A 57671-nucleotide genomic window follows, 5' to 3' on the forward strand; every position below is an offset into this window, starting at 1 on the left:
AATCACATAGTATCTTGAATTTGCTGCCAGATATCATCGGTAAGAAGAGTACGTGCCATTGAAAATATAGAAATAAAAATAACTCAAAGGAAGATCTTAAGTATGTAAAACCAATTCTTCAAATGAGCACACGCCCTAGATATTTTAAGTGATTCTGGTGAAATCTTTGGCAGCCTTCAATGGCATTAAATAATTGTAATGACGTGCGTACCACGCAAACCACTTTATCTTTTACCAACTGAGAATCAATATCAATCTATTAATTTTTGGAGAGTTTTAATGGCTTGCAGTGTATCGCTTTAAATCATGAGAAATGGTTTTTATATGTTTCAGGCCCTAAATAGTTAATGGGTTATAAACCATCAGGTCACTCATCATTTAATTGCTAGCTTATCGCAATAAGTATTCTTCAAAAGCTGCGTTAGCGGAATTGTTCTACGCTATAATGGGTTTTGCGCTTCAACTAAACTGTTAAACATGAGCAAACCTTCCATATTAGTCCTAGGCAAACGTGGCGGCATACTACAATGGTATGAGGGCTTACTAGATGCCAAAACGAGTCTTACTGATGTTCAGATTGATGGTTTTGCCCTTAATCACAATAACTGGCATGAACGGATTTTAAAAAAAATCCTAAAATTGAGCTATCAGAATCTGGATCATTACACGGCCAAATTGTTGGCTAGAAAAATTCAAAATACACAACCAGATATTATTTTAATTGCAGATCTATTTTATCTGAGTTTGCCCTTACTTGAAGTTTTACAACATGCGAAACCAAAGGCAAAAATTTATCATTGGATCGGTGATTTCTTTGATGAACGGCTAAAATTTAGCAGTCCGATAATTGACCAGTTTTTCTTTACTGACAGTAGCTTTCTGGATGATGCTCGTCAGATGGGAATTGATCAGGTTGCTTACTTGCCATTGGGGTTTAATCCGACTATTTTTTATCCTCCCAAAAATAACCTGACCCGTAAGGATGCCTTGCTATTTATTGGTGCCTGGTCGGAAAACAGGCAAGCATTTTTACAACAGATACAAGTTCCAGTAAATGTCTATGGAAAAGGATGGGATAAACTCAAATCCGATTATATTACGGCTCATCCGCATAACCTTGGCTTGAGTCAGGTTGCTGATTTATACCAACAATATAAATATGTGCTGAATATTATTAATCATAATAATACCCGCATAGGACTAAATATGCGCTGCTTTGAAGCAATAGGAGCGGGAGCGATTCTAGTAACAGAATACAGTAGCGACCTGCTCCATTGTTTCAACATTGAAAAAGATCTTATTTACTTCAATAATGCAGCAGAACTAAGCGGGAAAATGATAAGCAAGCCTGATATTGATACGCAAGCCAGTTGTAATAAAGCTCATTCAGAACATAGTTATGCTCAGCGTCTTATAACGATATCAAGTTATGATGGCTAATAATTTATTTACTTTGCAATTTATCCACTAAAAGCTTTATTGAACTAAAATAAAAAATTTGAAGGCATACTTTGATTAAAAAAAATGCATTGATTAACCAGTTATTAGTTAATGCCATTTTGATGTCATCCCCCAATTCTGTAAAAATATGTTTACGTATTTTATATGTGACCTGTTTTTTTAAATAAAAATTTTTCTGGTTCTCACTTTCTAATAATAATTTATAATTATTAATTTTCTTAAGAAAAATTATATAGCTATTATACATTGCAATAATCTGATTTCTACTATCAGTAACTTTGCTTGCGGCACTAAATTTTGCAATGACACTATTACTATGATAACGAAAATTATTTAATGGTAACGCATAATAAAATAAATCACCGACTGATAAAATCTTTAACCATACCTCCCAATCACCAGTAGTTTTTAGCTCTGGAATAGCACCACCTAAGCTTTGATAAACTTCTTTTTTAAATATTACGGCACTTGCATTAGGTACAGTGTTTTTATGAATTAAATATTTTTCAATATAATCTTGGCCATTCATAAAGAAGTTATTTTTGAAGTTTTGTTCTTGGTCTAAAGGATCCGCCCAATCCAACCATGTCCCTGTAATTTCATCATTATCATTCATACGATTTGATTGACAATAGGCTAAAACTAAATTTTTATTTTCCTCAAAAGGCTTTACTAGTATTTCTAATAATTTAGGATCGGCTGTATCATCCGATTCTGCAATCCATACTAACTCACCCGTCGCTAACTCTATTCCTTTATTCCATTGATAAAACGTAGAACCAGAATTTCTAGAATTATAAATAGTTTTGGTTATGCGTGGATGATGAATATAAGTTTCTATAATATCTCTACTATTATCTGATGAAAAATCATCAAGAATAATTACTTCAAAATTTTGATACGACTGATTTAAAATGCTATCTAATCTTTTTTTAAGAAATCGTGAATGATTGTAATTTGGAACAATAATAGAAACTTTAAGCATTTAAAAACTCATTAACCTAAGATAAATTTCATTAGATAATCTTAAATTATCAATTAACTAGAAAAATACATCACACTAATCTTTTTATTATTTTCATTATATATTTCCAGTTCATAACTAAATTTAAAAATGATGAATTAGAAATGTAAAAGCTAGAGCACATTGCCCATATTATTTGATTTTTCTTTCTTTGGCACTGCAATTTAATATATTTTTGCTGTATATCAAAGTAGCTTTGATTAACCTTCCCTGCACTTTTATGAAATATGTGAAAATCAATAACATAACTTTTAAGACCAAGCTGATAAGAATTCTGGCATAAGTCTGTTCCATAAAGATGAAAGCCTGTCATATTCGCTGTACAAGCTATATTTTGGCTAAGATTAATAATTAGAATATTTTCATCTAATGAATTAACTTCAGCAGGGAATAGCCCCTTTTTTATATCTTTACCATATGGATCTGTAATTCTTAATTTAACCTCGCCACTTCTGGTTTTCCCTGCATTGCCAGCCACTGCCCAGTTTGGGTCTAGCTGTTCAAGCTCTTCAATTCTTTGATCAAGGATAGTTCGGCTATCAAACTTGAATAAAATATCCTGATGACAAAAAATCAAATACTTACCACGTGCAGCCCGAATGGCCTTGTTAATACCGCTATAACCATCATATTGATTGGATTGCTTATTATCGAAATATAAAAACTCAACATCCGATCCGGCAAAACCAGCCTGGTTGGCACTTTCTACCATTTCCAGATATTCGTCATAGCGAGTAACCAGCGTGCAAAAACTAAAACGCTTACTAAACTCTTCCTGAGGATTTAAACATTGTAGTTCAGGATATTGCGTTAAAATTGTCATATCGTTTTTACCATTAAAACAGGGACTGAGCTTCAACTGCTTGAGCAAGTGTCAAGGCTTCCTGATCTTTGGGATGCACAATAAGCTGCATAGTGCTATCAATAGGCCATTCAATTGCCAGCTCAGGGTCACTCCATAACAAACTACGCTCAGCTTCTTTTGCATAGTAATTCGTGGTCTTATATAAGAACTGCGTATTGTCTTCCAGGGCAATAAAGCCATGGGCAAAACCCGCAGGAATCCAGAACTGGCGCATATTTTCAGCGCTTAGCTCTACTCCAATCCATTGGCCAAAAGTGCTTGAGTTGCGACGGATATCCACAGCCACATCCCATACTTTACCCTGAACCACACGAACCAGCTTACCTTGCGCATGTGGGTTTAGCTGATAATGCAGTCCACGCAGTACACCCTTATGTGAAAAGGAATGATTGTCCTGCACAAATACTGGAGCATCCAACTGATGAGCTGTAAGGGCTTTTTCAAAAGATTGCTGGTTAAAGCTTTCCATAAACCAGCCGCGCTCATCACTAAAAACCCGGGGTTCCAGAATGAGCAAATCCTTAATTTTTGTTTCGATCACATTCATGCTGGGTGATGCTCCGCATGTAGCTTTTGCAAATATTGCCCATAGCCAGTTTTCTTGAAATATTGCGCTCGGTCAAATAACTGCGCTGCGCTAATCCAGCCCTGATTAAAAGCAATTTCTTCCAGACAGGCAATTTTTAAGCCCTGACGGTGTTCTACTGTTTGCACAAAATGACCGGCTTCAAGCAGCGAATCATGTGTACCGGTATCCAGCCATGCAAAACCACGACCCAGTAGCTCAACATTTAATGCACCTTTTTCAAGATACACATTATTGACATCAGTAATTTCCAGCTCACCACGATGGGATGGCTTGATCTGGCGTGCAATATCCACCACGCTGTTGTCATAAAAATATAATCCAGTGACCGCATAACTGGATTTGGGCTTTTGCGGTTTTTCTTCAATGCTAATGGCCTGTCCCTGCTGGTCAAACTCAACCACACCAAAGCGCTCAGGATCATTCACATGGTAGCCAAACACGGTTGCTCCAGCTGTTCTGGCAGCTGCTCTAGCCAATTGGGTACTAAAGCTTTGGCCATAAAAAATATTATCACCCAGAATCAGGCAAACATTATCCTGCCCGATAAACTCCTCACCAATTAGGAATGCCTGAGCTAAGCCATCAGGTGAAGGTTGCACCTTATAGCTCAATTGAATACCAAAGTGAGAACCGTCGCCGAGCATTTTTTCAAAGCTCGGCAAGTCTTCTGGTGTTGAAATGATTAGGATTTCCTGTATCCCGGCCAGCATAAGTACTGACAACGGATAATAAATCATTGGCTTGTCATAAATCGGCAATAGCTGCTTGGAAACACCCATGGTAATCGGGTGTAAACGAGTCCCTGAACCACCCGCTAGAATAATACCTTTGCGCTTTAAACTCATTTTTCAGTTTTCCCTTCAATAATTTCTTGTAAAGTATGCAATACGCCCTGTTGCCAGTGTGGCAGCGTTAAACCAAACTGTTGCTCCAGTTTGCTAAGGCTGAGCCTTGAATTCAGTGGACGCTGGGCAGGCGTGGGATAAGCACTGGTATCAATTGGATTAACCTGTCTGATTTTCAGGGCATAACCTAAATAACTCGCTTGCTTAAAAATAAATTGAGCATAGTCATACCACGACACACTGCCCGCTGCGGTTAAATGATAAATACCAGATAACTGCGCAGGAGCCTGAGCATTTGCATAAGTTTTTAACGCATGTGCCGTAACATCAGCAATCAGGGCAGCTGACGTTGGCGCACCAATCTGGTCGTTAATAATATTAAGCTCTTCGCGTTCATATGCCAGACGCAGCATGGTTTTAATAAAATTATTACCGCGGGTGGCATAGACCCAGGATGTTCTGAAAATTAGAGCATTACAGCCACTTGCCAGAATGGCCAATTCCCCTGCCCGCTTGGTTTTACCGTAGATATTGAGTGGATCTGTAGAATCGTCCTCGCGCCGTGGCTGGGTTCCCTGCCCATCGAACACATAATCCGTGGAATAATGCACTAGCAATGCACTAATTTGCTGGCAAGCTTCAGTCATAGCCTTTACTGCCAAGTGATTAATCATATCGGCATCTTGTGCTGCTGATTCGGCTTTATCCACTGCCGTATAGGCTGCGGCATTTATGACAATATCAGGTTTGACGGTGGCAATAGTGGCACGAATCGCATCAATATTTGATAAATCACCGCATAAAATCGCTGTATGACCATGTGGTTGCTCTGCACCAAGCTGACTATGCCGATCCAGTGCAATCAGTTCACCTAATGGCGCCAAGGCACGTTGCAGCTCCCAGCCAACCTGACCATTTTTTCCAAATAAAAGTATTTTCATCAGTCGGCCTTGTATTGCTGGCTAATCCAGTTCTGGTATTCGCCACTTTTAACATGCTGCACCCAAGCTGTATTGTCCAGATACCACTGGACAGTCTTGCGCAAACCACTTTCAAAGGTTTCTTCCGGTATCCAGTTCAAATCCTGCTGTATTTTTGAAGCATCAATGGCATAACGCACATCATGGCCAGGGCGGTCTGTCACAAACTGAATTAAATCTTTATAATGGACAACACCTTGTGGTTTGTTCGGGGCCAGTTCTTCCAGCAGCTCACAAATGGCATGCACCACTTCAATATTCTGTTTTTCATTATGACCACCAATATTGTAGGTTTCGCCAACCTGACCTTGCGTAACGACTGTATATAGGGCACGTGCATGATCTTCGACATAGAGCCAGTCCCTGATCTGGTTGCCTTTGCCATACACGGGCAGTGGCTTTCCTTCCAATGCATTTAGAATAATCAGGGGAATCAGTTTTTCAGGGAAGTGATAAGGGCCATAATTATTAGAACAATTGGTAATCAGCACTGGCAAGCCATAAGTACGATGCCATGCACGTACCAGATGGTCAGAACTGGCCTTACTAGCAGAATATGGAGAACTTGGTGAATATGGGGTCTGCTCGGTAAACAGGTCAGTTGTCCCTTCCAGATCACCATACACTTCATCGGTTGAAATATGATGAAACTTGAAAGACTGCTGACGCTCCGGATCAAGGGCTGCCCAATATTGGCGAGCTACCTCAAGCAATTGATAAGTGCCTACAATATTAGTTTCAATAAAAGCAGCCGGGCCAGAAATGGAACGGTCAACATGCGACTCCGCAGCCAGATGCATTACTGCATCAGGCTGGTACTGTGCAAATATCTGTTTTAAATGTTCACCATCACAAATATCAGCCTGAATAAACTGATAGCGGGAACTTGTGGAAACCAAATTAAGTGATTCCAAATTGCCAGCATAGGTCAACTTGTCAATATTAAGCACATGATCTTGCTTATTTTTAATAATATGGCGTATAACGGCTGACCCGATAAAGCCAGCGCCCCCAGTAATTAATAGCTTCATAATCTTTTTGCATTGTTAACGAAATCAATAGTTGGATTATTGTAATAGAGTCTGTTTTTAAAATCTTGAATAAATAAACACAATAAATTACTTTTTATGTTTTTGAATTTATTTTTCTAGTGCACCTTGCAGCTTATCAGCCAATTTTTTAAGCGGCTCCTGCTCTAAGGGCTTGAGCTGCAAAATATTACCACCACATTGTTTAAGGGTTGAAACACTGGTTTGCACTACCAGTTTTTGCTGCTGCAAGCGATTCATTGCATTTTGAAAATTCTGATCGGGCGCAAAATGCCGTGGAATCACTGCCACGACCGGACGCATGGCACTCACTGCCTCCATAATCATGGACATGGAATCTATGGTGCAATACACCACCTGACTTAAACCCAGATAACTGGAAGTCACAGGCCGCGGTTTCTCAGACCACCACACTGCATCTATCACATGAACAGGATTTAAATATTGCTTTAAAATTTGTTCAGCATTGGCACCAGTACGACGTGATGTGGTGATAAGCCATTGAATATGATGCTGTGCAGCCAGCGCATTCATTTGCAGCGCCAGATTAGACCAGTCACTGTCCTGATAATGCGCACCTGCGCCATCTCCACCAATCAGCATGGCCCACAACGGCTTTTCAGATTGGTGCTGTCCGTGTTGATGCTGTTCAGCCAGCCATGCTTCAGCAGCTTTTTTAAGCAAAGCCTGGCTAATGGGCATGGGGGAAGTTTGCAGGCTAATAAACGGCGCTTGGGTACTTGGCTCAAGAATCAATACCGCATTAAAGAGTTCAGGCTTTAACTGGCGCAACGATCCTGCAAAAATGGTTTTTGCAGCAAAGGCCCGCCCGAGCCATGCGACGGCAAACATGCTTTTGCCGCCTGCACCAATTACGATATCAGGTTTTTCATGGGGTAACTGCCCCCGGTAAAAAAAGGGCAACATGGCAATTGATGGCTTGGTCTGCTTGATCAGCCAGTGATTAAGCAACCAGCTTAAAACACGCCGGTAAATTCCGCTTTTCAGGCGCAATTCAACCCACTCAACCTTAAGGGAATATAATTGCTCCAACGCCAGCAAAATGCCTTTGGACTGGTTAAAATGCCCCGGAATTCCATCACTGATGACCCAAATTATTTTTAGGGGCTTAGCATCTGGCCTAGCTATAGTCATGTTTACTGTGGCGTCCCTTGCTTTAAAACGCTTAAATCCAGTTCCTGATAGACAGCAATAGTGTTGTCCAGCATGGCATCAAAACTTAAATGATCTTGTGCAAATTGATAAACTGGTTGAGTTAGTTTATTTAAAGTAGGCATATCTGACAGGTAAGTTGTCAGCAATTCATGCAGGGCTGTGACATTGTCAGCTTCGCAAATCAGTACTTGAGGCAGAACTTCAGCTACCATTCCTACATTGGTTGAGAGCACTGGCGTTCTGGTTAATAAAGCTTCTGCCAGTGTATAAGGCCCGCCCTCATGACGTGATGAAATAATAAACACATCAGACTGCGCCAGTAAGGCTGGAATATCATCACGATAACCCAATAGCTTAATCTGGTCCTGTAAACCCAGACGCTGTATTTGCTGGGTCAGTGCCTGATAATCTGGGCCATCTCCCACGATGTGAAGCGTGGCGTCAATGCCTTGCCATGCGTCAATCAGTAGATCAAAACCCTTGACGGGCACCAAACGGCCAACTGCCAGTGCCTGAACTGCCTGATGCGATCTTTCTTGCACGCTATCAGCATTTAATACCCTTGGCATCGTCACTCCATTGAGCACGACCCGTACTTTATCCTGCTGTTTAAATTGTGCGGCGACTTGCCGGCTTACTGCAATAATGCGGTTAAATGGCGCACATAGATTAACTTTGCTCTTTTTATTATGCATTGTGACTACACTAGGAACTTTAAGCCATTTAAGCATTGGCGCGACCATACTTGCTGCCTTGTTGGCATGTACATGCAGGACGTCTGGCTGGCTTTTTTTAATAGCCTGATAAAGTTGCCATAACACCAGTGGATTGCGGCGGCTTTGGCTTAAATCCACCGCCAGAAACTGGATGTCCTTACTAAGACGTTGTTCATATTTGGCATGTGCAATAACAGTAACTATATAACCACGGTCTGCCAGCCCATTGCTCAGCTCAACCACATGCTTTTCCAGCCCACCTTCTTCATCGCCAGCCATAACCATTGTAATTCTGGGAGTGGTTTTAATGACAGGTTTGTTCATGCTACAGGCCTCGCTGACCAGTCCGGATGCGGCATTTAAAGGCCAGCATATTATCTTTACCACTGACTTTAATACGTTTTAACTGCAAAAAATCCGGCTTGGGCAATAGCTCATCAACGCCCTCAACCGTTGTAACTGCAGTCAGGTAACCTGCCTGATCAGCAGCTTCAACATCAGCCTTGCTATAAATACCAAACGGATAAGCAAAGCTGTTAATGGCCTGTCCGGTTTGCTGTTGCAAGATATAGCGTGATTCGGTCATTTCCTGAAGACGCTGCTGGTCATCAATGGCAGCCAGATTGGCATGGGTTAAGGTGTGTGAACCAATTTCAATCAGGCCACTATCCACCAGTTGCTTGATTTGCAGATCTGTCAATTTGGTTTCGCGTGCCAGCTCTCCAGTATTATGATGGGCTTTTTTATAACTGGACCAGTCACGCTCATGCCGATCAACCACCACATAAATGGTGGCAGAGGCATTGTATTTTTTTAGGATAGGTAGTGCATTACGCAGGTTATCTTCATAACCATCATCAAAAGTGATCGCCACGGTTTTATCTGGATGTTTGCCCCAGTTGGCACAAAGCTGATGCATGGTGACAAAGTGAAATCCCTGCTCGCTTAGCCATTTCACCTGTTGTTCAAAATGGGCTGGGGTAACCCGCAACTTGTTAAACTTGGCTCCAGGAATATGCTCGCGTACCATGTGATACATCAGGATACGCGGGCGATTCCAGTTTAAGTGCGGACGCCACCAGGCATAACGATAGCTAAACCAGCCTAGGCCAACAATAACGATAAAAAAAACAATCCAGACGCTCATGGTTGATGATTTGCCCTATAAATGGGAATTAGCCTTGTAAATGGTGAATCAGCCAGCGCGCTGCACGGTCCGCTTCATTCAAGGTGATAGTATGCCCTGAATCAATGGCCTTTTTACTTAAGCTCTTGACCAGCCCTTGCGCCAATAGATCATCCACAGCGCAGGTAATTCGATCCTGTTTAAGACGTGGCATTTGAATCAGGTGTACTTCACAGCCCGCAGTGAGCGCCTCATAGAGCATGGATACACTGTCTTCAGTCACCCATACTACACTGGCCAGTTGCAGTTGTTCAAATAACCAGCCTGTTGGAGTCTGCTCAACCGGATACACAGTGACCTGCGGATACTGCGCTGTACTAAGCTTTTTTAAAAATTCCTGCTGCAGGAATTCAGAGGGGGTACGGCGCGACGTGGTTAAAATCAGCTGTTCATCAGCATGTTGCTGAGCTATGACCTGTTGCACCACTTGCTGCAACTGGATAATCAATCCAGCTTCTGACCAGCCATGCCGTTTGGAAGGCCCGCCAATTAAAATCAGGTTGCGGCCAGATTGATGGCGTTTCTCATTCACTAGCGGATTTAATACGCCTTCTGTTACCAGTATGCCAGGCTTAACAGGTGGATGGTCATGGCGTGGAATAATCAGGTAGTCAAACCAGCCTACAGGCAAACTGGGTTGCATTAAAATCAGCGACTTCACATGATGGTTTTTGTGGCGCAGAATTTTTTTGATGAGAAGCACTTTCCAGTGCGTGCGGTGCCCTACGCCAGTAATCAGGTCAGGGATGGGCAAGAGAGTTAAAATTGCAGGTAAGCGCTTGAATAACCAGAAGCTAAGCCAGCAGGTTATCAAGGTAAGTAAGGATAGCTGCTGCACTACAATTTCAGTCAAATGAACTGGACAGGATTGCCGTTTAAGTCCAGCAGTCAAGCCCAACATTTGTGCCCGGTGGCCTGCCTTGCCATCACTGATATACCAGATTTGCATGACTTTTTTACCTGCCTAAAACCAAAAAACCCAACCTATCCGGTTATAAATCCAGACAGGTTAGGTTTTTAAGGATTTAAGCAACCGGTGTTAACCAGTGACGGTATTTTTCAACTTTTCCAGTCACTGCATCAAAGAAGATTTTTTGCAGTTTTTCAGTAATTGGCCCACGCACACCTGTACCAATCGGACGATCATCATACTCACGGATTGGAGTAACTTCTGCAGCCGTACCGGTAAAGAAGGCTTCATCGGCAATATAGAATTCGTCACGGGTAATGCGACGCTCAATCACCTGAAGACCTTCGTCATACGCAATCTGGATAATGGTTTGACGGGTAATACCATCCAGGCCACCACAGGCCAGATCCGGTGTGTGCAATACACCATCCTTGACCAGAAATACGTTTTCACCTGCGCCCTGACAAACAAAGCCCTGCGGGTCCAATAGCATGGCTTCATCATAGCCTGCCGTAGTGACTTCCTGATTGGCCAGAATGGATACTGGATAGTTACCCACCGCTTTGGCTTTACACATGGTGATGTTTGGCTGGTGATGGGTAAATGAAGAGGTTTTGACACGGATGCCTTTTTCCATCCCTTCAGCACCCAGATAGGCACCCCACGGCCATGCAGCAACAGCCACATGTACCTGATTATTTTTGGCGGCAATGCCCAGTTTTTCCGAACCAATCCACGCAATTGGACGCAAATAGCAGGATTTCAGGCTATTTTCCCGCACGACTGCTTTTTGTGCTTCCATCAGCGTGTCCAGATCATAGGTCACTTTCATCTGGAAAATCTTGGCAGAATTTAACAGGCGCTGGGTATGCTCGCGCAGTTTAAAAATGACAGTGCCCTGCTCGGTTTCATAGGCACGCACACCTTCAAACACGCCCATGCCATAATGCAGGGTGTGGGTTAACACATGAACTTTTGCATCGCGCCAGTCAACCAGTTTACCATCATGCCAAATTAGACCATCACGTTCAGCCATACTCACGGCGTTGTTACTCCAAATTTTTACAAGAATTCTTTAAAAGCCCAGATATAAGCCTTTGTTTGAAAATGCAGAAGGACAAGCATTTAATCATCCATTCCAGCAATAGCGGCTGGATCAATCAAACGTTGCCATAGCGTGCAAACGACCTTGCGGGTCTCAAACCAATCGGCAGCCTGAACTTGCATGGATTGCTGGGCAAGGGCTAACCGGTGGCTGGTCGTACGTTCGCGCAGGTACGCAGCAGTCAGGGCATCAGCATCGCTACGGGATAAGCAGCCTGCTGTTGCCGTGTCATCAAGGATACGTACATTATCGGAGAAACGGGCGAGATCTGGATTCGTCCCGCTCCAAGCGAGCACTGCATACTGTGCCATAAATTCAATATCAACGATACCACCTGCGTCCTGTTTTAAATGAAAAATCCCGGCTTTTTGCTGATCACTGCTTGAACCCAAATGATCTTTCATTTTCTGGCGCATACTTTTAACTTCCTGCCGTACCATTGCTTCATCACGTGGACGCGTCAGGATTTGATGACGGATTTGTTCAAAACGCTGCCTGACCAAGGCATCTCCGGCAATACTGCGCGCCCTGACCAATGCCTGATGCTCCCACAGCCAGGCACTTTTTTCCTGATAATGCGCAAAGGCGTTCAGGCTCGATACCAGCACACCAGCTTGCCCGGATGGCCGTAACCTCGTATCGACTTCATAAGCACGCCCATCCAGGGTTTGCGTGGTCAGCAGCGACATTAGTTTCTGCGCCACCTTGACACAAAATTCCATGCCGCTAATGGATTTTTTACCATCCGTATCGGATTGCTCATCCACATCATGTAAAAACACCAGATCAAGGTCTGAGCCATAGCCCAGTTCAATACCGCCCAGCTTGCCATAGCCCACAATGGCAAACGCAGGAGCGTCCAGTGTCAGGCTTTCGCCATTACTCCGTTTGGGCAGGCCATGCCGCGCATAGACACTGTCCAGCGCCAGGTGCAAACTGGCCTGTAATACCACTTCAGCAATATCGGTTAATGCATCTGACACTTTCATCAAGGGACGCTCGGCGAGCACATCGCTGGCTGCCACAGCCAACACCTGACTTTTCTTGAATAAGCGCAGTACCCGCATTTGCTCTTCAATATCATCCCGCTCCACCCGTAATAACAACTGGCGCAGGTTATCCTGCAAGTCATGGCGCGATGGCAAATCAAAATCCGTGGATAAGAACTCATCAAGCAACACAGGATAATGGGTTAATTCCTCAGCAATCCATGGGCTTACCGAAACAATATCAACCAGCCTTTGTAAAGCACCCTGATTTTCAACCAGCATCACTAGATACACACTGCGCCGTAAAATACTTTCAATCAGGGGAATTAACCGCGTTAAAGCCAGTTGAGGTTTTTGTTTTTTTAATAAAATACGGATTAGCGCAGGCCAAAAGGCATCCAGCCGCAAGCGTGCATTTTCAGGCAGCTTTTTAATGGCACTGCTGTTCCAGAAGTTTTGCACCAGTTGCCATGTGGCTTCATCAATTTTTTGCTGCAAGGCAAGCAGTGATTCCGAATCATTATGATCTTCCAGTGTTTCTGAACGATCATTAATTAACTGGGCAAACTGCTGGCTCACCACTTGCCGCACCTGCTGGAGCTGCTCTAAAAATGCAGACCAGTCCTTAAAGTGAAGGATTTGGGTAATACGTGCCTGAATCTCAGGCTGGGTGGGCAAAAGCTGCGTTTGCTGGTCGTCGATGGCCTGAATCGCATGTTCCAGACGCCTTAAAAACAGGTAACTGTCCTGCAAGGCATTTACATCGACTGGCGCAATTAAGCCTGCCTCACCTAGCCGCTGCAAGGCAGTCAGGCAGTGCTTAACCCGCAGTTCGCGTCGTGCGCCACCATAAATCAGCTGGAACACCTGCACGATAAATTCAATTTCACGAATACAACCAGCGCCCAGCTTAATATCGTCTTCACTATCGCGCCGCTGTACTTCACGCTCAATCATGGCTTTCATGTCACGCATGGCTGCAATTGCGGTGTAATCCACATAGCGTCGATAAACAAAAGGCCGGGTCATGTCCATTAGCAGTTGCCCGGCTTTACCACCAGTAATGCCACGCGCCTTGATCCAGGCATAGCGCTCCCACTCACGGCCATGCTGTGCCAGATAACGCTCCAGTGCGGCATGGCTAATGGCCAGCGCACTGCCATCACCCCAGGGCCGCAGGCGCATATCCACCCGGAATACAAAGCCATCGGCAGTCACCTGATCCAGCATACGAATCACACTTTGCCCCCATTGAATACAAAACTGCTGGTTATCAATGGACTTGCGCCCATTGGTAGCCCCTGCTTCATCAAAGGCAAAAATCAGGTCAATGTCACTGGACAGGTTTAACTCCTGTGCACCCAGTTTGCCCATGCCAATCACAATTAAATCCTGAACCTGTCCGTTTTCCTCCCCAATCGGCTCGCCATAACGGGCGATTAAGGGCTGTTTGGCCAGTTTTACCGCTGAGACAATGCAGGCATCCGCAAAATCAGACAGTTCACGAGTCAGTTGAATCACGTCAGTTAAATCATTGGCATCCTGCCATATCCAGCGCAACATCAAGCGGGCGCGCAATTGCCGGGCTTTTTTCATCCACAGGCTTTCTTCAGAACAGGAGTCCAGCGTTTGCTGCACCAGCATGTTGATCTGTTCGGTGGTTAAGAGCGGTAGAAACTGGTCAATGGCATAATCCTGCATCCACACATCCGGCAACTGCTGCATCACCTGCCGGGCATAATTGCTGGCCAGCAGCGTGCGTTCGTATTGCTCCGAATTAACCAATCCTATGCTTCGAGATTGATCTGCCTGTTGAATATCTGCCATGCTGTTTCCTTGCTTCATTAGAATTACTGCTCAATACTGCCAATCAGTCCTGCCAGTGAATTATGCGTAGTAACTGCTTCATAGTGAATCATTTACTACAAAACTGCACCCTGCCACTGTATTGCTTACCCTAAATCAATGCTATATCTGCCATAACTTAATGTTAAATCCCGTTTTATCACGAATAACACCAATTCCTTACAGGAAAAATCATGAATCAGCCTAGCCATCGTTCTTCCCTACTCCCTTATATAACACTGGGCGCATTACTGGCACTGGGTTTTATTATTTCAGCATGGATTTTGGCTCATAGTGCCAAGCAGGTGGCAAGCTCGCGTGAAAGCATTACCGTCAAAGGCACCGCTGAAAAAGCAATCAAGGCAGACCGGGCACTCTGGAGTATCAGTATTACAGCCTATGGGGCAAACGTCGCCGAGGCATTGCCGCAGCTTCAGCAAAATGTGGCACAGGTTAAAAGCCAGTTACTGGCCTCAAAACTTATAAATAGCAGTCAGTTGCAGCAATACGACTGGACGTCAGAACCGGTTTACCAGCGTGATGAACAACGAAATGAAAACCGGATTGTGGGTTATACACTCACGCAGCGTCTGGGCGCCGTATTTAATGATGTCAGTATTCCAGAAAAATTAAATGCACAGGTTAACCAGATGATTATTAATGGCCTGAGCATTGAGCGCAATGACACGCAATATCTGGTGACCAATATTGAGGGGATTAAACTATCCCTGATTGCAGCAGCTACCAAAAATGCCCATGATCGGGCGCTTGAATTTGCCAAAAGCGGTGAGGTAACAGTGGGTACTATGCGCTCTGCCTCGCAGGGCGTATTTCAGATCAATGCCCCATTGTCTACTGGTTCTGATGAATATGGCGGCGAATATAACACCACTACCATTGATAAAATGGCGCGTGTGGTTGTTACGGTTAATTATGGAATTCAATAATCTGTTCTTGCATCAACTTCACTGCAATAACACTGCTTTGACCAACCCAATAGCTTGAGCTGGTCAAAGCAGAGAAAAATTCAGGTTTTTAGTATAAATTCTTTGATGACAAGGGCTGCCTAATACATAGAAACTTGATATATAGCAGTTTAGGCCATACCGAATCGCTAATTAGCAAATCGGTGGTTTATACGGGATCATAATGGTAAAGGTAGTGCCTTCATTGGGCTTGGAATTAATTTCAATCCGGCCATTATTCTTTTCCACAAACTGACGACATAGCAGCAAGCCCAGACCAGTACCCTTCTCACCATCGGTACCCTTGATGCTTTTGGGTTGCTGGCGCATAAAGAACTCCCGGATTTGCTCTTCAGGCATACCAATGCCCGTATCGCGTACAGCAATATGGATTTCCTCATTTACCTTGTGCGCAGACAGATAAACATGCCCACCGCTAGGGGTAAACTTGATGGCATTGGAGGTCAGATTTTGCAGCACTGATGTCATCATGTTCAGGTCAACATGCACAGTTAACCGGGGATCAGCATCATTATGCAGGATTACATTTTTCTTTTGTGCCATTGCACCCAGCACTTCAAACACAGTCTGGAAGACCTGTTCAATCTGCACATCCTGCGGACGATAAATAATCGCACCGCCTTCTGACATGGCCCATTGCAGCAGGTTTTCCAGCAAGCGGAATGTGGCATGCGCCGTGCTGCGCAAATAGCCTACAATGTCCCGAATGCCTTTTTCATCAAGGTCTTCGATTTCAGTTTCCAGTACTTCGGAAAAGCCTAAGATACCATGGAAAGGCGCACGCAGGTCATGCGCAATAATTGAGAAAAATTTATCCTTGTTAAAATTAATTTCTTTAAGCTTTTCGTTGGAAACCTCAAGCGCACGGTGCGACTTGCGTAGTTCCAAGTGCACCATGACCTGATGGGCAAGAATGCGTAACGCCTCAATCTGACTTGGTTCCAGCTTGCGTGGCTTGGAATCCTGAATACATAGTGTTCCCAGTATCTGCCCATCACTGGTTTTTAGCGGCGCACCGGCATAAAAGCGCACGTTCAGGTCGCCATTTAAAGTGGGATTATCGACAAAGCGTTCATCAAGGCTGGTGTCTTCCACAATAAAAACGTCTGGCTGCAAGATGGCATGGCTGCAAATACTAAACTTGCGGTCTACTTCTGCGCCGCGCTCTACGCCATGTGCCGACTTGAACCAGCTTCGCTTGTCATCCAGCAAACTAATAATGGAAATAGGGACATTGCAAATACTGGCAGCCAGCTGAACCAGATCATTAAAGCACTCTTCATCCTCAGTATCCATAATCTGATACTGATTCAAGGCATACAGGCGTTCAGGTTCGTTGCTTGGCAACTCAGCCTCGATCATATTGCAATTCCTCAAAATGGTTTATCTGGTGCTGCGTAGTGATTTACGTCTTGTTATACCTTCCTCTGATAAGACTCATATCTTAACATTTAATCAATAAAACTTCATAAAAAAAATATAAGCCTACATTTTTAAAGTCTTTGATTTTAAAATGCAACATTATATGGCCCTTGTGTAAAAGGCCATATCATAGAAGCTATTTTAATATGCATGTGAAAAGCATTTTAGGATTTAAGTAACTGATTGTCCTTATTCAGCCATTTCCGGTACAGATAATCCACGACGCTGATAGAAATCGATGACAAACGCATCAAACTCGTTGATTTCGATTGATTCACGGATCATTTGCATCAGACGCTGGTAGTAGCGCAAGTTATGAATTGTACCCAGCATCGCGCCCAGCATTTCTCCACATTTGTCCAGATGATACAAATAAGCGCGGGTAAAATTGCGGCAGGTGTAACAATCGCAGTGCGGATCCAGTGGATTCATGTCATGCCGATACTGGCTGTTGCGAATCCGCACAATGCCATCAGTAATAAAATAATGGCCATTACGGGCATTACGGGTTGGCATGACACAGTCAAACATATCCACACCACGGCGTACCGCTTCCACGATATCTTCTGGCTTGCCCACGCCCATCAGGTAACGCGGTTTGTCTTCCGGTAGTTTGGTTGGCAGGTAATCCAAAATCTTGATCATGTCCTCTTTCGGCTCACCAACCGACAGGCCACCAATGGCATAGCCATCAAAACCAATTTCAGTCAGCCCATCCAGTGATTGCTGACGCAGTTCCGGATACATACCGCCCTGCACAATGCCAAAAAGTGCATTCGGGTTGCCTTCAAACGCATCCTTACAGCGCTTGGCCCAGCGTAGCGACATTTGCATGGAAGTTTGCGCCTCGCTATAAGTGGCTGGATAAGGCGTGCATTCATCAAAAATCATCACAATATCGGAATTCAGTACCCGCTGGATTTCCATTGATTTTTCAGGAGAAAGGAAAATTTTGGAACCATCAATGGGTGAACGGAACGTCACACCCTCTTCCTTGATTTTACGCATGGCACCAAGACTAAATACCTGAAAGCCACCTGAGTCAGTCAGAATCGGTTTATCCCATTTCACAAAATCATGCAGGCCGCCGTGTTCCTTGATGACTTCAAGGCCGGGACGCAACCATAAATGAAAGGTGTTACCCAGAATAATATGAGCACCAATATCTTCAATATCGCGCGGTAGCATGCCTTTTACAGTGCCGTAGGTTCCTACGGGCATAAATGCCGGTGTTTCTACTACACCATGATTTAATGTTAAACGACCACGACGTGCACGCCCGGTTTGGGCAAGTTTTTCAAATTTCATGAATTAACCTAAATGAATCCAGCGAAGAAACAGTTCACCGATTTTTAAACGACTTTCAAAATCAGGCGTCTATTGTCGTTGATTATACAAAGAAGTGCTAGCACCTCTATTTTAGAGCAGGCAATATTAATAACGTTTAGGCATTTAAAATTAGCGTGTCTTTATCAAGTTAATAGTACTTTATTGCATATTCAGGTAAATGATTAAATATGTCCCAAAACGATGAAAAGATTGGTAATAAAAATGACGCTGATCCCACTATTATCATTTCTGATAATCCGCACCAGGATAAATATGAAATATTAAAAGAGAAATTGCGCTATAAGCAGGCCAAACGTGAAAATAATAAAAAGATAGATCACAAGCAAGTACGGCTGAATATTCAGGCTAATGCCCTGCCCAGCAAAACTTTCTTTATTATGAATACACTGGCAGGCATCATTGCAGGCTATGGCTTACTTGCCAACTCACCAGCGGTAGTGATTGGAGCCATGCTGGTGGCAATGATGACTGGGCCAATTTCCGGTATTGCCCTAGCCCTGATTGATAATCGCATGATCCTGCTGGGTACATCCTTAAAAACCCTGCTTGGCGGAATTGGCCTACTGGCGGCGGTAGGTATCTTGCTGGGTATTATTCACGATAACATGCCCATCAGTGCAGAAATACTGGCACGTACAAGCCCAAATTTTATGGATTTAATGGTTGCACTGGCTGGCGGCGCTGCTGGGGCATTTGCATCAATTTCAACACGCTTGTCAGTGGCAGTGGTTGGTGTAGCAGTAGCCACTGCTCTGGTGCCGCCTTTGGTTGCGATGGGTATTTTGCTGGCACATTTTGAATGGAAACTGGCGCTGGGCGCATTTATTCTGGTTTTTACCAATATGGTGGCGATTCAGTTTAGCTCATCACTGGTGTTATGGATTGCAGGTTTTCGCCGGGTAACTGATAAAGAAGCTGATAAAAGTGCGCTGGCTTTTATCAAACGCAATGTTATTAGCCTGATCATGCTCGGGTTCTTGACAGTTTATCTCGGCTTAAATTTGCTAGGCACGGTTGAAAAGCAACATTATCAGGCATCTACGACCAAGCATCTTCAGGTTTTATTTTCCAAGCAGAACAACGTCATTGAGCAAGTACAATATATTCCCTATAACAATTTCATGCTCATCCGAGTGATGCTGCAAGGCGATATTGCCCCCAGCAAGCAGGAAGTACTTGCAGCCCAAAAAAGCATTGCACCCGGCAAGGATGGCCTGCCCGTTAAGCTTCAGGTACGCTTTTCACCGGTAACTATTGTGCAGCCTGAGTTGCTGGATGATTTATCACTCACCTCTACCGAGGCTGATTCGCTGGCACAGCAATAGCTGAGTTAGCTCTGCAATAAAGCCAGTGAATCTGACTGTAAAATCTAGATCTTTCGATCAATCAACATCGCATCGCCATAGCTAAAGAAACGGTATTTTTCTTGAATGGCATGTGCATAGGCTTGAAGCACAGGCTCACGGCCAGCCAGCGCTGACACCAGCATCAACAAGGTAGATTCCGGTAAATGAAAATTGGTAAGTAACCGGTCAATCACCTTAAAACGATAGCCGGGATAAATAAAAATATCCGTTTCGCCAGACCATGCCTTGAGTTCACCATTATTGGCTTTGGCGGCACTTTCCAGCGCGCGGGTTGCAGTGGTGCCAACTGCAATAATTTTGCCGCCATTTGCTTTGGTTTTTTCAACCAGCTCAACGGTAGCTTGGGGTACTTCGCCCCACTCACTATGCATAACATGCTCAGCAATATTATCGGTGCGCACCGGCTGAAAAGTTCCTGCACCTACATGCAAAGTCACAAAAGCCTTGTCAATACCTTTTTGCGCTAGCGCTGTCAGCAACTCATCATCAAAATGCAGACTGGCTGTGGGTGCTGCTACACTAGCGGCCTTATCTGGATTATTAAAGACGGTCTGATAACGCTCGTCATCGGTTTCATCCGCTGCACGGTTAAAATAAGGCGGAATCGGTAGGGCGCCAAACTGCTCTAGCGCTGGCAATACAGGCTGGTTAAAGCGCAACGCATACAGGTTATTTTGCCGCCCTTCAACTTGCGCTTCCAACTGACTATCTGCCAGATATAAGGTAGCGCCAGCTTTAGGCGAATTACTGGCTTTAACATGCGCAAGTGCGGTATCTGTCCCGGTAATACGCTCTACCAGTACTTCAACTGCACCGCCGCTGGCTCGCTTGCCATGCAGGCGCGCCTTGATTACCCGTGTATCATTGAGTACTAATAAATCACCTGCCTGCAATAACTCGGGAAGCTGGGCAATAGTGCAGTCTTTGGTCTGACCCTGTGCATTGAGATGCAACAGACGTGATGCACTGCGTTTGGCTAGGGGATAACGGGCAATCAGCTCGTCCGGAAGGTTATAGGAAAAATCAGATAATTGCATGAACACAGCATGACAGCCAAAAGTGTGGGAATTATAACGAATTGAAAAGTCAAAAACTAATCAAACAGCTTAAAAGCCAACCCGTTGTGCTTGACAATAATTTTGAGGCCGCTAAGATAGCAACCCATATCTACTCCTGCCCGGGGTGGTGAAATTGGTAGACGCGGTGGACTCAAAATCCACTGTCAGAGATGACGTGTCGGTTCGAGTCCGACCCCCGGGACCATAATTTTAAATAATAAAATTAAATACTTGCTTCTTCAATTCCTTAATTGAAATATTTCACTCGTATAAATTAACCCGCTTTTAAAGCTCATTTTTTAAAAATTAGTTTTCTTTCATGGCATCGTATTAATAATCAATCTCTCTAAGATGAATTCAATTAACAAACTTAATTCATAAAAAAAGCCCATCTTAACGATGAGCTTTTAGTTTTGTGCTGTATTAATAGCCCATTTTTTTCTTACGGTTAATTGTGATTTTATCGCCACTCTGACACACCCGGTGATTTGGATTAATCTGGTGTGTACGATGATTCATTGAGCCTGTGTTTCTTGTGGTATTCGGATTAAAGCTGTAACTACCATGATTAGCAAATTGGGACATTTTCCATAGCACTTAAAAACTTTGTTAATGCTAGATTAGCAAGGTGCTATGTTACTGACAAACCGAGTTATGTATTGGTTATTTATCCAGCAATTTCTATTGAATAACTTGTATTTTGTAAGTGACTCATTTTATTTAAGTACTACTATGGACCAAAGATATAAAACTTTACTTTCAGCATTAAAATAATGGCACAGTCATATTAAAAATGATTCTTTGCTAGTTATGGCTTTAATATTCTATCAATTAAATTTTCTGTGTAGTCTATAAAAGTTCTTTTTCTTGATTAACTTGTTGAGCCTTACAATGAGTATCGGATTCATTATCTCCCAAGAGCTTATGTAAATCTGCGCCATATTCATCTACAAATTCCTGCGCAGCATCAGCATAGGCATCGGGTTCAATGGTTTTGGTTAATGTGGTTTTTTCCAGAGCCTGGCGGATTTCTTCAACTGTATGACTATCTGCCATATCATTGTTCATTATTGCCTATCCTCACTGTGATATCTGGACAAGGAACTAGTAGGATGGATTAAGCCTACTTTAATAAGGTAGCGCTGCCTTTACTATTGACCAAAAAAAATTCTTGCCCTGTCGCCTTTAATATCTGAAATATGTTAAGCCAACAAGGCAGAGTGCTTCTGGACTAAGACTTAGATTAAGCCGTTACAACCCAGCATTAAATTAGTTGTCTGTACTGCCAATTTCCTTATGTTCCGGTTCGTTATCGGTATGCTGATTCGGTAACTTCACCTTGGCATCCTGATTTTCCAGATGCGCGTTTTGCAATTGCTGCTGGCGCTCTCCTTCAGTTTGAGGCTGATTAGCCTGTGGATGTTCAGGCAAGTTATTATAAGCGGTATTGCTATCAACAAAATTGTTATCGACGCTGCCGTTATTACTGGTGCTCATTGTTAACCTCTAAGTTTTATAAAGTTAATTAATTAGACTTCTTTCATAATTTGTACCAACTCGCCTTCGACAGGCTCAGGCAGCGTTGGTTGGGCTTGTCGAAACCAGACTGATGCAAGAGATCTATTGAATCGATTCAACATAACTTAAAAGCTATTTCTGCTGTGTAGTACAAACACGTCAAAGCACACGTTTTTTTTATTGCTCGGTCACTTCATGTAAAAGACGTAACTTTTTATCAATTTATAATTATTTTGATGAGCTATTTTTTATACGCGTCACAGAATGACGCAAGCAAAACGAAACTTATAAATTATTAATCATAATATATTGAATTTTAATAATATTTTTTGATTGTAGATTCTCAGTGAATAGCCTGAAATCCATTGTAATTGATGAAATAAACACCATTAATTAGATTCATGGCGGCAAATATTTATTCTGGACTATGAAGAAATAAAACTGTTTTTTTACCAGAACGGTAGCCGTATTTGAAGTATTTAAGCCTGAGTCTGAGGAGTACCAGAAATGGCATTAAGAATCGTCACTGCTGCAGAACCGATGCGCGTGGACAACCTGATCGTGTTTATTTATGGCGATCCAGGAATTGGCAAAACCTCACTGGCCTTTAGTGCCAAAAACCCGATTTTATTTGACTTTGACCGTGGCGCGCATCGTGCTGGCAAGTTCCGTAAAGATACCGTGCCGGTAGGTAGCTGGTCTGATGTGGCAGCAATTAATGCAGAGGATCTGGAAGGTTATGATTCTATCATTATTGATACTGCTGGCCGGATGCTGGATGTAATTATTGCGGATTTGGTTAAAGACCAGAAAAACTGCCGCAAAAATAGCAAGGAGCTGTCCATTCAGGGCTATGGGGCACTAAATAAACGCTTTAGTAGCTGGCTTAACCTGATTCGCTCATTTGGCAAGGATGTAATTTTGCTGGCGCATGCGGCTGAGGATAAAAAAGGCGATGAGCTGATTATCCGCCCGGATATGGTGGGTGGTAGCAAGAAAGAAGCTTACAAGGTCGCCGATATGATGGGTTATATGACCACGGTGCAGGGCGAACAGGGTGCTGAAGTTTCTCTGAACTTTTCACCATCTACCTCACATCATGCCAAGGATTCCGGTGCCATCGGCAACATGATTCTGCCCGGTCTGGATAAAAACCCGGCTGCACTGGCAGATATTATCCAGCAGGCCAAGGATCATATTAATAGCCTGAGCGAGTTTCAGGCTGCTGCCTTGCAGGAACTGGAAAACTATCGTAATGCGTGCATGGCGGCGGAACATGCTGATGATTTGAATGACCTGCGCGAACAGTTAAAACCTGAGCATTTGTATCTCAAGGAAATGCGGCAAGCGCTAGATCTGGCTTTTAAGGGTTTAAGCCATAAGGTGATCTTTGTGGAAGGTGAGTTTGTCGATGATGTGCATGACGAGGTGGCCTAAGCATGTCTTCCCGCGCCTTGCACAACATGCCACTACGTTTGTCAGTAACCATGCTGGACACTTATGTGCATGGCATGGCCAATGAGGACATGAGCAGCGAGCAATTGGCGCATGAGCTGTTTGCCCGCAAGAAGCCGAGTCAGGCGATGCGAGTGGGCACGTCATTTCACCGTTTTCTGGAAAAGGGCCAGCTAGAGCCGCAATTGCTGGCTACTCCGGACAAATATGGTTTTCATTTTATCTTGCCGGATGACCTTAGCGGCACCATTGAGCTGGGCGCGATTCGTGAGCAGATTCATGAATGGCCTGTGTTTGACAATGTGGTGCTAGTAGGCAAGATCGATGCTGAGACTCCTGCCAAGCTGATTGACCATAAGCTGACTGCCCGCTTCGACCATGAGCGCTACATGGACAGCCTGCAATGGCGTGCTTATCTGGCCATGCGTGGTAAAGCCCATTTTACCTATCAGGTGTTTGAGCATAGCGGCCTGCCCACCGAACCGGATGCACTGGGTCATTATCCGGTGTTTATCAAGGATTATCACCGTCTGGATCAGTATGCCTATGCCGGGATGCAGGATGAAATCAGGGATGTTGCCCGTGATCTCGCAGAGTTTGCGCGGGTCTGGATGGCGGAATTTAGAGATTCTGAAATAAGAGGAAAAGTGGCATGAGCGTAGATATGATGATGGTGTGCAATGGCCGTGCGCTGGTTCCAGCAACCGAGCACGACTATGCCATCATGCGACAAACCTACCGGATTGGTCAGGTGATCAAAACGGAAACCAAACGTCAGGCAGATCGCAGCCTGCAACACCATCGGCTGTATTTTGGTGGCTTGATTGGATTGGTCAAGGACTATTGGGAACCGCAAACCGGGCTGGTACATCCGGCTGAAGTGAGGACGGCAGCATCGTTTTGCCATTATTTGCAAAGTAAAGGCATTGCGTTATCGCCTGAGCAAAGTCAGGCACTCCAGCAGGATTATCTGCAAAGGCTAACGCAAAAGCGTGCCGCCAAGCTGATTAATCCGATGCCGGCAAGCACGGCTGAGATTCATCGCTGGATCAAGATTGAATGCGGCTATTACGACGTGGTACGCCTACCGGATGGCACTATTGAAAAAAAAGCCAAATCCATTAGTTTCGCCAAAATGACCCAGGCCGAATTTAATGAGTTTTACAGGGCAGCATTTGGTGTGTGCTGGCGCTTTGTATTGAGTCGGCATTTTGAATGTGAAGCCGATGCAGAAAATGCAATTAACCGCATGCTGGACATGGCAGCCTAGCTATCCAGAATGCGTGTGGTTTCGTCATTTAACCATCTCCTGATCGCCGATAATTTGTTCAAATTAATTCAACAGTATCTATTTTATCCAGTAGACCCCATGGCGACATCTTATGTCGCACATTCCCTACAATCACTTGGATTCCTATGTTTTAATCCCATCTAAGCTATAGATACAGCACATCATCAAGGCTGGGATTTCAGGGTGGCGTGCATTTCAACATTATGTTTACAGGGACGTTAGCACAGAGGGTGATTCAGATGAATATGACCATGATGAGTACCAACAAGCTGGCGTGGCTGGATGAATTAATTAAACCCATGCCAGCACATCAGCAGCCCCACCCTCTCAAGCAGCCGCCCAAAGCCAGCTGGCTCCAGCGCAAACAAGCCGAGCAGCGGGCTATTCCAGATCGCTTAGTAAATAGCGTAATACAACATTCTGTTTTACCAGCGACTTTGTTTTACCAGAAATAAAGGTGAAAAAATGAAAGTATATCAAGCCATCAATGCCGTGCAGCGCGCATTGTCAAAAGAAGGGATTTCCAAGGATAGAATGGCCAGCGGATTTGGTGCAGGCTATGCATTTCGCGGTATTGATGATGTGTACAATACCCTGAGTCCGTTATTGTCCGAGCACGGTCTGGTCATTATTCCACGCTGTGTGGAACGCCATGAATCACAACGCCAAAGTGGGCCAAAAACCCTGTACTTTGTGGTGGTTAAAATGGAGTTTGACTTTGTATGCGCTGAAGATGGCAGCAAACATACCGCCTGCACCTATGGTGAAGCGATGGATTCAGGCGACAAGGCCACCAACAAGGCCATGTCGATTGCCTATAAATATGCCTGTTTCCAGACCTTTGCCATTCCAACCGAAGGCGATAACGATCCGGATGCCACCATTCATGAGCCAGCACCAGCCAGAAAGCCCAGCCAGAAGCCGGTCAAGCAGAATATGCAGAGCAGTGATCTGAATAACAATGGTAGCAATGCCAAATCACTGCCCAGTATTCTGGCCGATATCCAGAAAGCGGCTGACGTGACTGCGCTTGCTGCTATCCGTGATTATGTAGCAGCACGGCAGTATAGCGAGCTTGATGTTGGCGAAATCAAGAATGCGCTGAAATCACGTCATGATAACCTGATGCACAAAAAGGTCTGATCCAGTCTTTTTTTGTTGATGCAAATTCCTGTTTTAAGCGGCGTGAAGCTCTGGTTTTCAGGCCGCTTTGCCAATAGTTTCGCCAAGCATTTTATTGACTTGTTAGAGCTACTGCCCTATCGAAAAATTTGTAGTGTTGCGTAATTTAATTCTGACTAAAACCCTTGGTTTTACAGGGTATTAAAGGATTAACGAGCTAAAATATGAACACTACTACATGATTTTTCAGGAAAAGCACTTGTTTTTTTCTGAAAATGCATCACTAATGACATATGACAAAATCATTTGTCACTCAGTAGGAGTGCCCTATGTCCGAGACAACAATTCAAAATCCAACTCTTCCAGTGGAAGGTAGCCTGCCTTTACTGGCATTACGCGATGTGGTGGTTTATCCGCACATGCAGATTGCTTTATTTGTGGGTCGCCCAAAATCAATCAATGCCGTTGAAGTCGCCCGTGAAAATGACAATCTGGTATTTGTCGTTGCGCAAAAGGACTCACTGGCCGAAGAGATTGACAATGACAACCTGTATCACTACGGAACAGTGTGCCGTATTGTTCAGGTCGTCAATCATGAAAATGATGACAACTGCATCAAGGTACTCATTGAAGGCTTGTATCGTGCCCGTCTGGATACGATTGTTGAGCTGGACGACTATATGCGTGCAGAAACTACAGCAGAGCCTGTGCCTGTCGCATTAAGCCCTGAGCAGCAAAAGCAGCAGCGTGAAACCCTGCAATCCCTGTTTTCACAATATGCTGAAGCCAAGCTACGCAATGCGCGTGAACTGAGTGCGGCCAGCGATAAAATTGAAGACTTGCTGGAACTGGTTTATTTCATTGCCACCCGTGCGCCATTGGCTATTGATGTGAAACAGAAGTTTCTGGAAGAAGCCAATATCACTGCGCATGTTAAAGAGCTGATGGAATATTTGACCCAGCAGTCTGAAGAACAGCAGATTGAGCAGAACCTGCACGAAAACGTGAAACGCCAGATGGAAAAAAATCAGCGTGAATACTTTCTGAATGAAAAAATGAAAGTGATTCAGCGTGAACTGTCTGACATGAACGGTGGCGGTGATGACGACATTTCAGAAATTGAAAAACGTCTGGAAGAAGCTGATCTGCCAGAAGACGTACGTAAAAAAGCCGATGCAGAATTCCGCAAGCTGAAATCCATGCAGGCAGCGTCTAGTGAAGCCGCGGTTGTGCGCAACTATCTTGACTGGATTCTGAACACACCGTGGAAAAAAGCCAGCAAGGTCAGCATCAAACTGGATAAAGCCCAGCAGATTCTGGATTCTGATCACTACGGTCTGGAAGAAGTTAAGGAACGCATTGTTGAGTTCCTAGCAGTACAGTCCCGAGTAAAACAGTTGAAAGGCCCGGTATTGTGTCTGGTTGGCCCTCCAGGCGTGGGTAAAACCAGTCTGGGTGAATCGATTGCCAAGGCAACAGGTCGTGAGTTCGTACGTATGGCCTTGGGTGGCGTACGTGATGAAGCCGAAATTCGTGGCCATCGCCGTACCTATATTGGTGCGATGCCCGGCAAGATTGTGCAGCATTTGTCAAAAGTGGGTGTAAAAAATCCGCTGTTCCTACTGGATGAAATTGACAAGATGGCACAGGATTACCGTGGTGATCCAGCGTCTGCGCTGCTGGAAGTGCTTGATCCATCACAAAACCACAAGTTCAACGATCACTATTTAGATATGGATCTGGACTTGTCGGAAGTGATGTTCATCTGTACTGCCAACAGCATGGATATTCCTGCACCGTTGCTGGACCGTATGGAAGTCATCCGTCTGCCCGGCTATACCGAGGAAGAAAAGGTCAACATTGCAGAGCGCTATCTGATTCCAAAAGCCATTAAAGCCAATGGTCTTAAGGAAAAAGAGCTGACTGTGGAAGAAGGTGCAGTTCGTGACCTGATTCGCCGTTATACCCGTGAAGCTGGTGTTCGTAACCTTGAGCGTGAAATTTCCAAGATTTGCCGCAAAGTAGTGAAGGAAGCTGTAACCAGTCGTTCAAAAAACATACACATTGATATCAATGTAAATAATTTGAACGAGTACTCTGGGGTATATAAGTTTGACTACGGTCAGGCCGAAGATGACGCTCAGATTGGCCGGGTAACTGGCCTGGCATGGACTTCAGTGGGTGGTGAGTTACTGACCATTGAAGCTGCCGCTGTAAAAGGCAAAGGTATTTATACTGCAACCGGTTCGCTAGGTGATGTGATGCAGGAATCTATCAAGGCTGCAATGACTGTAGTACGTACCCGTGGTGACCAGTTGGGTATTCCACATGAACGCTTCAGTGATACTGACGTGCATGTGCATATGCCTGAAGGTGCGACACCCAAGGATGGCCCTTCTGCGGGTCTGGCATTGACCACAGCACTGGTGTCTGCCTTTACCGGCATTCCGATTCGTGCTGATGTGGCAATGACAGGTGAAGTAACCTTGCGTGGCCGTGCACTGCGGATTGGCGGGCTAAAAGAGAAACTACTGGCAGCTCACCGTGGTGGAATCAAGCTGGTATTGATTCCGGAAGAAAACATTCGTGATTTGGCCGAAGTGCCGGATAACGTAAAAGAAGGCCTTGAAATCAGGGCTGTGAAAACGATTGATGACGTATTGCCAGCAGCTTTGGTACATATGCCAGAGCCACTTGCAAAGGCGCCTATTGTTTCAACAACAGTTGAAAGCGATAAAGCTGCACGTCATTAACAGTTTAAACTGAGTCTTAATGACGTATGGTTGATACCTAAGCTTCTCGCTTATCGGTCGCCCATCTGTGATCTCCAGGCAGATGGGCTTGGTTGGCAGTCCAACACCCCTTTTGGACTGCCTTTTTTTTGCCTGCTGTTTTTGCTCATTTTTCCTGATTTTGATCATGATTAGAAATTGTTAAATTCTCTCGCTTAAACCATATCATTTCTGTTAGAACCGGATCACCAGGGCTGTGCTACCATATCTTTTTATGGCTGTTATTTTTCTTATTATGAAAATCAGAATCCTAACCATTGGCCAGAAGATGCCAGACTGGGTGCAAACCGGCTTTGATGATTATTTCAAACGCATTCAACCGTTTGTGCAAACCCAGATTATTGAACTGCCAATGGCCAAACGCGGCAAAAATGATTCTGATACTGATATCCAAAAGTACTGTATTCAGGAAGGCAGCAGTATTTTGCAAGCCCTAAAACCACAAGAACAACTCATTGCCCTTGAAGTGAATGGCCGCCATTTAACCACTGAAAAACTGGCCAGTACCATGCAAAACTGGATGCAGGATGGTCAGGACATTGCACTGGCAATTGGCGGGCCAGATGGCTTGTCGGATGAAGTCCGCCAAAAGGCCAAGTGGCACTGGTCTTTATCTGATCTTACCTTACCGCATCCACTGGTACGTATCGTATTGATCGAACAACTTTATCGTGCCATGACGGTGATTCATAACCATCCCTATCATCGCGCTTGATAAATCAACTCTTATGATAGCTTTTGATTAAAAACTAAGGCTTGATCATTAGCTTTGAGCTTTAAAATTTAAGCTTTTAACACATTAATTTACTGATCGTTGCAGCATTGATAACAATCTGTTGCATCCGCAAGTCTTTAAATCTGTAACATTGCCCTGCATTATTATCTTCTGAACAGTATTTCCAAGGCTGGATTTCAAAACTGGATTTACTGTTTTATGTTTGAGCAGGGCTATTAAACCGCTTACCTACAGGGTACTTGTTGCTCACCTAGCTTTATTAATTTTTATCTAGAGATTTTTGAGTCCATTATGAGCATATCCACCTTGCCCGGCCTGTTTATTTCCCATGGCTCGCCCATGCTGGCGATTGAGCCTGAGCAAGTGGGGCCAGCCCTGCACCGCTTGTCCATTAACCTGCCCAAGCCACGCGCCATTGTGGTGATGTCGGCACATTGGGAAAGTCAGGCGCTGGAAGTTAGCACCAGCAGCCGTCCAGAAACCTGGCATGACTTTGGTGGTTTTCCACGTGAGCTATATCAGCTTCGTTACCCAGCGCCGGGTGATGCCATCCTGGCCGAACGCATGATTCAAATGCTAACGCATAGCGGCATGCCAGCACATGCCAACAGCTTGCGACCACGCGATCACGGTGTTTGGATGCCTTTGCTGCACATGTACCCGGAAGCTGATATTCCAGTAATCCAGATATCGCTACCCGTTCATTTCAGTGCAGCACAGATTTACCAAGTGGGCCAGATTTTAGCGCCCTTGCGCCATGAACAGATTTTGCTCATTGGTTCTGGCAGTATTACCCATAATCTGGCTGAACTAAGCTGGGCTGAAGAACAGGCCAGCACCCCGGAATGGGCTTCGGGCTTTCGCAACTGGGTAGTGCATCAACTGAATAATGATGATTTTGCAGCGGTACTGGACTGGAAGCAGGCACCGCATGTAAGGCGCAATCATCCAACCCTTGAGCATTTGTCACCGCTATTTTTTGCAATGGGTACTGGCTCGCGCTTTAGTCTGGTTCATTCGAGTTTTAGTCTGGGTGCACTGGGTATGGATTTATACCGGTTTGATTAAAAAAATAGCAGCGCGTTAACCAAAGCCATGCAATACATTGGTGTGGCTTTTTTATAATGAGGTATTAAGAAACTGGTGAAACCCAACAATGAAAAATTCCTTACTGCTTGCAATGAGCTTATCACTAATGGCCTGTACCCATTCTGGCTTGCATCCTAATCAAACCAGTATATCAGACAGTGCAACTACAATATCTTTAAGCAATCCCACGTTAAGCAGCTATACATGGCAACTGGTACAAGCGACCAATCAACAAGGCCAAGCCATCAGTAGCCTGTTTGTGCGTCCGGATCAACCCGTTAGCCTTCAATTTAAAGACAACAATATTGGTATATTAAATACCTGTAACCACATGGGCGGTACCTACAAACTCAAGGGCAACGTATTAAGCGTTGGTAATCTGGTGTCCACCATGATGGCTTGTGATGCTCCAATCAACCAGTTGGACAGCCTGATGGGCAAGATTATTGAAGGCAGCTCCACGCTGAAGATTACTACAGTCAATGGTCAGCCTCGGTTAACGCTAGTGAGCGCATCCGGTGATACATTGGTGTTTAAAGGAATTGCCACGCCAGAAACCAAATATGGGACGCAGGCTGAAACCATTTTTCTGGAAATTTCACCCAAAACCCAAACCTGTGATGCAGGTGTGCGCCAGATGCAGTGCTTGCAGGTGCGTCAGGTTAAATACAATGATCAGGGCCTAAAAAGCTATGTATCCAATAGCTGGGAAAATTTTTATGCTCCAATTGAAGGCTATACGCATAATATCAATGAGCGTGTAATTATTCGGGCGAAAAAATATCCTGTTAAAAACCCACCAGCGGATGCGTCCAGCGCTGCCTATGTATTTGACATGATTGTTGAGCGTGAACAGGTTAAATAAATCATTAATTGATCTAACCTGTAAAACAAGAAATGGCGTATTCTTAATTTTCTGAATACGCCATTTTTTATGATAAGTCTTGAGTTGGTTTATTTTCTAAAAACCAGCTTAAAGCTACCAGACACCTTGCGCCAGCATGGCATCAGCGACTTTAACAAACCCGGCAATATTCGCACCGTTCACATAATTCACAGTGCCATCCTCAGCTTGGCCATAAAACACGCAGCTTTGATGAATCTGCTGCATGATGTGATGCAAGCGACTGTCTACATCAGCATGTGGCCAGCTTAAACGCATGGCATTTTGCGTCATTTCCAGCCCAGAAGTGGTTACCCCGCCTGCATTACTGGCCTTGCCCGGCGCATACAAAATTTTGGCATTTAAAAAACAGTTTACTGCATCCAGTGTACAGGGCATATTTGCCCCTTCTGCCACACACATCACGCCATTTTTAATTAGCAGTTCTGCATCCTGCTGGTTGAGTTCATTTTGTGTGGCACACGGCAAGGCAATATCTACGGGGAGATGCCAAGGACGCTGATCTGGGTAATAGGTCAGCTTCTGCTCGGTGGCAAACTCTGATAGACGCTTGCGCTGGATAGTTTTATGCAGCTTGATTTGCTCAAGCAATTCAATATCAAGCCCTTGCTCAATATGCAGGGTGCCGTTTGAATCTGATAAGGTGACCACTTTGGCACCCAGCTCAATGGCCTTTTCTGCCGCATGTAACGCCACATTGCCAGATCCGGAAATGGCAATTTTCTTGTTGTCCAGCGTTTCACCCCGGGTGTGCAGCATCTGCTCGGTAAAATACACACAGCCATATCCGGTGGCTTCAGGCCGCATCAGGCTGCCGCCATAAGACAAACCCTTACCGGTAAAAACACAGGCGGTATCATTGCTAATCTTTTTCATCATGCCCGTCATATAACCTATCTCACGCGCACCCACACCAATATCACCAGCCGGGATATCAGTATTGGGGCCAAGATGACGATATAGTTCCAGCATCAGTGCCTGACAAAACCGCATAACTTCATTGTTACTTTTACCTTTCGGATCAAAGTCAGAACCGCCCTTGCCGCCCCCCATGGGTAATGTGGTCAGGGCATTTTTAAAGGTTTGCTCAAAACCCAGAAATTTCAGGATAGATACATTGACTGAAGGGTGAAAGCGCATACCACCCTTATATGGCCCAATGGCTGAATTAAACTGCACCCGCCATGCCCGATTGACCTGCACTTCATTGCGGTCATCGACCCAGGCCACCCGAAACTGGATAATACGTTCCGGCTCAACCAGACGCTCCAGTAAGCCCTGCTCAGCATAAAAAGAATTTTTTTCAATAAAGGGCCACAAACTGGTCATTACTTCTTCCACCGCTTGCATGAACTCTGGTTCACTTTGATTGCGGCGGCTTACTGTATTCAAAAAATCATTAACTGAACTATATTTCAAAATTAACTCTCTCTTATCCATAAAAATAAATAGGATGAGGCAAAACAGGATCATCGCAGAATTCAGTTTCTGGCAGGGATTATCTGTTGCACTTGCAGCGTTTTTGACAAGTTTTATTTGACCTTGTCGCAGGATTCTCGCATCATTTGCCACTTTATTTGTTTTAGTTTAGTGCCCTATTGTTCATGTCAACTGCCGAACTGATTCATTTACTTGACGCGACCCTGCCGCAGACCCAGTGCGGTCTTTGCGGACATCCCGCAGGCTGCCTGCCGTATGCCACTGCCATGGCTGAGGGTGCCAGTGCAGATGGCTGTGTGCCCGGTGGCCAGCCTGTTGCAAACAAACTCGCAGAGATACTAGGGCGGGCACCATTGCCTGCCAAACCCAGCCAATGGCCCATCGTGGCAGATGGCCGACCTCAGCGTATGAAAGCCATCATTCGTGAGGATGAATGCATTGGCTGCACCAAGTGCATTAGCGCCTGCCCGGTCGATGCCATTATGGGCAGTGGCAAGCTCATGCACAGTATTCTGACTGACCTGTGTACTGGCTGTGAATTGTGTATTCCGCCTTGCCCGGTTGATTGCATTGATCTGGTTGTAGACCCAGCCCCACCACCGAGTGATATGGAACGATTTGCCGAACAAGATGACCTGCGCCGGCGCTATCAGGCGCATGTACTGCGTGAACAGCAGCGTATGCTCACCCAGAAAGCCCGTAAGCCTATTGTTTCAGCTGCAATCAGCACGGAACAGGCAGCAGCCATTACTGGTGTAGACGTGCATCAGCTTATGGTTCCAGTGGTAGATGCTAAACCTGCGGCTCCTGTTTCAGCGGCGCAAACCATCAAACTGGCCTCATTACGTAGCCAGATTAAAAAACTGGAACGCCAGCTTAACGTTAAACCTGATGATCTGGCCAAGCAGCAACAGTTAGAATTATTAAAAACAGCGCTGCAACGCAGCATGGATTAACCATGAAGCCAGAACACGTCGAAGAATTTTTCAAACGCTTGCAAGCCCAACGACCCAATCCCACCACCGAACTGCTCTATCACTCACCGTTTGAGCTACTCATTGCCGTAATTTTGTCGGCACAAATGACTGATGTAGGGGTTAATAAAGCCACAGCCAAACTGTTTGCAGTGGCTAACACGCCTGAAAGTATTCTGGCGCTGGGCGTAGAAGGGCTTAAGGAATATATCAGTAACGTTAATTTTTATACGGCCAAAGCCAACAATATTATCAAGACCTGCCAGATACTGATTGACCTGCACGGCAGTCAGGTGCCAGATGACCGTAAAGCGCTGGAAGCACTAGCCGGTGTCGGGCGCAAAACAGCCAATGTGGTATTAAATACGGCATTCGGCCATCCCACCATGGCCGTGGATACTCATATCTTCCGGGTGAGCAATCGAACCGGACTGGCCCCAGCCAAAACGGTGGAAGGCGTCGAAAAAAAACTATTGGAAGTGGTGCCTGAGCCGTATCTGACCAATGCCCATCACTGGATATTATTGCATGGCCGCTATACCTGTAAGGCACGGGTTCCGCTGTGCGCACAATGTATTGTGGCGGATTTATGCCAATGGCCGGACAAATACGAATTCGGTGCTGCCGAAGGTATGGCGCATCTAAAAAGCTTAACTTTAAAAACCTAGCTTTAAAAACATGGGCGCATAAATCTGGCAATAAAAAGCCTGCTCAATCTAAACGCCAAATACGATTTGAAAAGTCATAAAAAAAACGGGGTCATTGCCCCGTTTTTTATTGAAACCCTGTTAGCCTAAAATGCTAAACAGTTTTTCCTTAACGCTGTCAATGGTATCTAGGCCATTGAGCTTGTTATAAGTTGGAGCATTTTCACCAGCCTGTGCGCGCGACTGATAAAAACCAACCAGTTGTTCAGTTTCACTGTGATACGCCGCCAGACGCTTGCGAATGGTTTCTTCCTGATCGTCAGGACGCTGTACCAGTGGCTCGCCAGTAACATCATCCACGCCTTCAGCTTTTGGTGGATTATAAACCAGATGATACACCCGGCCAGATGCCGGATGCTGGCGACGACCAGAGAGGCGGGTCACAATTTCTTCATCCGGTACATCAATCTCAATCACATGATCAATCGCCACACCGGCTGCTTCCAGCGCTTCAGCCTGTGGAATGGTGCGTGGAAAGCCATCAAAAATACAGCCATTGACTGCATCCGGCTGGGTTAAACGATCTTTCACCAAACCAATAATCAGGTCATCAGAAACCAAGCCACCCGCATCCATCACGCTTTTGGCCTTTTGACCCAGTTCTGTTCCTTCACGGATGGCAGCACGCAGCATATCGCCCGTAGAAATTTGTGGAATGTTATAGCGCTGGCAGATTAACTGAGCCTGTGTTCCTTTTCCTGCTCCTGGTGGCCCTAGCAAAATAATGCGCATAAAACATCTTCCTCAATTACAATAAAAAATTACAAATTAAAACTTAAAAGATTGGCGTAACAATACATTTACCGCTGACTGGACTCAAGTTTTTTTTCAACGTTATCCGGTTACTTTCAGTAAGCATTTTTATCAACACTGGCAGCAATATAGCCTACATCGGTAAATTGCCTATTACTGAACTGTATCTATCATTCCCAACTGGGTCGCCAAATACTATAAGACCTAAGTGGTAACTGCCCTAGCCTTATTGGATAAAGGCAGCCCATAAAACTGGTCTATTAACGGATAAAAGCCACAAACAAATGGATGGTGCCTGCTATAAATCCGGTTACACCACCCAGCACAATCAAAATCCACTCATCTTCCTGAAAGGCAGGCCGCAGCAGGTTCTGGAATTCTTTGGGTGACAAAGCAAGAATGCGCTCACGGAACATATGATAAATCTTTTGCGCACGGCTCTGGTTTAGCACCGGATCAGAAATAGGCACCATGGTAATCTGAATTGAGCGATCAATCAGGTCGGTTTTTAATCGTGCATATTCTTTCATGCCAATACTGACCTGCAAGCTGGTGCGTACAACTGGCGTTTCCATGATTTTATTGATATGGCGCTTTAGAATGCGTCGGGTTTTTTCCTTGCGCGAGCCATACATCATTTCAGTCATGATGCTTTTGAGGGTAATTAGCTCTTCTGTCACCACTGAGGCAAATACATCGGACACTTCATGCTGGCGCTTCATAAAGGCACCTTGCCAGTTATAAGTGGCAATATGTGGCAGTACAGGCGTGATAAATGGAATTTTGGTATTGGTACGTCTAAATAATTTGAGATAGCGAAACGGATGCGGCTCTACCGGATTGAACACCATCCAGATTGCAATCCAGTTGGTCAAAAAGCCCCAGATTGCGGCCCAGAATGGCACTGTCCAGTGCCACGGCACAAAAAACCAGACCAGCATCTGGAAAAAGCCGAAAAACATACCAATCAGCGCACTGATATGCCAGATAAAATTAATTTCCTTCTGACCGACTTTAAGGAACATGCGTACCATGAGGCGGCGATCACCTTCCATCTGGCGCACCACCATTTCGCGCATGTCGACCAGATTTTCTACATTAAAGGTTAGCTCATTGACGAGATCACGCAGCACCGTAGGAATCTGTTTTTGCGCCTGGCTGTAGATACGTCGCTTGATGGAAAATGGCAGGTTTTCCCACAATACCGGGTTACGCTCCAGCATCACCTCATCAATCAGGTGTTCAAGGTCATAGCCGACCTGATCACCAATGATCTTGGCCATTTCGTCAGGCTCCATGGCCTGAAGAAACTCCTGCAGTGACCCCAGCTTGGACAGGGTGTTGTCGGTAATAATACCAGAAATACGGCCCGCCTTGCGCGGTACGATTCCCTGCCAGCCCACAGGCAGCGAACCAACATGAAAGCCCCAGAAGTTAATGGGGTAAAATACCATTTTTAGCGCCATCCAGACGTGCGCCCAAGTCACAAAGGCCGTTACTGGCACAATACTTAAAATTGCCCAAAAATCGGGGCGATTTGCAAAGACCTGCCAATAATGACTAATAAACTCCAGCATGCAACACTCTCAAATGACGCCTAAACACTGTAAATTGGATAATATCCTATCTACTTTTAATGTTGATGGTTTAGCAACCTATCAATAAATGCCAAAACTAAAACTATAGCCAAACATAATCATCGGAGTAGCATCTTCCTTGCTGCCATCGCGTCCTTTCTTGCGCTCACCCACGCCAATGCCGACACTGGCCGCGCTAACACGTGATCTGTTCATCCAGACATAGGACAGCTCGCCACCAGCACCGAGGCGATTGTACTTTTTGCTATCCTGAGTTTTGGTTTCAATGTGGCCCACAAAGCCACCAAAGTAATAACCGTTTTTATCGGTTCCTGTCAGGAAATACGGATAGCGAAAGCCAATCTGACCGGCAGGTTCATTTGGCCCATCAATAAACCCACCCGCCTTGACATAAATATTGCCGTAGCCTGTTGGCATTTCAGCATTCAGGTGATACAGCTCATTGGTAATCCCCACACCCGCATATACTTTTTTTAGCCCTGTGGTGTCTGTTGCAGGCTTTGGAAACCAGTCCTTGACTGCTGCCTGTGCCGACACACTTGTCATTAACCCCACTGTCAACAGCGCTGTAATCCACTGTTTATTCATTACGAACCACTCCTGCTGGTTTTTTGGTCTACAACACCCTCTATGGCGTCGTTTGGTTAAGCCAAGGCAGACTTTATCAGAAAAAATCTGCCTGACCACTATTATTCGCCAACAAACATAAGTTTTTATTATGCATTAAGTATGGTTTCATCTGCGATTTTTTCATCATCAGGCTGTGGCATGCCCTTGCGATTGGGCCAGATCAGGCTGCCCAGCAGCATGCCAATGACTGAAGCAATAAAGCCAGCCAGTTGCGGTGGACATACGGCAGCCAAATGTTGCAAGCCAATCATTGACCAGCCAGTACCACTACTCCAGCTATAATCCAGTGCTTCAAATATAAGCCAAACCCCCACGCCAAATGCAATGGACACCCGGGCACCGTTCTGACTGGCCCGCTTCCAGTACAACCCAAAAGCTAGCGGAGCAAAAGCGCCAACCAGAACCACTTTATAGGCATTTTCTACCATTTCAAAAATGGATTTATCGGTTGCCAGTGCATAGGTGGTCACACAAATCGCAAATACCATTACGGTAGCACGGATAAACCAGACACGCTGGCGGCTATCCAGACGGTAATAAACTTTTGACAGCAGGTTTTCACTGATGACTCCTGATGGCGCCAGCAATGTCGCAGATGCCGTACTCATAATGGCTGATAACAGCGCACCAAAGAAAATAACCTGCACAAAAACCGGTGTGTTTTGCATGATCAGGTTGGGTAGTACCATTTGTGAATCGCCACCTTCACCCAACGCTGCATTCACCATATCCGGATTAACAATAAATGCCGTATAGGCCAGATAAATGGGCATCATGGCAAACAGGAAATAGCAGATTCCACCAATCACTGCACCATTACGCGCATTGTTGGCCGTGTTGGCTGCCAGTACGCGCTGGTAAATATCCTGTTGTGGAATTGAACCAAAACCCAGAGTGATGAGTGCGCCAAAAAACCCCAGCCAGCCCGCCAGATTATGCTCAGGAAGCATATTCAGCTTACCGGCTTCACGTGCATGCGTAATGACAGTAGTTGCACCGCCATCGACCATGCCGGTAATCAGCCAGGTGATATACACCAGTCCGGCAACCAGCAGGATATTGTGAATAAAGTCAGTTAAGGCAACCGACCACATGCCGCCCAGAATGGTATAGGTGACCACAATGGTTACGCCAATGAGCACGCCGCCTGTTACACTGATCAGATCATGCGTAATAATATTAAACACCAGCCCCATTGCTGACAGCTGTGCAGCGACCCAGCCCAGATATGATAGGGCAATAACCACTGAAGTAATGACTTCAATATCACGGCCATAGCGCTTGCGGTAAAAATCGCCAATAGTCAGCAGCTTGAGACGGTATAAAGGCACGGCAAAAAACAAACCAACCAGAATCAGGCACAAGGCAGCGCCAAACGGGTCAGCAACAATACCGCCCAGCCCTTCCTGAATAAATGTCGATGACGTCCCTAGAATGGTTTCTGAGCCAAACCATGTGGCAAATGTTGTGGTAACCACCATAAACAATGGCAGACGGTGACCGGCCACCAGATAATCAGAACTGTTCTTGACCCGGCGCGCAGCATATAAGCCCACACCAATGTTAAGGGCTAAATAAGCCACCAATGCAATTGCCAACAAATATTGATTTGCCACAGCTCACCCTTCTTATGTTTAGGGTTAAACTTTATTCCGCAGCACTGGTGCTGGCGGTGCCAACTGTACGTCCCCAAGTTCTGGGTAGACGGCGCGAAAGTTTAGACAAAAGTAGAACATCTGTCGCGTTTTTTTTATCGAAACCGACAAGAAAACCCAAATGCTAAATTCCCAACACTAAAAACCAGAAACTCGGTAAAAACCAGAAACCCGGTCTGCTGCCATCTTTTACATCTCAATGTGGCAGAAGATTGGCATCCATCGGCAAATATAGCTAAAATTGTGCCAATCTTATTGCTGCTGCCTGTATGAAGAGCCCGCTTCCCCTTAAAAACCCCCATCAGGACCAGCAAATCTTTCGCCATCGCGTCTGGTTTGCCGTGGCTTTTGTAGTCTTTTGCTTTCTATGTTTGCTGGCTCGCTATACCTACCTGCAGATTTTTCAATACGGACAGTACAATAGCGCAGCCGACAAGAACCGTATCCGCCTACAGGCTATTCCCCCGGCACGCGGCTATATTTATGACCGCAATGGGGTCTTGCTGGCCGACAACTATCCGGTGTTTACTGCCGTGATTAACCGGGCAGACATTGAAAATCTGGAAGATACCCTGAAACGGCTGGTGCCAGTGCTGGATCTGACGCTGGATGACCTGAACAAATTCAGGCATCGGGCCAAGTCCACCCGCAAAACCGAACCGCTCGCCATTAAGCTCAACCTGAATGAGCAGCAAATTGCCCGCTTTAGTGAGGTGAAATACACTTTTCCCGGGGTAAATATTGAAACCAAGATGACCCGGTTTTATCCGCATGCCGAGCTGTTTGCGCATGTGATTGGCTATGTGGGACGTATCAATGAAAAAGAGCTGGGCGAACTGGACAAGAACGCTTATGCCGGCACCGACCTGATTGGCAAGATTGGTGTAGAAAAATTCTATGAAGACCTGCTGCATGGCAAACCCGGCTATCAGTATGTTGAAGCCGATGCGCATGGACAAATCTTGCGGCACTTGGGACAGACGCCTGCAATCCGGGGCAATGATTTGTATCTGTCACTGGACTACGGCCTGCAAAGTATTGCCAATGCCCAGTTGTCCGGACGACGTGGGGCCATTGTGGCCATGAATCCGCAAACAGGTGAGATTCTGGCATTTGTGAGTAACCCCAGTTTTAACCCAAACCTGTTTGTTACCGGGATTGGTCACAAGGACTATAATAACCTGCGTGATAACCCGGATCAGCCGCTCTATAACCGCGCATTGCAAGGGGTTTATCCTCCCGGCTCGACCATCAAACCCATGGAAGGACTAGGCGGCATTCATTACAATCTGGTCAACTGGGGCACACAGATTTACGATCCAGGTTATTTTCATCTGCCGGGCGATGCGCATCGTTTCCGTGACTGGAAAAAATCCGGCCACGGTACAGTTGACCTGAACAAGGCCATTACCTGGTCGTGCGATACGTTTTTTTATGTGCTGGCTTATCGCATGGGCATCGACAATATGCATGACTGGATGACCCAGTTTGGCTTTGGCGCAAAAACCGGCATTGACCTGCCTAATGAAAGTTCAGGTTTATATCCATCCCCCAAATGGAAAATGCAAAAGCGCAAAAGCAAATGGCTGCCCGGTGAAACCATTTCAGTCAGTATTGGTCAGGGTGCTTTTACTGCAACCCCAATTCAACTGGCAATGGCAACCGCCATCACGGCCAATCACGGCCATCACGTGACCCCGCATGTGCTGCGTGAAAGCAAAGGTCCCAAACCTTACCATGTACTAAATGCACCAGACGGCAAGGTCGAGTTTAATGGCACTGAGCAGGACTGGAATAACATGCGTGATGCCATGGTGAATGTGATTCGCTCTGGCACAGGGGGTCGCCTGAAAATTGGCTTAAAAGGCTACGAAATTGCCGGTAAAACCGGAACTGCACAGGTCAAGAGTATTGCACAGGGTAAGCGCTATAACGAAGCCGCGCTGGATGAACGTCATTACGACCACGGCCTGTTTGTAGGATTTGCCCCAGCAGATAGTCCAAAAATTGCCGTGGCAGTGATTCTGGAAAATGGTAAACATGGCGCGGCGGCGGCAGCCTTGGCGCGTCCCATGTTTGATTATGTGGTTCACCAGATGGAAAAAAATCCAATTAAGCCTGCACAAAGCAGCATTACCGGTGGCCTAATGACCGCTGGCATGAAGCCGCAGGAAATTTCCGAACAGGCCAGCCAGACCAACCGCCCAGCGGCAAGCCCAGCGCCTTCACTAGCAAGTGGAGAAGAATAAACAATGAGGACTACAGCATGAATCAGGTTCGCATTATTGGCGGTGAATGGAAGCGTCGGCTAATCCGGTTTGAAGTGGTTAATGGCTTGCGTCCCACGCCAGACCGGGTACGCGAAACCCTGTTTAACTGGCTCATGTGGGATGTTGCAGGGGCGCACGTGTTGGATACCTGTGCGGGTTCAGGCGCTTTGGGCATTGAAGCCCTGTCCCGTGGTGCGCGTCATTGTGTATTTATTGAAGCAGACCGCAAGCAAGCTGAGCAAATTAAAGCCAATCTTTTGCAATTACAATGCACCACCGGTAAAGTGATGCATGCCAAGGCGGAGCAAGCATTAACGCAATTATCAGAACCAGTGCGCTCAGCAGGCTTTGATCTGGTCTTTCTTGATCCACCCTATAGCCTGAACTTATGGACTTCCTTGGCCAGCCTGATTGATCCCTTGCTGAAGCCAGCGGCCAAAATTTATGTGGAAGCTGACCGGCCCTTGCAACAACTGCAATTGCCCGCCCATTGGCAACTGCTTAAAGAAACCCGTGCAGGACAGGTTTATGCCGGGCTTTATCAGACTACCCGGTAGCATCACCAGATATATTAATCAGCCTATAAAAAACAGCCAAACTGGCTGCTTTTTAACTGAGATGTTTTTAATTTCGCCATATCAGATAGTGACAAGCTTAAAAATGGTATTTCACCAGCGCACTCACATTCTTTTCGTCAATATTCTTGATGCCAAACTTATTAATCCAGTAAGAATATTCAATTCCTAGATACAGGCGCGTATTTGGGCTAATCAGCTTGCCCGCATTCCATTTCCACTGTGATGTCCAGTTTAGCTCGGCATCATGGTCAGATTCCTTGCTGGACCAGTCGGCAAACCCATCAAATAAAAAGTCCTGCCCGGCGACAGTCAATGGCACACCATACGTGACGGTGGTCATCCAATCGTCCTTAGTGGTTTCATTGTTGGCACGATACAGGTTGATATCCGCATATTTAAAATACGGAATATTCAGGCCAAAACCAATTCCATAAACATAGTTATTAAAATCACTGCCAGACTCCCAAGTAGAGGCCAGATAAACATCCTTGATTGGCCCATAAGACAGTTTTTGGCCAGTCAAGTAAGACAGGCTCAGGCGTGGTGCAAGCTCAAAGTAATTATCTTTTTCATCAGTCTGGCTGTAGCGGCTATGGTCAATGAAAAAGAAAGCATCGCCCCAGGTTAGGCCAGCCGCATATTCCAGCGTTACGACATCGCGCTTTTCAGGGCCAACTTTATAGTCATCACCGTGCAGGCCAGTAATGCTAAAGTCCTGCCAAATGGGTTGTGCACAGGCGGCAGACATTGCAGCACTACACATTGCCGCAACCATAATGGATTGAAATTTCATATGACCTCTACTGTTTAGTGAGATAAACCAACTAAACTGCTTGCTACAATAAACTGGCAAATACTCCTGCATAGGCAGAAATATTCAAAAACTGAATTTTAATATAGAATGTTACAGGAATGTAATATAAGTTTATAAATTGTTAATAGTGCAGAATTTAATATTTTTATCGTTTTTTAAGTTTTGACCAATAAAAAAGACAGCACATAGGCTGCCTTTTTCTTAAACCTTTTTTTCCAACCCTAATTATTCAGTCAAAGCCAGTTTTAATCAACTGGGATGGCATCCTGCTGGGCACGCATAAATACCAGTTCATCGTCACTGGAATGCTCGCCAGAATAAACATAGCCTTCAAGATTAAAGTTCTTAAGCTGTTCGGCCTGCGTGAGCTGGTTTTTAATGATAAAACGGCTCATCAAGCCGCGTGCCTTTTTGGCATAAAAACTAATAACCTTAAACTGGCCATTTTTCTCATCCAGAAATACGGGCTTGATCAGCCTGCCCTGCAACTGGTTCACCTTGATTGCCTTAAAATATTCATCAGACGCCAGATTAACTACCACATCATCACCCTGTGCTTGCAAGGCCTGATTGACATGATCGGTAATGGTATTACCCCAGAAACCGTATAAATCCTTGCCTGCCGGGTTATTCAGCTGGGTGCCCATTTCCAGCCGATAGGGCTGCATTAAATCGAGTGGACGCAACAAGCCATATAACCCGGATAACATGCGCAAATGTTTCTGGGCAAATTCAAAATCTTTTTTGGTGAAATCCTGTGCCTGCAAGCCTGCATACACATCACCCTTAAAGGCCAAAATCGCCTGCCGCGCATTTTCCAGATTAAAAATGGGTTCCCAGTTGCAAAAACGCTGCTTATTAAGTTCGGCAAGCTTGGGGCTAATGTCCATCAGCTCAGACAAATCCTGCGTAGTAAGCTCACGGCAAACATCTACCAGTTCCTGACTTTTATCTAAAAGTTGCGGTTGGGTATGGTCAGTCGTTGCCAGCGGACTTTCATAATCCAGTGTCTTGGCTGGTGAGATCAGTATTAGCATTGTGAATCCTTTCCTCCCTTAAACCAATAATCAACAGGCTGAATATACTACGTTTACCTTAAGAAAGTATGTATAAAAAAACCCTTGCGCAATTATAGGCAAGGGTTTTTTAAGCCAGTACCAGCAATAGCCAAAAGGTTCTGGCGAATTTACTGGCCAGTCTGGTAGCTGGCTTTTTGTACTGCAACGGAAGCCTGATATGGCACTGTAAAGTCATTCAGGCCCGCAGCAGCTTCGTTCACGTCCTTGCCTTCCTTTAAAATAAAGGAGTCAAAGCTTACGCGTTTCATGTAGTTTAAGGTGTCTTTAAACACATCGCCGACCGCGCGCAGCTCACCCACAAAACCCTGACGACGCAGCAATGCCGCAAACGAGTAACCACGACCATCATTGAAACCGGCAAACTCAATGGCAATCAGGTCTAGCTGGTTGACTGGAAACGAATAGTCTTCCGGTGAATTGGCAACGCTAATCAGCAGGCCTTTTTTGCCCTGCACTTCAGCCAGACGATCCAGCTCCGTAGCACGCAGCAATACATTACCAGTTGGCATTACACCGTCTTCACCAATCATCTGGTATTCATCTTCGCAGATGCTGCCATCTTTAAACAACACGGTATTAGGCATAAACGCGCTCCTTGAATGGGGTGATGCCAACGCGGCGATAGGTATCAAGGAAACGCTCATCATCCACGCGTAAATCCAGATAGGTATTTAGCACTTCTTCCACAATATCAGCCATGTCTTCTGCGGCAAACGATGGCCCCAGAATGTCACCAATGCTGGCATCATGGTCGCTATTGCCGCCTAGTGTAACCTGATAGAACTCGGCACCTTTCTTGTCCACGCCCAGAATGCCAATATGACCCACATGGTGATGACCGCAGGCATTCATACAACCGGAAATGTTCAGGTCAATCTTGCCCAGTGCATACACACTGTCCAGATCATCAAAGCGGCGACTAATGGCTTCAGCAATGGGAATGGACTTGGCATTGGCCAGTGAGCAGTAATCACCGCCGGGGCAGCACACGATATCAGTGATAAAACCAATATGCGCACGCGCCATATTGTGCTGGTTTAAAATCTGGTACAGGTCATACAGATCTTTTTGTGGCACATCTGCCAGCACCATGTTTTGCTCATGGGTATTACGGATTTCACCGAAGCTGTAGCGATCCGCCAGATCTGCCACCATGTCCAGTTCGCTATCAGTCAGGTCGCCCGGTGCAATGCCCGCACGCTTGAGTGAAATGGTCACAATGCGATAACCCGACACTTTATGCGCATGGGTGTTATGGCGATACCAGTTGGCAAATGCTGGTTCAGCCTGAAATTGTGCTGTCCAGTCGATATCCTGCAAGTTTTCATAGGCTGGTGGCGCAAAAACAGCATCCATTCTGGCCATCAGCTCAGCATCAACCTTGCGTTGTTCACGAATCTGCGCAAACTCGGCTTCTACCTTTTGGGCAAATACTGGCGGAGTCAGAGCCTTAACCAGAATCTTGATACGTGCCTTGTATTTATTATCACGGCGGCCATGCAGGTTATATACCCGCAGCACGGCTTCCAGATAGGCAATCAGGTCTTCACGCGGCAGATAATCACGAATCACGCTACCAATAATCGGGGTACGACCCAGACCGCCGCCCACCAGAATTTTATAGCCCAGCTCACCGGCAGCATTTTTAACCAGATACACGCCAATATCATGCAAGGCAGTTGCTGCACGGTCGGTTTCTTCCAGTGCGGACACAGCAATCTTGAACTTGCGGGGCAGGAACGCAAACTCCGGATGGAATGTGCTCCACTGGCGAATCAGTTCACAGGTAGGACGCGGATCTGCAATTTCACCTGCCACCACACCAGCAAACTGGTCGGTGGTGGTGTTACGGATACAGTTGCCGCTGGTTTGAATGGCATGCATTTGTACCGTGGCCAGCTCCGCCAGAATATCCGGTACATTTTCCAGTGCAGGCCAGTTGAGCTGAATGTTCTGGCGCGTGGAAATATGCGCATAGCCACGGTCATATTGACGGGTAATGTCCGCAATCTTGCGTAACTGCTTGCTATTTAACAAGCCATAAGGCACAGCAATCCGCAGCATGGGTGCATAGCGCTGCACATACAGGCCGTTTTGCAGGCGTAAGGGACGATACTCGTCTTCAGACAGGGTTCCTGCGAGGTAACGCTGGGTTTGATCGCGGAATTGAGCAACGCGCTCGTTAACCAGTTGCTGGTCAAGATCGGTGTATAAATACATGGCGTATGGCTAGATTCATGGTATAAGTTTAGGTGCGAAGCATACCTAGGTTTGCTTCATCAATAAAACGTTTTTTTTGCATAATTAATAACGGTTTTATTGATAAACCCTTAACCGGTCTTATTGCCTTAAATGATTTATGATTTAAAATGAGCCTTAATTTAAAATGCCTAGGGTATAACATTGGGACATAAAAAAGCCCGACAATATTCATCCTGAATGGTCGGGCATTTCTTTAGCATCCTGCTGTACATCCTGTTCTCGACATATCCCATCGAGCCTTGCGATTTATGCCAGCCTTTCAGCTCGCGCTATCCGTATGGCTAAATCCGTGCCATGTCATCCTTGATTCGCTAAACACATCATCTCGCATCTGCTCTTGCCAAAACAGTCGCCACAACCCCAATTGATGTACGCTAATGCTTACAAAAGTTAACGTTTGTTAACCAAATGTTTGCTAATCGTTCTACAATGATTTGACAATAGTTTAAAAATTAAACTTAAAATTATGATTTTCAATATAAAAACAATAAGCCATTAGGCATGTATTTATACGTCAAAGCTAACTCCTAAAATTTAACTGGTCGATGAACAAGCTTACATAAAGAAAAGTTTTATTAGACTTTTTTCATAACCCTTTCTTGCGCTTCGCTCACTTGAGCAAAAAATACGCCTAAAGCATTTTACAGCGCAAGGAAAAGAGAATTTTGCAAGACATCATAAACCAGTCATATTTGGCCCTGCTTATAAATCTTCCCAGCCAGTTTCACCCAGTTGCTGGCCTGCATAGTCATAACGTGCTTGGCTTCTGGAAAACTTGATTGGGCAAGCCAGTTGTTTTTGACTAGCTGTCTGTTCAGCGGTCAAGGGTACATCAACCACCCAACCGCGTTCCTGAGCCAGTTGTGAATCTGCTGCTTCTTTTAAAGTTAAAACAGGTTCAACACACACATCGAGTGCGGCAAACACTTGCTGCCAATGGCTAAATGGCTGTGCTGCAATCGCTTCAGCCACAGCCTGCTTAACCGCCTGACGATCCTCAGCAAACATGGATGCGCCTTTTTGCGCCAGAATAGGCAGGTTTAAGGCAGCACTTAAGCCCATCATAAATTGCGGTTCCAGACTACCCACAGAAATATAACGGCCATCCGAAGTTTTAAAATAATCATAATAACTGCCGCCATTTAAGGTTGCTGCTTCCGGTGCCTGATCTTCACCGCCTGCAATCTGCGCAGATGCTGCCATATTGTTCAAGGTAAATACACAATCGGTCATGGAGATATCAATGTGCTGGCCCTGCCCGCTCTGGTTGCGCTCAATCACTGCTGCCAATACACCAATCACCGCATGTAATGAGCCACCTGCTACATCAGCAACCTGAATGCCCAGCGCTGGTGGGCCACTGTCCTGCCGCCCGCTATGACCGGAAATCCCAGCCAGGGACATATAGTTAATGTCATGGCCTGCGCGATCCTTATAAGAGCCGGTTTGGCCATAGCCGGTAATGGAGCAGTAAATCAGGCGTGGGTTAATGGCTTTTAAGTCTTCATAGCCCAGCCCTAGACGCTGCATCACACCAGGACGAAATTGCTCAACCACAATATCAAAATCGCATAGCAAGCCTTTTATTTTTTCAATGTTTTCCGGGTTTTTCAGGTCAACGGCCAGTGATTTTTTATTACGGTTTAAGTAGGTATGCGCTGTGGCCTGTCCATCCGCATACGGTGGCATCACACGCACCAGATCAACCCGGGTGGGTGATTCTACATGAATCACTTCAGCGCCCAGATCAGCCAGCATTAGGGTGGCAAATGGCCCCGGCAGCAAGGTGGAAAAATCTAGTACTTTTAAACCAGCCAGCGGTGCGTTTGAACCAGTTGATGGTGAAGGTGCTGATGAAACAGATGCCACATTGGATTGAGTCGTATTTTGTGTCATGGAATTTCCAGTTAAACGGCCAATACAATAATGGCCAAAGTTGGTTTAAATCATCAGCGAGCCTAGAATGTGCCAAGGCTTGTGGGCAATGACGATAGTTGCCAGTTTGGCTGAGCAAACTTGTCAGTTCGTATTTTGTCCTGAAATGAGCTCAAATTAATCAGCCAGATATGCTATGGTAAAGTAGTGATATCAGTTCTTTATATCTGGATTTTTGCATTCTGGTTTTAGCCTGAATGACATTGATTAATATCACATTCAGGCGTTTTATAGTTCCCGAGGTCGATGATGAACCGTGACACCATTAGCATTCACTTTGTCAACGCAGCCCTGACAGGCGTTCGCCGGATGGGTCTTGATGTCAATGCTTTATTGTCCCGTGTGGGAATTGAGCCAGAATTGCTCAGCCAGCCCAAGGCCCGTGTTTCGCCGGATCAGTATACCCGTCTGGCGCAAACCCTGTGGCTGGTGACGCAGGATGAACACCTGGGATTTGATGCCCAGCCGCGCAGGCTCGGCACGTTTTCGATCATGTGCCAACTGATTATTCATGCTGGAACACTGGGCAAGGCACTGGATTTAAGCGCGCAGTTTTACCGCCTGTTTGGTGATGACTGGGCCGTGAGCATTGAACGCGATACCCACGAAGCCCGTATGGTGACTCATATTCCATCTGACCGCGACCCGGATCATTTTATTACCGAAAGCATGCTAATGATCTGGCATGGTTTGGCCTCGTGGCTAATCGAACGGCGTATTCCACTGGAACGCGTGCAGTTTGCCTATCCGCAGCCCAATCATGTTGATGAATACGACGCACTGTTTTTCTCGCCCGTCATCAAGTTTGATGCACAACGCACCGAAGTGACCTTTGCAGCAGATTATCTGGATTTGCCGATCCGTCAAACCGAAGCCAGCCTGCAGGAATTCTTAAAGAGTGCGCCAGCGCAGTTATTGGTCAAATTCAAGAATGCCAGCTCGCTCACCTCGCGTATTCGTGAAGTATTAAAAAGTCATATTGGTGAAGAAATGCCAACTTTAAATGAAGTGGCTTCCATGCTGTACCTGTCGCCGCAAACCCTGCGCCGTCGCCTTGCTGCCGAAGGTAAAAGCTATCAGGGTGTGAAAGACAACCTGCGCCGTGACACCGCCATTCACCTGCTGCTCAAGCCAGAACTATCACTGGAAGATGTGGCACAACAGGTAGGTTTTAGTGAAACCAGTACCTTTCACCGTGCCTTCAAGAAATGGACGGGTGTAACACCGGGCCTGTACCGACAGCTTCATGCCAGCTAAGCGGATGTGGAATAATAAACTGCTGCAAGTGGCCTGAAGCAGTTTGAAACAATGCCGGGTCCATTGCATTGCCTAGCTTGCGCAGGCTTTTATAGGATAAAGCCGTGGTCATGTTCATTACACCATCCAGGGTTTTATTGGCAATAAAGTTAAACTTCAGTAATTCCTTAGGCTCTTTTAACAGCTTGGTCACACCCACATCAATAATTTCAATCAGGCATTCGATGGCGTGTAGTGCATTGTCCGCTTTCAGATCTTTTAAATCAGCCAGAGCATCAAGGGCTTTTTGCGCCAGCTTGTCGGGAATGGCATAAATCAGGCATGGAATGGCAGCACTATTAATAGAGCATTCATTAATCAGCTCGTAGTAATGGGTAATGACTGGCTTTAAGCGCTTGGCATCAAACCAGCTGACAGCCCAGCCAAAATACTTGCGGATAATGCCCTTGATTTCTTCAATATGGCTTAGGGACTCCTTGAAGCTGGCAATTTTTTCCTCAGCCATTTCTTTAACATTGGCAAACTGCTGCACCATGTCGGTAAAAATATAATCAATAATATGGCAAGTGGCTTCACTCATTAAGCGGCCTGCTTTTTCAGCCATTGCGCTGTCATAATCCACCGAGGAAAGATGCAACTGTTCCAGCTCATGGCGAATTAAATCATTGAGCGGTAAAGCAACGGCGTACTGGGTTTCCATATCAAGTGCATCCTGTTTATAAATATTGTGTGGTATTCCCTGAACTAACTTTTGGGATAGTGTTAATTGAGCGTATCTTGTTTTAACGCACCTTGCTTTTACGAATCATGCGGTACATCAATGGCGGATACAGTCGTGACAGCCACACCCCGACCTTTTCCTTTAAACCACCAATCACAATATATTCACGTCCGGCCAGAAGTGCCTGTACCGCCTGTTCGGCAAATTCATCGCTACTCATGGCATTAGCCTGCGCGTCATCCATGGTTCCTAGCTCCTCTCCATTACCTTTTAAGGCAGCCACCGACACATTGGTTTTCACAAAACCGGGGAAAATCACTGACACCTGCAAGCCCTGATCGGCCAGCTCGGCACGCAAACTGTTGGCCCACAAATGAATGGCCCCTTTTGCTGCTGCATAACTGGCCCGATACTGGGTGCCCAGTAAACCGGCTACACTGGAAATAAACACCACATGCCCTGAACCCTGCTTGAGCATGCTCGGCAGTACCACGCGGGTTAAGGCAACTGGCGCGAAATAATCAATTTCCATAATCTGGCGATCGGTATGATCCAGCGTATCGCAAATCAGCGCGCGCTGGCTAACCCCGGCATTGTTAATCAGGCAATCCAGTCGGCCTTTTTTCTGAATCACTTCGCCATAAGTCGCAGTAAGCGATGCATAATCCGTCACATCCAGTGGTAAAATCATATGCTGTTCGGAATTTTCGAGCTGGCGTGCTACCCGCTTGAGCTCCTCTTCCCGCCGTGCGCTCAATACCACCTGCGCGCCCAGTTTGGCAAACTGCTTGGCCAGCGCTTCGCCAATGCCACTGGATGCACCAGTAATCCAAATCACCTGACCATTAAAATTTTCTTTAGGCATTGCTAGATTTCCCAATCCGTTGGCTAAGGTTATGACAAAAGAGCCATACCTTGTAAAGATCAAGACGATGACTACACAGCTTGCACTACGTTTAATCGCAAAAAGCGCACAAAATCCGCTACAATAGTTGCAATTTTTTTCAAACGATTTTCGGATTTTTGTCGATGACCAATACAGTTGACAACAGCGCAGCAGACCATACCGCTGACCAAAACCCAGCCAGCCAGCAAAATATTTCCACCACTTATGACCCAGCTGCCATTGAAGCACACTGGTATAACGTGTGGGAAAAACAGGGCTATTTTAAGCCGCAAGGTGGGGCCAAACCGTTTACTATCATGATTCCACCACCCAATGTCACGGGTAGCCTGCACATGGGTCATGGCTTTAACAATGCGATTATGGACGCCATGATCCGCTATCACCGGATGCTGGGCGACAACACTTTATGGCAACCGGGCACCGACCATGCAGGGATTGCCACGCAAATGGTGGTAGAACGCCAACTGGCCGCGCAAAACATTAGCCGTCACGATCTTGGCCGCGAAGACTTCATTAGACAAGTCTGGAAATGGAAGGAAAAATCCGGTGGCACCATTACCCAGCAAATCCGCCGTCTGGGTTCTTCGGTAGACTGGTCACGCGAACGCTTTACCATGGATGAAGGCTTGTCCAATGCGGTAAAAGAAGTGTTTGTGCGACTGCATGAGGAAGGCCTGATTTACCGTGGCAAGCGTCTGGTGAACTGGGACCCGAAACTGCACACTGCCCTGTCCGACCTTGAAGTGGAAAACAACGAAGAACAAGGTTCGCTGTGGCACTTTAAATATTTCTTTGAAAATGACAGCACCACCACCAGTGATGGCAACAATTATCTGGTGGTCGCCACTACACGCCCTGAAACTTTGCTGGGCGATACTGCGGTTGCTGTGCATCCAGACGATGAACGCTACAAGCACCTGATTGGCCAAAACATCCGCTTGCCGATTACTGGCCGTTTAGTGCCAATCGTTGGCGATGACTATGTTGAAAAAGATTTTGGCACCGGTTGCGTTAAAATCACCCCGGCGCATGACTTTAATGATTATGAACTGGGTAAACGCCATAACCTGCCATTAATTAATATCTTTAATAAAAATGCAGAAATTCAGGCTGAGTTTGACTGGATTGAAAAAGCGGGCCAGCCAATCACTCAGACTCTTGCCGCACCAAGTGATTATGCGGGTGTTGAACGCTTTGCAGCGCGCAAAAAACTGGTTGCCCAAGCCGAAAGCGAGGGCTGGCTGGAAAAAATTGAGCCATACACGCTCAAAGCACCACGCGGTGACCGTTCCGGTGTGATTGTTGAACCGTTATTGACGGATCAATGGTATGTGAAAATTGCACCACTGGCCGAGCCTGCCATTGAAGCGGTTAAAAATGGCGACATCAAGTTTGTGCCTGAGCAATACAGCAACATGTATATGGCGTGGATGAACAACATTCAGGACTGGTGTATTAGTCGCCAGTTGTGGTGGGGACATCGTATTCCGGCATGGTACGCGCAGGATGGTTCGGTGTATGTGGGTCGCAGTGAAGATGAAGTGCGCCAGAAATATCATCTGGGTAGCCATATCAGCCTGAATCAGGATGAAGATGTACTGGACACCTGGTTCTCCTCTGCGCTGTGGACATTCTCAACCCTGGATTGGACTGGTGATGCCGCCAAGGATGCGGAAAATTATTTCTTAAAAACGTTCCATTCTACCGATGTGCTGGTGACGGGTTTTGACATTATTTTCTTCTGGGTCGCCCGCATGATTATGATGACCCTGCACTTTGTCAAAGATGAAAACGGCAAGCCACAAGTGCCATTTAAAACCGTGTATGTACATGGGCTGGTACGTGATGGCGAAGGCCAGAAAATGTCCAAGTCCAAAGGCAACGTGCTTGATCCATTAGACCTGGTTGATGGCATTGATCTGGAAACCCTGATTGCCAAGCGCACCACCGGCCTGATGAATCCCAAGGATGCCGCCAAGATTGAAAAAGCCACCCGCAAGGAATTCCCGGATGGCATTAATGCCTATGGCACCGATGCGCTGCGTTTTACCTTCTGTGCGCTGGCCAATACCGGACGTGACATCAAGTTTGACTTAAAGCGTGTGGAAGGTTACCGCAACTTCTGCAACAAGATCTGGAATGCCACCCGCTTTGTATTAATGAATGTGGAAGGTAAAACGGTCGGTGAAGCACCCCGCACTGACCTGTGGGAACTGCCGGAACAGTGGATTGTCAGCCGCCTGCAAAAGGCTGAAGCTGCGGTGCATAAAGCCTTTGCGGATTATCGTCTGGATATGGTGGCACAAACCATGTACGACTTTATCTGGAATGAATACTGCGACTGGTATGTAGAACTAACCAAGCCCGTATTAAACAGTGACGAAGTCAGTGAAGAACGTAAAGCCGAAGTGCGCCGTGTGCTGCTGGCCACCCTGGAAAGCAGCTTGCGTTTGCTACACCCGCTGATGCCGTTCCTGACTGAGGAAATCTGGCAAACCGTTGCGCCCATGATTGGTAAAAAAGCTGTTGGTCAGGATGACGCGACCATTATGCTGGCACCCTTCCCACAGCCAGAAGATGCCAAAATCAACGAGCAGGCCGAAGCTGACATGAGCTGGCTACAGGGCCTGATTGGTGCAGTGCGTAATATTCGTGGTGAAATGGGCTTGGGTAACGCCCGCTTACTGCCCGTGTTGCTGAAAAACGTGAGTGACAAGGAGCGTGAGCAACTGGGCCGTATTGAGCCGCTGTTCAAAGCGCTATCCAAAGTGGAAAGTATTGAGTTCCTATCCAGTGATCAGGAACCGCCACTGTCGTCCAGTAGTGTGGTGGGTCAGGTTTCCATTTTTGTACCGATGAAAGGTCTGATTGATCCGCAAGCTGAAATTGGCCGCTTGACCAAGAAAATTGAGAAGCTGCAAAAGCAGTTTGATGTACTCAATGGCAAACTGTCTAATCAAGGGTTTTTGGCGAAAGCACCTGCTCATGTGGTGGAGGCTGAGAAAGCTGTGTTGGCAGATTTGGGAGATCAATTGCAGAAGCTGAATGCGCAAATGGAACAGTTAGCGGCGTTGTAAGAGTTAATAAGTTATCAAACCAAGGTTGATATTCCTTATAAAACATGCATTATTCCACTAAGAGTAATGCATTACTAACTTCAGGAAATTCAAATGTTAAAAAAAGACAAAATATATTTAAAGATATATTATCCTATACTGACTTTCATTTTTTTGAGCATTTCAACTTTGAGCCATGCTGATAGAATTGAGGATGTTTATAGTAGAAATACACAACAATGTTCGTCTTACCTAAACCAGAAAATCTCCCCAGATTCCTTTGATTTCTATGCTAAAAAACTAAAATCCATTCCTAAAATTAAAGGTGAATTTGAAACTACTTCAGAATATATAGAACGAAGCACTGCTAAATTTAAGGATTTAGCTATTCCTAATATATTGATTCTTGAAATACCATTAGACAGAAAATTTATTACTTACGATGCTGATAATAAAATTCTAACCTATGAGAAATATTCAGTTGACAATGAAAATACGACCTATGCCGATAACTTTACTCCACCAGGACAAGATCTGGGGGGAATGCATTATATTGAAGCATGGGATTTACACATAGGGAGGTCAACTTTAAATAAAAAATCTTTTACTGCAAGAAATGTATTCGACAAAAATGTTTTAGTTTCTCAAGTAGAGATAACTTCTAAATCAATTTTTGATGAGCTAAAAAGTCCTTATTCCAAATACAAAAATCTAGATGATAGACCCTTATTTAAATTTATAAATTTAATGCCACATGAAGCGAAAAGACTTAAGGAGTCTTCAAGAGCTTTTGCTGTGATCTTTCCCAAGTCGCCATATTTTATCGAAGCTGAAGGTCCTCCTACAACGCCTACTATCACAAACCCATTAACCATAAATTATAAAAATCAAGTTCTAGTAGCTGATATTAACTGTATATTACTCACAGAAGATGATGGAACTGTTTTTAGCTCAACGTTAGAGCATACTAAGGCCTATCTTAAACATTAAATTTCTTGCAAAATTGTATGAATTTGGCTTATCTCGTAAATCAGCATGTTTAAATTCATAATCTATAATTGCTCAAAAAATGATTTTTACAAAAGATCTAATTTCTTTTTAAATTGCTGCCAAACTAAGAAGTTTACTTTTCCCTCTCTTTTTAAAGCTGGTTCAATACACTCTAAATTATAAGTCATCAATATTCATTCGAATGCGTTTTTGATTCGCACGAGCGTCTGCAATTGCATTTAATTCTAAATCTTCAAGCTGCTCAATCATTTGCTCATATAGATCAGCAGGCACACAGTAAAATGCAGGTGTATTGCGGTTTAAAATTGCTATTGGCTCACCGTGACCTGCTAACACTGTATCCATTGGGCTTTTCTTCAACTCAGTAATGCTTGCAGTCATTCGGGCATGAATCTTTTGAGTCATTGCTTTATCTCCATAGAATCTGCTTCAATTATACCATTTTTAGTGCTTTTAAAGGCACCTTTTGAAGTGCTAATAGATACTCTTTTTTAAAAATTGATAAATTTCACCCAAAAATGTACAATCCAAATGTACACTTAAAAGAGGTAACTCTTATGACCGCCATTCCTTTCACTCAAGCACGTGCCCATCTTGCCGATTTGATTGATCAAAGCAACCAAGGTGAAAAAGTCTTTATTTCCCAACGCGGCCAGACTACCGCTGTTTTGATGTCTGTTCCAGAATATCAAAAACTAACAAGTCAGCCCTTAGATATTGCGGAGAGTCTTAACGCTTGGCGAGAAAAATTTAAAGATGAGTTAAACGATTCTGACGAAGATTTTATAGTTGAACGCGACCAATCTGAGGGGCGGGAATTCTGTTGGTAAGCCAGATTAGCCTTTTATTAGACACAAATATTATTTCAGAATTGGTCAAAGCTGAACCTCATCCTCATGTTTTACAGCAGTTTCAAGGTTATAAACAGGAAATTGCAATTCCAAGTCTGGTTTGGCATGAGTTACGCTTTGGCTGGTTAAAAATGCCCGACAGTAAGCGTAAACAGTCTATTGGTATTTTCCTTTATGATGTAGTGAGCCTGCTTCCGATATTGCCGTATGACACGGCAGCAGCAAAAATTCATGCAGAAATTAGAGTAGAAGCACAGAAAATTGGTCAAACCCTACCTTTTGCAGATGGCCAGATTGCGGCAATTACAATGTCGCAAGGTTTAAGTCTAGTTACTCGTAATACCAAGGATTTTGAATTAATTCGTGGACTTCGGCTAATTAACTGGTTTGAATAAGCTATAAAAAAGCCGATTACTTTTAAAAGCAACCGGCTAAATAACTCAAGCAATCAACAGATTAAAAATGCGCTTCCAAACCTAAATAAGGCCCTTTGGCTTCAATCTTGTCAAAGCTGCTGTCTGAATCATCATCAAAATTGATGGTCATGACGCGGTAGCCAAACTTCGCGCCTAAATCCAATGCAATATTCTGAATAAAATTGTATTTCACTTCAGCATTGATATCACTAAAATCAGCATCGCTATTCTGGCCTGCCATCACTTCCGCTTTGGCACTAAACCCAGTAAAGGGCAGCTTGCCACCCGCAGCAACGTATAAAGCTGGTACAGTTTCATCATAGTTATTTTTAGCTACAGTGGCTACATTGCCTGCACTTAAGCGTACAGTTTCTTTGGTGTTTACCCGTTTTACGCCCAACCCCGCATCAACGCTAACAATATTATCCAGAATTTCGTAGTAACCGATTGCATCCAAGGAATTAACTTCGACTTGATACTGACCAGTTAGTCCCGCATAAGGATTAAGCAGTAAACCATTAGTACCTGTCGAGCCTGCTAATCCAGTATTCATATAGGAAGTGTTCAATGATGAATCCGCCTTGCTAAAATCGCTGTAACGCAGCTTGATGTTAGGCACAAACGGTACAGGATGCTCAAAAGCCAGATTATAGACGGCATTAAACTTGTCATCCGACTGCCCCGCGCTATCTTCTGCCTTGGTATACATGCCATCTATACCAGCATATAAGCCAATAAAATCAGCGTGCGCGGTGGTGCTCAGCAGGCCAGCCAGTGCTGCTACTATCCCAAACCCATAATTTAAAAACTGCTTTGGCATTTTCGTTCCTGTTGTTTGATAAAGCTTTCACGTCTAATAAAGCGCTCAGTTAATTCACTAATAGCACTGTCATAAAAAGCGCGCCATTGTAAATCAGTTTTGGGATT

At 45.2% G+C, this 57671-nt stretch carries 52 protein-coding genes and 1 tRNA gene; 22 read left to right on the plus strand and 31 right to left on the minus strand.

Annotated features, from left to right (window positions below):
* Window positions 1–477 precede the first annotated feature (477 nt).
* Entirely contained in the window at window positions 478–1440 is a 963-nt protein-coding gene (locus E2B99_RS12820) for a CgeB family protein (RefSeq protein ID WP_134245485.1), read from the plus strand.
* Window positions 1441–1444: 4 nt separating this feature from the next.
* On the opposite strand, the gene E2B99_RS12825 is transcribed toward E2B99_RS12820, so the two are convergent.
* From E2B99_RS12825 to glnE, 12 genes are all read right to left on the minus strand, one after another.
* Window positions 1445–2446 carry a glycosyltransferase family 2 protein gene (locus E2B99_RS12825; RefSeq protein ID WP_134245487.1) on the minus strand — a complete coding sequence of 334 codons (1002 nt, stop codon included), beginning with the start codon at window positions 2444–2446 and terminating at the stop codon, window positions 1445–1447.
* Between the two features lie 70 nt (window positions 2447–2516).
* A complete protein-coding gene (locus E2B99_RS12830) occupies window positions 2517–3308 on the minus strand; it encodes a glycosyltransferase family 2 protein (RefSeq protein WP_134245489.1) in 792 nt (263 codons plus the stop codon).
* Window positions 3309–3321: 13 nt separating this feature from the next.
* Window positions 3322–3897 (minus strand): dTDP-4-dehydrorhamnose 3,5-epimerase, encoded by a 576-nt coding sequence (gene rfbC / locus E2B99_RS12835; RefSeq protein ID WP_134245491.1) that lies wholly within the window; start codon window positions 3895–3897, stop codon window positions 3322–3324.
* Window positions 3894–4784 carry a glucose-1-phosphate thymidylyltransferase RfbA gene (rfbA, locus tag E2B99_RS12840; protein ID WP_134245493.1) on the minus strand — a complete coding sequence of 297 codons (891 nt, stop codon included), beginning with the start codon at window positions 4782–4784 and terminating at the stop codon, window positions 3894–3896. The genes rfbC and rfbA overlap by 4 nt, the downstream gene beginning before the upstream one ends.
* The gene (gene rfbD / locus E2B99_RS12845; RefSeq protein WP_134245495.1) at window positions 4781–5725 is read right to left on the minus strand and encodes a dTDP-4-dehydrorhamnose reductase; all 945 of its coding nucleotides are present in this window, start codon (window positions 5723–5725) and stop codon (window positions 4781–4783) included. The genes rfbA and rfbD overlap by 4 nt, the downstream gene beginning before the upstream one ends.
* On the minus strand, window positions 5725–6795 hold the full coding sequence (rfbB, locus tag E2B99_RS12850; protein WP_134245497.1) for a dTDP-glucose 4,6-dehydratase: 1071 nt from the start codon (window positions 6793–6795) through the stop codon (window positions 5725–5727). Before rfbB ends, rfbD begins: the two co-directional genes overlap by 1 nt.
* A 108-nt stretch (window positions 6796–6903) precedes the next feature.
* Window positions 6904–7968, minus strand: coding sequence for an ELM1/GtrOC1 family putative glycosyltransferase (locus tag E2B99_RS12855; RefSeq protein ID WP_134245499.1), 1065 nt, complete (start codon window positions 7966–7968; stop codon window positions 6904–6906).
* A 2-nt stretch (window positions 7969–7970) separates the two neighbouring features.
* Complete coding sequence (locus E2B99_RS12860) at window positions 7971–9029, minus strand: glycosyltransferase (protein ID WP_240687834.1); 1059 nt, start codon at window positions 9027–9029, stop codon at window positions 7971–7973.
* Window position 9030: 1 nt separating this feature from the next.
* Window positions 9031–9852, minus strand: coding sequence for a polysaccharide deacetylase family protein (locus E2B99_RS12865; RefSeq protein ID WP_134245501.1), 822 nt, complete (start codon window positions 9850–9852; stop codon window positions 9031–9033).
* 28 nt (window positions 9853–9880) lie between these two features.
* On the minus strand, window positions 9881–10840 hold the full coding sequence (locus E2B99_RS12870) for a mitochondrial fission ELM1 family protein (protein ID WP_134245503.1): 960 nt from the start codon (window positions 10838–10840) through the stop codon (window positions 9881–9883).
* Window positions 10841–10916: 76 nt separating this feature from the next.
* On the minus strand, window positions 10917–11843 hold the full coding sequence (locus tag E2B99_RS12875; protein WP_134245505.1) for a branched-chain amino acid transaminase: 927 nt from the start codon (window positions 11841–11843) through the stop codon (window positions 10917–10919).
* 83 nt (window positions 11844–11926) lie between these two features.
* Entirely contained in the window at window positions 11927–14722 is a 2796-nt protein-coding gene (gene glnE, locus E2B99_RS12880; RefSeq protein ID WP_134245507.1) for a bifunctional [glutamate--ammonia ligase]-adenylyl-L-tyrosine phosphorylase/[glutamate--ammonia-ligase] adenylyltransferase, read from the minus strand.
* A gap of 212 nt (window positions 14723–14934) precedes the next feature.
* Between glnE and E2B99_RS12885 the strand changes: the two genes are divergently transcribed.
* Window positions 14935–15687 carry an SIMPL domain-containing protein gene (locus E2B99_RS12885; RefSeq protein WP_134245509.1) on the plus strand — a complete coding sequence of 251 codons (753 nt, stop codon included), beginning with the start codon at window positions 14935–14937 and terminating at the stop codon, window positions 15685–15687.
* 171 nt (window positions 15688–15858) lie between these two features.
* Here E2B99_RS12885 and E2B99_RS12890 read toward each other — a convergent pair whose 3' ends face one another.
* Together E2B99_RS12890 and tgt are read right to left on the minus strand one after the other, a co-directional pair.
* Window positions 15859–17088 (minus strand): GAF domain-containing sensor histidine kinase, encoded by a 1230-nt coding sequence (locus tag E2B99_RS12890; protein ID WP_134245511.1) that lies wholly within the window; start codon window positions 17086–17088, stop codon window positions 15859–15861.
* Between the two features lie 249 nt (window positions 17089–17337).
* The gene (gene tgt / locus E2B99_RS12895) at window positions 17338–18456 is read right to left on the minus strand and encodes a tRNA guanosine(34) transglycosylase Tgt (RefSeq protein WP_134245513.1); all 1119 of its coding nucleotides are present in this window, start codon (window positions 18454–18456) and stop codon (window positions 17338–17340) included.
* 209 nt (window positions 18457–18665) lie between these two features.
* On the opposite strand from tgt, the gene E2B99_RS12900 reads away from it, so the two are divergent.
* On the plus strand, window positions 18666–19823 hold the full coding sequence (locus tag E2B99_RS12900) for a DUF389 domain-containing protein (RefSeq protein ID WP_134245515.1): 1158 nt from the start codon (window positions 18666–18668) through the stop codon (window positions 19821–19823).
* 44 nt (window positions 19824–19867) lie between these two features.
* On the opposite strand, the gene queA is transcribed toward E2B99_RS12900, so the two are convergent.
* Complete coding sequence (gene queA / locus E2B99_RS12905; RefSeq protein WP_134245517.1) at window positions 19868–20902, minus strand: tRNA preQ1(34) S-adenosylmethionine ribosyltransferase-isomerase QueA; 1035 nt, start codon at window positions 20900–20902, stop codon at window positions 19868–19870.
* Window positions 20903–21041: 139 nt separating this feature from the next.
* Between queA and E2B99_RS12910 the strand changes: the two genes are divergently transcribed.
* Window positions 21042–21128, plus strand: a tRNA-Leu gene (locus tag E2B99_RS12910).
* A gap of 644 nt (window positions 21129–21772) precedes the next feature.
* On the opposite strand, the gene E2B99_RS12915 is transcribed toward E2B99_RS12910, so the two are convergent.
* Window positions 21773–21991 carry a hypothetical protein gene (locus tag E2B99_RS12915; protein WP_134245519.1) on the minus strand — a complete coding sequence of 73 codons (219 nt, stop codon included), beginning with the start codon at window positions 21989–21991 and terminating at the stop codon, window positions 21773–21775.
* Between the two features lie 201 nt (window positions 21992–22192).
* Window positions 22193–22420, minus strand: a complete 228-nt coding sequence (locus tag E2B99_RS12920; protein WP_134245521.1) for a hypothetical protein — start codon at window positions 22418–22420, stop codon at window positions 22193–22195.
* A gap of 528 nt (window positions 22421–22948) precedes the next feature.
* Here E2B99_RS12920 and E2B99_RS12925 point away from each other — a divergent pair.
* From E2B99_RS12925 to E2B99_RS12965, 9 genes are all read left to right on the plus strand, one after another.
* The gene (locus E2B99_RS12925; RefSeq protein ID WP_134245524.1) at window positions 22949–23878 is read left to right on the plus strand and encodes an ATP-binding protein; all 930 of its coding nucleotides are present in this window, start codon (window positions 22949–22951) and stop codon (window positions 23876–23878) included.
* 2 nt (window positions 23879–23880) lie between these two features.
* On the plus strand, window positions 23881–24552 hold the full coding sequence (locus E2B99_RS12930; protein ID WP_240687835.1) for a hypothetical protein: 672 nt from the start codon (window positions 23881–23883) through the stop codon (window positions 24550–24552).
* Complete coding sequence (locus E2B99_RS12935) at window positions 24549–25166, plus strand: DUF1367 family protein (protein ID WP_134245526.1); 618 nt, start codon at window positions 24549–24551, stop codon at window positions 25164–25166. Before E2B99_RS12930 ends, E2B99_RS12935 begins: the two co-directional genes overlap by 4 nt.
* Window positions 25167–25426: 260 nt before the next feature.
* Window positions 25427–25642: a hypothetical protein gene (locus tag E2B99_RS12940; protein ID WP_134245529.1), complete on the plus strand. Its 216-nt coding sequence runs from the start codon at window positions 25427–25429 to the stop codon at window positions 25640–25642.
* A gap of 10 nt (window positions 25643–25652) precedes the next feature.
* A complete protein-coding gene (locus E2B99_RS12945) occupies window positions 25653–26330 on the plus strand; it encodes an ERF family protein (RefSeq protein ID WP_134245531.1) in 678 nt (225 codons plus the stop codon).
* 308 nt (window positions 26331–26638) lie between these two features.
* Entirely contained in the window at window positions 26639–29062 is a 2424-nt protein-coding gene (gene lon, locus E2B99_RS12950) for an endopeptidase La (RefSeq protein WP_134245533.1), read from the plus strand.
* A 274-nt stretch (window positions 29063–29336) separates the two neighbouring features.
* Complete coding sequence (rlmH, locus tag E2B99_RS12955) at window positions 29337–29816, plus strand: 23S rRNA (pseudouridine(1915)-N(3))-methyltransferase RlmH (RefSeq protein WP_134245535.1); 480 nt, start codon at window positions 29337–29339, stop codon at window positions 29814–29816.
* Window positions 29817–30128: 312 nt separating this feature from the next.
* Window positions 30129–30905, plus strand: coding sequence for a DODA-type extradiol aromatic ring-opening family dioxygenase (locus E2B99_RS12960; RefSeq protein WP_134245537.1), 777 nt, complete (start codon window positions 30129–30131; stop codon window positions 30903–30905).
* Between the two features lie 88 nt (window positions 30906–30993).
* Window positions 30994–31791 carry an META and DUF4377 domain-containing protein gene (locus E2B99_RS12965; RefSeq protein ID WP_134245540.1) on the plus strand — a complete coding sequence of 266 codons (798 nt, stop codon included), beginning with the start codon at window positions 30994–30996 and terminating at the stop codon, window positions 31789–31791.
* A 114-nt stretch (window positions 31792–31905) separates the two neighbouring features.
* On the opposite strand, the gene gdhA is transcribed toward E2B99_RS12965, so the two are convergent.
* Window positions 31906–33303: an NADP-specific glutamate dehydrogenase gene (gene gdhA / locus E2B99_RS12970; protein ID WP_134245542.1), complete on the minus strand. Its 1398-nt coding sequence runs from the start codon at window positions 33301–33303 to the stop codon at window positions 31906–31908.
* Window positions 33304–33434: 131 nt separating this feature from the next.
* On the opposite strand from gdhA, the gene E2B99_RS12975 reads away from it, so the two are divergent.
* Both E2B99_RS12975 and nth read left to right on the plus strand, forming a co-directional pair.
* Window positions 33435–34226, plus strand: a complete 792-nt coding sequence (locus E2B99_RS12975; RefSeq protein ID WP_134245544.1) for an RnfABCDGE type electron transport complex subunit B — start codon at window positions 33435–33437, stop codon at window positions 34224–34226.
* 2 nt (window positions 34227–34228) lie between these two features.
* Window positions 34229–34912 carry an endonuclease III gene (gene nth / locus E2B99_RS12980; RefSeq protein ID WP_134245546.1) on the plus strand — a complete coding sequence of 228 codons (684 nt, stop codon included), beginning with the start codon at window positions 34229–34231 and terminating at the stop codon, window positions 34910–34912.
* Window positions 34913–35032: 120 nt separating this feature from the next.
* On the opposite strand, the gene adk is transcribed toward nth, so the two are convergent.
* The 4 genes from adk to E2B99_RS13000 form a co-directional block, all read right to left on the minus strand.
* Window positions 35033–35683 carry an adenylate kinase gene (gene adk, locus E2B99_RS12985; protein ID WP_134245548.1) on the minus strand — a complete coding sequence of 217 codons (651 nt, stop codon included), beginning with the start codon at window positions 35681–35683 and terminating at the stop codon, window positions 35033–35035.
* 281 nt (window positions 35684–35964) lie between these two features.
* Window positions 35965–37281 carry a hypothetical protein gene (locus E2B99_RS12990; protein WP_134245550.1) on the minus strand — a complete coding sequence of 439 codons (1317 nt, stop codon included), beginning with the start codon at window positions 37279–37281 and terminating at the stop codon, window positions 35965–35967.
* Window positions 37282–37362: 81 nt separating this feature from the next.
* Window positions 37363–37890 carry a hypothetical protein gene (locus E2B99_RS12995; protein ID WP_134245552.1) on the minus strand — a complete coding sequence of 176 codons (528 nt, stop codon included), beginning with the start codon at window positions 37888–37890 and terminating at the stop codon, window positions 37363–37365.
* 128 nt (window positions 37891–38018) lie between these two features.
* Complete coding sequence (locus E2B99_RS13000; protein WP_240687837.1) at window positions 38019–39548, minus strand: sodium:solute symporter family protein; 1530 nt, start codon at window positions 39546–39548, stop codon at window positions 38019–38021.
* Between the two features lie 308 nt (window positions 39549–39856).
* Here E2B99_RS13000 and mrdA point away from each other — a divergent pair, with 308 nt between their 5' ends.
* Together mrdA and rsmD are read left to right on the plus strand one after the other, a co-directional pair.
* On the plus strand, window positions 39857–41836 hold the full coding sequence (mrdA, locus tag E2B99_RS13005) for a penicillin-binding protein 2 (protein ID WP_134245554.1): 1980 nt from the start codon (window positions 39857–39859) through the stop codon (window positions 41834–41836).
* Window positions 41837–41853: 17 nt separating this feature from the next.
* Window positions 41854–42414, plus strand: a complete 561-nt coding sequence (gene rsmD / locus E2B99_RS13010; protein ID WP_134245556.1) for a 16S rRNA (guanine(966)-N(2))-methyltransferase RsmD — start codon at window positions 41854–41856, stop codon at window positions 42412–42414.
* A 97-nt stretch (window positions 42415–42511) separates the two neighbouring features.
* Here the strand turns inward: rsmD and E2B99_RS13015 are convergent, their stop codons facing one another.
* The 5 genes from E2B99_RS13015 to E2B99_RS13035 form a co-directional block, all read right to left on the minus strand.
* Window positions 42512–43228, minus strand: a complete 717-nt coding sequence (locus E2B99_RS13015; RefSeq protein WP_134245558.1) for an outer membrane protein OmpK — start codon at window positions 43226–43228, stop codon at window positions 42512–42514.
* 266 nt (window positions 43229–43494) lie between these two features.
* Complete coding sequence (gene yaaA / locus E2B99_RS13020) at window positions 43495–44286, minus strand: peroxide stress protein YaaA (protein ID WP_134245560.1); 792 nt, start codon at window positions 44284–44286, stop codon at window positions 43495–43497.
* Window positions 44287–44435: 149 nt separating this feature from the next.
* A complete protein-coding gene (locus tag E2B99_RS13025) occupies window positions 44436–44912 on the minus strand; it encodes a DUF934 domain-containing protein (RefSeq protein ID WP_134245562.1) in 477 nt (158 codons plus the stop codon).
* On the minus strand, window positions 44905–46548 hold the full coding sequence (locus E2B99_RS13030; protein WP_134245564.1) for a nitrite/sulfite reductase: 1644 nt from the start codon (window positions 46546–46548) through the stop codon (window positions 44905–44907). Before E2B99_RS13030 ends, E2B99_RS13025 begins: the two co-directional genes overlap by 8 nt.
* 744 nt (window positions 46549–47292) lie before the next feature.
* Window positions 47293–48486: a CaiB/BaiF CoA transferase family protein gene (locus E2B99_RS13035; protein WP_134245566.1), complete on the minus strand. Its 1194-nt coding sequence runs from the start codon at window positions 48484–48486 to the stop codon at window positions 47293–47295.
* A 288-nt stretch (window positions 48487–48774) separates the two neighbouring features.
* Between E2B99_RS13035 and E2B99_RS13040 the strand changes: the two genes are divergently transcribed.
* Entirely contained in the window at window positions 48775–49782 is a 1008-nt protein-coding gene (locus E2B99_RS13040) for an AraC family transcriptional regulator (protein ID WP_134245668.1), read from the plus strand.
* Here the strand turns inward: E2B99_RS13040 and E2B99_RS13045 are convergent.
* Together E2B99_RS13045 and E2B99_RS13050 are read right to left on the minus strand one after the other, a co-directional pair.
* The gene (locus tag E2B99_RS13045) at window positions 49727–50482 is read right to left on the minus strand and encodes a hypothetical protein (protein WP_134245568.1); all 756 of its coding nucleotides are present in this window, start codon (window positions 50480–50482) and stop codon (window positions 49727–49729) included. The genes E2B99_RS13040 and E2B99_RS13045 overlap by 56 nt on opposite strands.
* An 82-nt stretch (window positions 50483–50564) precedes the next feature.
* Entirely contained in the window at window positions 50565–51368 is an 804-nt protein-coding gene (locus E2B99_RS13050) for an SDR family oxidoreductase (protein WP_134245570.1), read from the minus strand.
* 164 nt (window positions 51369–51532) lie between these two features.
* On the opposite strand from E2B99_RS13050, the gene E2B99_RS13055 reads away from it, so the two are divergent.
* Window positions 51533–54487 (plus strand): valine--tRNA ligase, encoded by a 2955-nt coding sequence (locus tag E2B99_RS13055; protein WP_134245572.1) that lies wholly within the window; start codon window positions 51533–51535, stop codon window positions 54485–54487.
* 93 nt (window positions 54488–54580) lie between these two features.
* Window positions 54581–55456, plus strand: a complete 876-nt coding sequence (locus E2B99_RS13060; protein WP_134245574.1) for a hypothetical protein — start codon at window positions 54581–54583, stop codon at window positions 55454–55456.
* 177 nt (window positions 55457–55633) lie between these two features.
* On the opposite strand, the gene E2B99_RS13065 is transcribed toward E2B99_RS13060, so the two are convergent.
* Complete coding sequence (locus tag E2B99_RS13065; protein ID WP_134245576.1) at window positions 55634–55882, minus strand: type II toxin-antitoxin system Phd/YefM family antitoxin; 249 nt, start codon at window positions 55880–55882, stop codon at window positions 55634–55636.
* Window positions 55883–56034: 152 nt separating this feature from the next.
* On the opposite strand from E2B99_RS13065, the gene E2B99_RS13070 reads away from it, so the two are divergent.
* A complete protein-coding gene (locus tag E2B99_RS13070; RefSeq protein WP_134245578.1) occupies window positions 56035–56307 on the plus strand; it encodes a type II toxin-antitoxin system Phd/YefM family antitoxin in 273 nt (90 codons plus the stop codon).
* Window positions 56301–56723: a type II toxin-antitoxin system VapC family toxin gene (locus E2B99_RS13075; RefSeq protein WP_134245580.1), complete on the plus strand. Its 423-nt coding sequence runs from the start codon at window positions 56301–56303 to the stop codon at window positions 56721–56723. Before E2B99_RS13070 ends, E2B99_RS13075 begins: the two co-directional genes overlap by 7 nt.
* A 61-nt stretch (window positions 56724–56784) precedes the next feature.
* On the opposite strand, the gene E2B99_RS13080 is transcribed toward E2B99_RS13075, so the two are convergent.
* Window positions 56785–57564: a TIGR04219 family outer membrane beta-barrel protein gene (locus E2B99_RS13080; protein WP_134245581.1), complete on the minus strand. Its 780-nt coding sequence runs from the start codon at window positions 57562–57564 to the stop codon at window positions 56785–56787.
* Between the last annotated feature and the right edge of the window lie 107 nt (window positions 57565–57671).

Origin of the sequence: Alkanindiges illinoisensis, from assembly GCF_004377485.1 — a bacterium.
Taxonomy (GTDB): Bacteria; Pseudomonadota; Gammaproteobacteria; order Pseudomonadales; family Moraxellaceae; genus Alkanindiges; species Alkanindiges illinoisensis_A.

Coding starts and splice junctions, on each gene's coding strand:
- E2B99_RS13045 (WP_134245568.1), bottom strand. CDS start 50,482: ATGGAAACCCAGTACGCCGTTGCTTTACCGCTCAATGATTTAATTCGC.
- lon (WP_134245533.1), top strand. CDS start 26,639: ATGTCCGAGACAACAATTCAAAATCCAACTCTTCCAGTGGAAGGTAGC.
- E2B99_RS12965 (WP_134245540.1), top strand. CDS start 30,994: ATGAAAAATTCCTTACTGCTTGCAATGAGCTTATCACTAATGGCCTGT.
- rsmD (WP_134245556.1), top strand. CDS start 41,854: ATGAATCAGGTTCGCATTATTGGCGGTGAATGGAAGCGTCGGCTAATC.
- E2B99_RS12930 (WP_240687835.1), top strand. CDS start 23,881: ATGTCTTCCCGCGCCTTGCACAACATGCCACTACGTTTGTCAGTAACC.
- E2B99_RS13030 (WP_134245564.1), bottom strand. CDS start 46,548: ATGTATTTATACACCGATCTTGACCAGCAACTGGTTAACGAGCGCGTT.
- queA (WP_134245517.1), bottom strand. CDS start 20,902: ATGCAATTATCTGATTTTTCCTATAACCTTCCGGACGAGCTGATTGCC.
- rfbC (WP_134245491.1), bottom strand. CDS start 3,897: ATGAATGTGATCGAAACAAAAATTAAGGATTTGCTCATTCTGGAACCC.
- mrdA (WP_134245554.1), top strand. CDS start 39,857: ATGAAGAGCCCGCTTCCCCTTAAAAACCCCCATCAGGACCAGCAAATC.
- E2B99_RS12855 (WP_134245499.1), bottom strand. CDS start 7,968: ATGACTATAGCTAGGCCAGATGCTAAGCCCCTAAAAATAATTTGGGTC.
- E2B99_RS12900 (WP_134245515.1), top strand. CDS start 18,666: ATGTCCCAAAACGATGAAAAGATTGGTAATAAAAATGACGCTGATCCC.
- rlmH (WP_134245535.1), top strand. CDS start 29,337: ATGAAAATCAGAATCCTAACCATTGGCCAGAAGATGCCAGACTGGGTG.
- gdhA (WP_134245542.1), bottom strand. CDS start 33,303: ATGATCCTGTTTTGCCTCATCCTATTTATTTTTATGGATAAGAGAGAG.
- E2B99_RS13040 (WP_134245668.1), top strand. CDS start 48,775: ATGAACCGTGACACCATTAGCATTCACTTTGTCAACGCAGCCCTGACA.
- E2B99_RS13035 (WP_134245566.1), bottom strand. CDS start 48,486: ATGACACAAAATACGACTCAATCCAATGTGGCATCTGTTTCATCAGCA.
- rfbD (WP_134245495.1), bottom strand. CDS start 5,725: ATGAAAATACTTTTATTTGGAAAAAATGGTCAGGTTGGCTGGGAGCTG.
- E2B99_RS12995 (WP_134245552.1), bottom strand. CDS start 37,890: ATGAATAAACAGTGGATTACAGCGCTGTTGACAGTGGGGTTAATGACA.
- adk (WP_134245548.1), bottom strand. CDS start 35,683: ATGCGCATTATTTTGCTAGGGCCACCAGGAGCAGGAAAAGGAACACAG.
- E2B99_RS12935 (WP_134245526.1), top strand. CDS start 24,549: ATGAGCGTAGATATGATGATGGTGTGCAATGGCCGTGCGCTGGTTCCA.
- E2B99_RS12975 (WP_134245544.1), top strand. CDS start 33,435: ATGTCAACTGCCGAACTGATTCATTTACTTGACGCGACCCTGCCGCAG.
- E2B99_RS12915 (WP_134245519.1), bottom strand. CDS start 21,991: ATGAACAATGATATGGCAGATAGTCATACAGTTGAAGAAATCCGCCAG.
- glnE (WP_134245507.1), bottom strand. CDS start 14,722: ATGGCAGATATTCAACAGGCAGATCAATCTCGAAGCATAGGATTGGTT.
- E2B99_RS12945 (WP_134245531.1), top strand. CDS start 25,653: ATGAAAGTATATCAAGCCATCAATGCCGTGCAGCGCGCATTGTCAAAA.
- E2B99_RS12960 (WP_134245537.1), top strand. CDS start 30,129: ATGAGCATATCCACCTTGCCCGGCCTGTTTATTTCCCATGGCTCGCCC.
- tgt (WP_134245513.1), bottom strand. CDS start 18,456: ATGAAATTTGAAAAACTTGCCCAAACCGGGCGTGCACGTCGTGGTCGT.
- E2B99_RS12920 (WP_134245521.1), bottom strand. CDS start 22,420: ATGAGCACCAGTAATAACGGCAGCGTCGATAACAATTTTGTTGATAGC.
- E2B99_RS12925 (WP_134245524.1), top strand. CDS start 22,949: ATGGCATTAAGAATCGTCACTGCTGCAGAACCGATGCGCGTGGACAAC.
- E2B99_RS12860 (WP_240687834.1), bottom strand. CDS start 9,029: ATGAACAAACCTGTCATTAAAACCACTCCCAGAATTACAATGGTTATG.
- E2B99_RS13025 (WP_134245562.1), bottom strand. CDS start 44,912: ATGCCTAATACCGTGTTGTTTAAAGATGGCAGCATCTGCGAAGATGAA.
- E2B99_RS13070 (WP_134245578.1), top strand. CDS start 56,035: ATGACCGCCATTCCTTTCACTCAAGCACGTGCCCATCTTGCCGATTTG.
- E2B99_RS13055 (WP_134245572.1), top strand. CDS start 51,533: ATGACCAATACAGTTGACAACAGCGCAGCAGACCATACCGCTGACCAA.
- rfbB (WP_134245497.1), bottom strand. CDS start 6,795: ATGAAGCTATTAATTACTGGGGGCGCTGGCTTTATCGGGTCAGCCGTT.
- E2B99_RS13080 (WP_134245581.1), bottom strand. CDS start 57,564: ATGCCAAAGCAGTTTTTAAATTATGGGTTTGGGATAGTAGCAGCACTG.
- E2B99_RS12885 (WP_134245509.1), top strand. CDS start 14,935: ATGAATCAGCCTAGCCATCGTTCTTCCCTACTCCCTTATATAACACTG.
- E2B99_RS12830 (WP_134245489.1), bottom strand. CDS start 3,308: ATGACAATTTTAACGCAATATCCTGAACTACAATGTTTAAATCCTCAG.
- E2B99_RS12865 (WP_134245501.1), bottom strand. CDS start 9,852: ATGAGCGTCTGGATTGTTTTTTTTATCGTTATTGTTGGCCTAGGCTGG.
- E2B99_RS13050 (WP_134245570.1), bottom strand. CDS start 51,368: ATGCCTAAAGAAAATTTTAATGGTCAGGTGATTTGGATTACTGGTGCA.
- E2B99_RS12825 (WP_134245487.1), bottom strand. CDS start 2,446: ATGCTTAAAGTTTCTATTATTGTTCCAAATTACAATCATTCACGATTT.
- E2B99_RS13065 (WP_134245576.1), bottom strand. CDS start 55,882: ATGACTCAAAAGATTCATGCCCGAATGACTGCAAGCATTACTGAGTTG.
- E2B99_RS12940 (WP_134245529.1), top strand. CDS start 25,427: ATGAATATGACCATGATGAGTACCAACAAGCTGGCGTGGCTGGATGAA.
- E2B99_RS13060 (WP_134245574.1), top strand. CDS start 54,581: ATGTTAAAAAAAGACAAAATATATTTAAAGATATATTATCCTATACTG.
- E2B99_RS12820 (WP_134245485.1), top strand. CDS start 478: ATGAGCAAACCTTCCATATTAGTCCTAGGCAAACGTGGCGGCATACTA.
- yaaA (WP_134245560.1), bottom strand. CDS start 44,286: ATGCTAATACTGATCTCACCAGCCAAGACACTGGATTATGAAAGTCCG.
- E2B99_RS12990 (WP_134245550.1), bottom strand. CDS start 37,281: ATGCTGGAGTTTATTAGTCATTATTGGCAGGTCTTTGCAAATCGCCCC.
- E2B99_RS12870 (WP_134245503.1), bottom strand. CDS start 10,840: ATGCAAATCTGGTATATCAGTGATGGCAAGGCAGGCCACCGGGCACAA.
- nth (WP_134245546.1), top strand. CDS start 34,229: ATGAAGCCAGAACACGTCGAAGAATTTTTCAAACGCTTGCAAGCCCAA.
- E2B99_RS13015 (WP_134245558.1), bottom strand. CDS start 43,228: ATGAAATTTCAATCCATTATGGTTGCGGCAATGTGTAGTGCTGCAATG.
- E2B99_RS12890 (WP_134245511.1), bottom strand. CDS start 17,088: ATGATCGAGGCTGAGTTGCCAAGCAACGAACCTGAACGCCTGTATGCC.
- rfbA (WP_134245493.1), bottom strand. CDS start 4,784: ATGAGTTTAAAGCGCAAAGGTATTATTCTAGCGGGTGGTTCAGGGACT.